Source organism: Alicyclobacillus mali NBRC 102425 (assembly GCF_001570745.1).
GTDB lineage: Bacteria > Bacillota > Bacilli > Alicyclobacillales > Alicyclobacillaceae > Alicyclobacillus > Alicyclobacillus mali.
The window spans coordinates 1-48,362 of record NZ_BCSG01000031.1 but is presented as its reverse complement, the minus strand read 5'-3'; the positions used below and the strand labels follow the sequence as shown (position 1 = coordinate 48,362).

Sequence of the window (48,362 nt, the reverse complement as noted above, 5' to 3'; positions counted from 1 at the left end):
AAAAGGCTCGAGATATGCTTGATCCGCGGGATACGTCATGTCGGGCACCTCCAACCGCGTCTGTGCTATAGCGTATGCGCGATCGCCCGTCTCCGACGTTCCCGGAGAGGAGTGAAAAGCTGTGAACGGTTGGTTCTTAGCAGCTGCCATTGCGTGCGAAGTGTTTGCGACTTCGATGCTCAAAGGGACCCAAGGCTTTTCCAGGTTCTGGCCCTCGATAGCCGTGGTCCTGGGCTACGCGCTCTCCTTCTACGCGCTGTCGCAGGCGCTTCGAACCATCCCCATCGGCGTGGCGTACGCCATCTGGTCCGGCATCGGCATTGCGGCCATCGCGGCCATCGGCGCGGTGGTGTACAGGCAACCCATCACGCCCATCATGGCCGTGGGCATCGGGCTCATTGTGGCGGGCGTGGTGATCTTGAACCTTCACCGCCCGCCCCATTGACGTCGGCGCGGCGAGTCCCCTGATGCGCCTGAGCGCAGAACACGCTCGGCTCGTGAGGATGGGCCTCGTCTTCCACCTGCACGGTGACGTGCCCGATGTTGAGATGGCGCAGCCGGTGCTCGATTTCCCGGATCACGCCCTGGGTCTCCGAAACCGTGGTGACGCCGTCCATCTCCACATGGCACGAGAGCGCATTGCGCCCGTTGGCGATGGACCAGATGTGAAGATCGTGCACGCCCCGCACGCCTTCCACCGCGAGGATGGCGTTCACGACGTCGCGGGCATTCACGTCGGCCGGCGCGCCCTCCATCAGGATGCGCGTGGCGCGGCGCGCCAGCCGAATGGCGCCGTACGCGATGGCGAGCGCGATGGCCACGCTCAAAATCGGATCGATGGGCTCCCAGTGCGTCCACGCGATCACGGCGCCCGCCGCGATCACGCCGAGAGACGCCGCCATGTCGCCCACCATGTGAAGCACGGCGCTCCGCACGTTCAAGTTGTCCTCGCCGCGCATGGCAAGCGCCATGCCGAGGTTGACCACGACGCCGACCAGAGCGCTAAGCGACATCCACAGCGGCTCAATCGGCCGAGGATGTTGCAGGCGGTTCCACGCCTCGACCATCACCCATCCGGTGACGCCGAGCAGCAGCAGCGCGTTCATCAGCGCGGCCAGAATGCCTGCGCGATGATAGCCAAACGTCATGCGCGCATCGGACGGCCTCTCGGCCTGCCGGAGGGCGTACCAGGAGAGCCCGAGCGCGGCCATGTCCGTGAGCACGTGGCCCGCATCGGACATGAGCGCCAAACTGCCGGACACCAACCCACCGAGAAGTTCCGCGAGAAACACCAACGCCGTCAACCAGAACGCGAGGCGCATCTTGTCGGCCGGCGCGTGCACATGCAGCCATTCGCCTTCGTGCGCGTGCCCGCCACCATGCGCGTGATGATGACCATGCGGATGGCCTTCATGCGAATGGGACATCGTTCGTTCTCCTCGTGCGTGGTCCCGCGGCCCGATGCCGCGATCACCTTCATGATATTCGTTCCTCGCCGTCCGCGCAATACCGCTGGGGAGAATCGCCGCACGCACACGATGGGGCGGCTCGAACGTTCGAGCCGCCCGCGCGATCAACATTTGCTATAGCCGCACGCCTCACATTCGTAGCACCCGCCCTGGCGAATCAGCGTGTGCTGATGGCACTCGGGACACCAATCCTTCGCGATGGAATACGCCCTCAGCTCCGACGGCTTCGCCCCGTCGCCCTCGTCCGGCGCAGACGTCGCCGCCTGGCGCGCCGCCATGTGGCGGAGCGGGAACGTCTCGGCGTGCTCGATCAGGGCCTTCGCGATGGCGTCCGGCACCGACGTGATGCGCTGCGCGCCGAAGCCCACGGCATTTTGGCCCCCGATGCCGGAGAAGTGTTTCACCAACTCCGCCTCGCGGTTCGGGTTGTTCGACTCGCGCAGGTACAGCGTGATGGCCCGGCCGAGCGCCTCGTTGGCCGCGTACACGTCCGATCCGGCCTTGCCCACGTTGACAAACACCTCGGTGGCCATGTGCGTGTCCGGGTCGTCGTTGATCGTGATAAACGCCTTGCCGAGCGGCGTCTCCTTGCGATACGTCGCACCGTACAGGACGTCGGGGCGCCGGCGCTTCACGTATCCGCCCGGGGCAGCTGGGGCCGGTTGCACCGCCTTCTCGTTTGCCTCGGAAACCGCCGCGCCTCCCGCGCCCTGGCCGTCGCCCGCTTCATCGTCCTTCTTCAAAGACAGCACCTGCTCGCTGCGCGACCCGTCCCGGTAGATGGTGATCCCCTTGCAGCCGAGTTCATAGGCGAGATCGTACAGTTTCACCGTGTCTTCCACCGTGTACGAGTTCGGCGCGTTGCACGTCTTGGAGATGGAGCTGTCGATCCACCGCTGCAGCGCCGCCTGCACGCGGACGTGCTCCTCCGGCGTCAGCTCCATCGCGGTGACGAAGTAGGGCGGCAGACCCTCTTCGTTGGGATGTGCGCGCCGGTATTCCTCGACGATCGACGCGTGTTCCTCGAACAAACCGAGGCGAGAGTTGCGGAAGTACGACCACGCGTAGTACGGCTCGCACCCGGTCGAACAGCCGACCATCGTGCCCGTGGTACCGGTGGGCGCGATGGTCATGGTCGTGACATTTCGCACCCCGTGCTTGCGGATGGCTTCGACCACGTGCGGGCGCTCCGCGGCCATGTGGCGCATGAAGCCGGATTGCAGGAACTTCTCCGCGTCAAACTTCGGAAACGGCCCGTACTCCTTCGCCAGCTCGACGGACTCGAGATACGCCCACTCCGCCATGAGCCCCATCAGCACGTCGATCAGCTTGACGCTTTCCTCCGAGCCGTACCGAATGCCGCAGTAGAGCATCAGATCGTGCAGCCCCATGATTCCAAGCCCCACGCGGCGCTCGGACATCTGGTTCTGCCGGTTTTCTTCGAACGGATAGTAGGTCGCGTCGATCACGGCGTCCTGGAACCGAATCCCTCGGCGCGTCGTGGACTCGAGATCCTCCCAGCGGATGTGACGCAGGAGAAACTCCGCCTCGTCCTCCGGAAACTTCTCGAGAAGGCAGGAGCGCACATAAGCCTCGCGCTCGGGATCTGCGAATTCGGTCCGAACGCCGCTATCGCGAAAGCCATTGGCAAACCGAGCCAACACGACCGCGCCGAGATTGCAGATCCCATAGGGCGGAAGCGGCTGCTCCCCACACGGATTGGTGGCGACGAGCGGGTTGAAGTACCACGAGTTGCTCATCGCATTGGATCGACCCAAAAAGACGACGCCCGGCTCGGCCGACTTCCACGCCGACTCACAGATGTCGCGCCACAGGTTTGCAGCGGAGACGGTCTCCGTGACCTCAAACGGTCTTTCTTCTTCGAGCCAGCGCCCGAAGTCCCCATCGAATGCCTCGCGGTGAGACGGCGGGACAAATCCGAGCTGCCACGACTCGCCACGGCGTTTGGCGTCCATGAACTCCTCGGACACGCCCACGCTGATGTTGGCACCGGTAATGACGCCGTCCACTTGCTTCGCGCGAATGAACTTGGGCAAATCGGCGTGACGGTCGTTCAGGATGAGCATCAGCGCGCCACGGCGGGAACCGCCCTGGAGGGTGAGCTGGCAGCCCACGCTCATGATTTCCCCGACGCCGACGGGACCGAAGCCCTCGCCGAACACCTGGTTCCCCTTGTCGTAGAGAAGCCCCCACGAGTACGCGCCGGACGATCGCCCGTTCACGCCGCGGACGTAGCTGTATCGCGGGCGAAGCGACGACAGGACGAGCGAGACGCGCTTGCCGTCCCGCATCGCCTCCCACATATCCCCCAGAGTTCTCGCGATGGTGCTGCGGCTGTCACCAGGGCTCAGGCAGAATCCCACAGCCTGCGGGACGAGGTGCGCGTCGGACGCCAGGATCTTTTCCATGAGCTCGCGCGCGCGGATGCGCCCATGCTCCTCGGTGCGCAGCCCCTGGCGCAACCACGCGTCGAGATCGCCCGTCCATGTCTCGTCATACCCTTCCACCGACGTGTCCGGAAACCGAAACACCCACTCGTCGTCTTCCTCCACGGCGCGCCAAAACGCCGCGTCCGCGCGGACGACCTTGGTCGAATGAGCGTACTCGGTCTCCAAGAAGTCGACGAGATCGGGGTGCCAGGCGTCCAGGACCAGCATGAGATCCGCCTTCCGCGACGCGGTGCTCACGGGAATCAATGTGCCCTGAGGCGGAATGCGGGACAGGTTCATGCCCACGCCGCCGCTCCGCGCCTGGATCTCCAGCGTCTGGCCGAACGATTCGGCGTAGTCGCGAAGATCGGGGCCCACGTTCGGAATGACAAAGCAGTTGTAGCTCGTCACCTGCATGCCCGTCCCGAGAGACGCGTTGATACGCCCGCCGGGAACATAGCGCCAGCCCTTCTGAAGCTCGTAAAACGCCTCTTCCCACACCTCCGGCTGGCGCGTGACCGCCGCAGCGCCCCGGGCGACGCGCCGCCACATCTGCCGAGGGGATGTTTCGAGCGGTATGTCCACCTGACTCACCGGCAGATCTGTGAGCGTTCCGTCCCGGAGCTCCACCGTCACCTCATCCGCGTCGCGGTCCACCGCCTTCACGCGCGCAAGTTCGTGGTATGCGCGCTTCTTGTCCAACACGGCGACGACAAGTGCCCCTGGCGCCAGCGCTTCCTTGCGGATGTCCTTCAGCAGGTACCTATCCGCGACGATCTTTTCGCCGGTTGGCCCCAGATAATCTTCGTCGTTCAGATCCAACATGGGCCTCTCCCGCTGTTCGATGGCCATTCTGATCCTCCTCTGTCACGCGGAAACGACGTTCAGGCGTCGGACGGCTTGTCCAATTGTGGCGGTCGTTCTCCCCGCGCCCGATCCCCAATGAGCGCGAGCACTTCCTTGAGAAGCGTCTCCACATCGCGGAATTCCCGGTACACGCTTGCGAAGCGGACATACGCCACGCCGTCGAGCTCCCGAAGCGCATCCATGACGCGCTCGCCGATCACCGCCGACGGCACCTCGCGCTCGTACTCGAGCCGCAGTTTTCGCTCGATCTCGTCGCACACGGCCTCCAGCGTCTCCGCGGGGATGGGGCGCTTTTCACACGCCTTCATGATGCCGCGATAGAGCTTATCGCGCGAAAACTCTTCCCGTTTCTGGTCCTTTTTCACAACCATGAGCGGCCGCTGCTCCACCCGCTCATACGTGGTAAAGCGCCGACCACAGGCCTCGTGAATGCATTCGCGCCGCCGACGAATGGTGCTCCCGTCCTCTCCGGGCCTCGACTCGATCACGCGCGTGTTGTCCGCTCCGCAATACGGGCACTTCATGCCTCTCACCCCCGTGCGCACCGGGCATCTCGCGAATCCGCTCCAGATGACAAGCCGCCGAATCCATATGTAGTGTCAGAAACTCAAGTCACCGCGATTATAAACACTATATCTGCGAGATACAAGGTCCCGCTCGTTGGACATTGGCGAGGATTCTTGGTCGTATCAATCGCCCGGAAGAAGCGAGGCCACGGAGTCGACGATCCACGCAGGCGAATGAGCCGGATCGACCTCTCCACCAATTCCGGATCTCACCCAGACGGTCGCCAGACCGGCAGCTCGCCCAGCCGCCACGTCCGTTTCGACGTTGTCGCCGACAATGACCACTTCCTCCCGGCGAAGCCCAAAGCGCCTGAGCGCATAGTCGACAAACGACGGATCCGGTTTGCCCGTCACAAACAACTCGGCCGACGAGGCCGTCTGCACAAACGCGCCGAGCGCCCCGTTCCCAGGCATGAAACCGTCCTCGACGGGCAGCCGCCGGTCAGGATTCGTGAGGACCATCCAGCCGACGCGATGCGCCACGCGCGCGAGCAGCGCCAGGTCGCCGTAGCAAACCTCTGGCGCGAGCCCCACGGCGACGGCAGCGGCCTCGTTCACCCATTCCGCCCGGAGTTCATCCGCCCGGGCCCTTCGCGGCTCCAGTCCCTCGTCGCGAAGCGCCTCTTCGAGGCCAGGGCCGCCGACGAATGCCACGAGGGCCTTCTCGGGCTCACCAGCGACAGCGACTCGCTGGCGAATCAAGGCTGCAGCCGCCTGCGCGGACGTGGCCACCTCGTCCACCACGGCGTCGATGCCGAGATCGCGCAGAAAGGCGGCGACCTGAGCGGGTGTCCTCGAGGAGTTATTGGTGAAAAAAACGGGTTGAACGCCCTGCGAGCGGAGGGCTTGAACAAACGCGGGGGCCCCATCGATCACGTCCCGCCCGCGAAACAACGTGCCGTCGAGGTCCAGAAGTGCACCTTTAAATCCCGACTGCCAAAACGCCTCTTTGGACATCCCTGCCTGCGACGACGCACGAAACATTCCGTTTCCCTCCTTGCCAGCGAAACAGCAGATTGAGTGTATCATACGGTGAACAGACAAATTGACCCGACCCGCACAAACTTTTAACATGAAACTGATTGTCGCGGAGACGGAGGGACTTGACGTGGCGAATGCGGGGCCTTGGGAAGCCGTGCTACCGGGCGTATGGCGGATGACCGTTCCGTATCCGAACGTGTTGCCGTATGGCACGGTCAATCTCTATGTGATCCAGGACGGCCGCGAGGCCGTGATCGTCGACGGCGGTGCCACGGGCACTCATCTCGACCTGCTTGTCGAGGGCCTTCGGGCAATGGGCGTGCGGCGCGTACAAGGCTTGATTGCGACACACTACCACGTCGACCACACGGCGGGCGTGCCCCATCTCCGCGCGCGGCTCGAATGCGTGGCGTTCATGCACCCGATGGATGTGAGGGCCTTTGACGACAAGTTCCCGGACGTTGCAGGGACTTTTCAAAAGTGCCCTGACCTGCTGCGCGCAGGGCAACGGGAGGTTCATGTCATCCATCAGCCGGGACATACCCACGGCCATCTCCACCTGTGGCTGCCCGACGCAAGGGCGCTCTTCGTCGGAGACCACTTGGTGGAAGCCGGGTCCGTCTGGATAGGCCCGCCGGACGGGCACATGAGGGATTACTACCGCGCGCTCGACGCCGTGATGACGTCAGACGCGGAAGTTGCCCTGCCGGGGCATGGACCTGCCATCTTGCGCCCGCAACTCGCGGCGGGGCGGTTGCGGGAACGGCGCCAGATGCGAGAGGGGCAAATCTTGGCAGCTCTGGCGGACGGTCCAAAGACGCTGGCCGAGCTCACGGCTGCCTTGTACGCGGATGCGGACCCGAAGGCTTTGCCGTTCGCGCGCCACACGGTGATGGCGCACCTTGAGCGCCTTGAAGAACAGGGGACGGTGCGCCGGGCGATGTCCGCCGCGGACTGGATGATGCGATATGCAAGCACTGAGGAGTGAACTCACCGGTGAAGCGCTTGTCGTTTGCGAAAGATCGAACTTGGCTGGGGCTACTGGCCGCCATCGCGCTCGTCTACCACGTGTATTTCATCGTCAAGGCTTGGCGCCAACCCGTGCTCCTGTACGGGGACGCCTATTATTATGATCATTCGGCGCACGTGTTGAACGCATTGCACCTATACGCGTACTGGAGCTGGGGCCCAGCGGCCCAGGTCACTCCCGGCTACCCGCTGTTCCTCGCACTCGTGTATCGTTTGTCCGCCGTGTTGACACCCAGTCACGAGACGCCGATGCACCTCGCACAGGCTGTCCAGCACCTGCTGGCCGTGGCCTCAAGTCTGCTGCTGTACGCCATCGCCCGCTTCCGTCTGCCGCGTTACGCCAGTTTCCTCGCGGCGCTTCTCTGGACCGTGTACCCGCCCGTGATCTACGCGAACGATCAGTTGCTCACGGAGAACCTCTACATCCCCTTTCTGCTCGCGTTCGTGTGGTCGTTCCTCGTCCTTGTGAGAGACCGGACATGGAAAAGTTTCGTCGTCTCGGGACTGTTGCTGGCCGTCACCACGCTGATTCGCCCCAGCGTCGCGCCGCTCCTGGCGGCGCCAGCCTGTCTCTTGTTGCAGCGCGAGACAAGGCTCGCTTGGAAAGCGACATTGCGGAACTATGGGTTGTACATCGCCACCTTCGTCATCGCCATGATACCATGGTGGGTGCGCAATCTCGTCGCGATGCATCAATGGATCACAACCGATCTCGACGCAGCGAATCCGCTGTTGTTCGGATCTGATCCGACCTTTTACAAGGACACGAACATCTCAAACGGACTCACGTATGCGCAGCAAAAAGCGCTCGCCATTCACCGTATTGAGGAGGGCTTCCACACCCACCCACTGGCCTATCTCAAATGGTACACCTTGGACAAACTCGGCTGGCTGTTTGGGACGCCGTGGTACAATACGGTCCTGCCGAGAAACGCGGGGCTGCTGACGCGCCTCACGTTTGCCTATGCCCACCTGCACCTGCTGTGGGTCATTGTCGGAGCCATCGGGCTCGCGGTGGGCTTCGGAATGCGGTATATTCGATGGCTGAGCTGGCTCACCGTCTTTCTCATCGTCGTCCAACTGCCATTTATCCCGATTAACCGGTACGCCTACCCGACCATGCCCTTTTTATTTGTGGGTGTCGGAGCAGTGATCTACCTCGTCACAGCTCGGGCGCGCATGCGCAAGGTGTCGCCGCGCCGAGCCACCGCGCCATAGGCGCGGACGACTTTCACGATGGAGGCATGTCCTGACCATGCGAATCGCAATCCTCATTCCGTGTTACAACGAAGCACTGACCATTGGGAAAGTGGTTCGGGACTTCAAGCGCGAACTGCCCGACGCGGAGATTTACGTATATGACAACAATTCGCGCGACGGCACGGCGGAAGTGGCGAGGGAAGCGGGCGCCATTGTGCGAAGGGAGACGCGCCAAGGCAAAGGAAACGTGGTGCGCTCCATGTTCCGCGACATCGACGCCGATGTGTACGTTATGACGGATGGCGACGACACGTATCCGGCGGAGTTCGTGCACGAACTGGTTCGGCCCATCGTGGCAGGGGAGGCCGACATGTGCATCGGAGACCGGCACTCGGACGGTTCGTACTCCAAGGAAAACAAGCGCCCTTTCCACAACTTCGGCAACCAGTTGGTTCGAAAGCTCATTAACACCCTGTTTCACGCGGATCTCCGGGACATCATGACAGGCTATCGAGCGTTCAGCCGCCGCTTCGCGAAGACGATGCCGATTCAGAGCGAAGGCTTTGAAATCGAGACGGAAATGACGCTTCACGCGCTGGACAAGCGGTTCCGCATTCTCGAGATCCCCATTCAGTACCGAGACCGGCCGCCTGGCAGCCATTCGAAGCTCAACACGCTGAGCGACGGCATACGAGTTCTGAAGACCGTGTTTTGGATTTTCAAAGACTACAAGCCGCTCGCCTTCTTCACCGCCGTCGCCCTGATTTTGTTTTTGGCCGGGCTCGGCGTCGGCATCCCAGTATTGTACGAGTACTTCTCATTCGGGCGCATCGCGAAGATCCCGTCCGCCATCCTGGCCGTCGGTTTCATGGTGCTGGCGACCAACAGCCTGACATGCGGCTTCATCCTGGACACCATCGTTCGCCACCACCGAGACTACTACGAACTCTTACAGAACGAGTTCAAAGGCTGAACAAGAAGGAGCGCCAAACCCTCCCATGCGACTCAGCTATGCCATCCTCATCCTCCTCAACGTCTGCCTGCTCGTCGGCGGGCAGACGCTTTGGAAGTACGGACTGCAACATCGGGATCTCAACAGTTTGCGATCCGTCATCGCGGCCATGTTTTCTCCCTGGGTGATCGCAGGCATCGTGCTGTACGTGATTGCCACAGTGATCTGGATCTTCCTGTTGAACAAGCTTTCCTTGAGCCTGCTCTATCCCTTGCAGAGCCTCGCGTACGTGCTCGCGATTCTCGTGTCCATCTTTGTATTCCACGAGCATGTGCCCTGGATCCGCTGGGCGGGCGTGCTCGTGATTCTGGCGGGCGTGGCGTTGGTCGCCGTGTGAGCGCCGCCCCGCCCGCTCAATCCTACGCGTAATACGTCCCCTCGCACACCCAGTGCGCTTCTCCGGTCATCCACACGTGACCGTCCTCGCGAATCTCGATGTCGAGATCGCCCCCCAAAAGGTGCACGGTTACTCGGTTCCCCACCAATCCCTTTCTGGCGAGGGCCGTCACACTCGCGCACGCCCCTGTGCCGCAGGCGAAGGTCACGCCCGACCCGCGTTCGTACACGCGGAAGTCGATCTCGTCCGGGGTGAGCACCGACACAAACTCCACATTCACGCGTTCAGGGAAGTCGGGATGAGACTCAATGGCGCCTCCGACGTGTTCGACGTCGACGTCGTCGACGTGATCGACCAGCGTGACAAAGTGCGGATTGCCCATACTGACAAGCGTGCCCGTATAATGCGCGCCTCCTGCCTCCACGCGTACATCTTCGCCGCGATCCGGCCCTCGGTACGGGACGGCTTCCGTGCCGAAACGAGCCACGCCCATGTCGATGGTCACCAGCTGCACGCGTCCCTCGACGTCCAAATGCACCTGCGCGGCGACAACACCCGCCTTGGTTTCAACGGAAAAGTGTGTGGCATCAACCAGCCCGCGCTCGTAAGCGTACCTGGCCACACAGCGTAGGCCGTTGCCACAGGATTCCGCCTCGGATCCGTCTGCGTTCCAGATGCGCATGCCGACATCCGCGCTGTCGGAGGGCGTGACGAGGATGAGACCGTCGGAGCCAATCCCTCGGCGCACGTCGCTGACCCGACGTGCGAGCGACGGGAAATCGTCCTCGGGGAGGGTTGTCCGGGCCGTGTCGACAAACACATAGTTGTTGCCGAGAGCGTGCATCTTAAAGAACTGCATACCAACGCCTCCTAGAGCTCGGTTGAAAAAATCGGGCCACCGATGAAATAATTCGTTGCAAACCTGCGTGATTCCTTGTATAATGTGATCGTTCGCTGCGATGCGGATGCGAAATCCAGCGGCGAACGAAGCAAGTTTAGACATGCGGTCGTGGCGGAATTGGCAGACGCGCTAGATTCAGGTTCTAGTGGGGGCAACTCCGTGGAGGTTCAAGTCCTCTCGACCGCACCAGTGTAGCAAAAACCCCAGCCCGTACGCAGAGGGCTGGGGTTTTTCTTTGGCTGGATGGGGCCTTCCAGCGATGCATCGCAAGTAGTGACACGGGCGAAGGCATGTTCGACTCGCCGGATGTCCTTTGAGCCCTGATTCGACAATCTTCGACGGTATGGGTGACGCCCTCCATTCTCATACTCTGAAATAAGCCTGCCGCACGGCCTCGCCCCGACGACGCCCACACCAAGGAGCTGAGGCGAATCATGTGGTAGTCGTATGTTTTTCAGCCGCGTTTCTTGCCGTGGTTCTCGCGACACGCACACATCTGTACCTTACCCAGTACTGTAGGACCGTGCTTTGGATCGCCGTGATCGCCCTCATGTACAACCTGGTCTGCCGGGGATACATGATGTGGTATCACCCAAGGTGGTGGTTCATCACCGACAAGCTGTCCCAGCTGATTCAGATTTTTGTGCTGTTTCCTTGCACCACACTTCTGTTCCTCCGATACATGCCCAGTTCCCTTGGCCGGCGGTTCCTTCACTTCGCGCTGTTTCTGGCCGTTTACGGCGCGTTCGAGTTTGTGCTTGTCAGTTCGCACGAAATCGAGTATTACCACGGTTGGGCGTTTGGGTGGTCCATCTTACTCGACTCGTTCATGCTCTTCGTGATGTGGTTGCACGAGCGCAATTGGCGGCTGTCGCTCGGATTTTGTGGACTCGTCACATCGCTCTTTCTGGCCTGGTTTCACGTGCCGTTCGATACCTGAACAGGCCAGCGCGAGCTGGCCTGGAATACGTAGAAAAAATCGTCAACGCGCCGTCTCCGCAGCTTCCGCGGCATCCGAGGGCACGAGACCACCCTCGCGGATCACGCGCTGATACCAGAAGTAGCTGTCCTTCGGGATGCGAGCAAGTGTATCGTAGTCCACATACACAAGGCCAAATCGCTTCGTGTACCCGAACGCCCACTCGAAGTTGTCCATCAGCGACCACACGTAGTAGCCGCGCAGATTTCCGCCCTCCTCGAGAAACCGATGCGCCGCGGCAAAGTGAGACGCGAGATAGGCCACACGATCCACGTCGTGGACGGCGCCATCTTGGACGCGATCGTCGTAGGCGGCGCCGTTCTCCGTGATGTAGATGGGGATGTCGCCGTAGTCCCGACGCAGACGGGAGAGCAGATCGTACAAGCCGTCGGGATACACCTCCCAGTCCATCTCGGTGCGCGGACCTTCGCCCGGCAGATGCCGAACGCCGAGCAGCGGATCGGACGGATCGTCTGCAACCACGGCGCGCGTGTAGTAGTTCACGCCCAGAAAGTCGATGGGGGTAGCCATCACCTCCAGGTCCCCAGGCTTGACGGCGTCAAACCCACCTACCGCTTGATCCACGCGGCGCAAGAGTGACTCTGGGTATTTGCCTCTCAGGACGGGATCGAGGAACCACCGATTTTGAAACATGTCCTGCCTGTCAGCCGCGGCCAGGTCTTCTGAATTCGGCGTAGCGGCATAGACCGGCGCGAGGTTTAGCGTGATGCCAATCTCACCGGGCAAGCCGAGCTCGCGGTACAGGCGGACCGCCTGGCCGTGCGACAGGAGCAGATGGTGCGCGGCGCGGTATGCGCGGCGCCAGTCCTTCAGGCCCGGCGCGTGAACACCGATGCCGTACCCTAAGATGGAAGCGCACCACGGCTCGTTGTGCGTGATCCACATGGGGACGAGATCGCCGAGTTCCCGAAACAGGATCTCGCTATATTCCAGGAAGCGGAACACGGTATCTCGGCTGTTCCAGCCACCCTCGTCCTCTATCCACTGCGGGAGATCCCAGTGATACATGGTGACGGCCGGACGAATCCCGTTCTCAAGCAGCTTGGTGGCGAGCCGCTTGTAAAAATCGAGTCCTTTCACCCAGACGCGCCCTTTCTCCGGCATCACGCGCGGCCAGGCGATGGAAAACCGATACGACGAGATCCCCAACTCTTTCATGAGCTGCACGTCGTCTTCGTAGCGATGATAGTGGTCGCAAGCGACGTCCCCGGTGTGACCCTCAGCGACCTTGCCGGGCGTGTGGGAAAAGATGTCCCAAATCGACCGCCCACGACCGCCCTCGCGCGCGGCCCCTTCCACCTGATACGATGCCGTCGCGGTCCCCCACACGAATTCATCTGGAAACTTACGCATCTTGTCATCTCCTTTGTCTGCATCGTTGCCTCAAGTACTTGTCCCTGCCCTCACCCCGGATGGTGACACGCGGCGTAATGGCCGGGCGCCACCTCAGCGAGCGACGGCGCCTGCGACCGGCACACGTCGGAGACGAGCGGACACCTGTCGGCGAACGGACATCCGACGCGATCTTCGAGTAGGTTCGGCGGGCGGTTCGACGTTTCCGGCAGGGGCCCTTGGTGGCGCGTGCCTGGGGTCGAAGTGCGCGATAGTCTGTCGTCCCCCTTCAATCCCTGTTTCATGCCGAAATCGCTTTCGAACATCCGTACGATATCAACCCCCTTGCAGCCGTGCGAGGTCTTCAACCTGACCACCGAAAGCGATTGCGGCTTCGAGCGACGTAAATGCTCTCATCTCTATTTTGCCATGCGTATGAAAGCGAATGCAAGCCCCTTTTTGCAAGCTGTTCCGCCAGATAAGCCCTCAAGGATTGCGCACCAAGATTCGAAATCGATTACGGAATGGTGGCCACGACCGCGTCGCAGGGCGATCACGAGCGCGGCAACATCGGGCGGTACTGATCTAATGCCTGTTTGAGCGTTTTGAGCGACGCCTGAAGTTCATTGTAGACTTTTGCTGGCGCTCCTTCCCCGGTATATGCATCGCACAGCGCCACCACCTGTTGTGCGTCGGCGAACAGCACCCCGTTCGGTGAGCTTGGCGCGGCACTACTCCCGATCGCTTGAACGGATTCGAGCTCCGTGTCAAAACTCTCATTGCGATTCTGCGCAAGCGCCTGTTGAACGCCGCGGTAGATAGCGTTACACGTCGCATAAAGTTTCGGATTCACCTGGTTCGTCTTTTCAACCTGGGTACCGGCTTGCTGCGTGCCTGTTCCTGAGGGTGTGTTCCCCACACGCTGCGGAGTCGCGCACCCGGTCGTGAACAGCAAGCCGATGATCACGGTCGTCACGGCCGCGAGACGCTTCACTGCGCTCCCTCCTTCCAATTGCAGCACCATGTCAAGGCAAAACCGCCGGCCCAAGCTGTTGGACCGACGGTTCTGGGGATTACATCGCGCCTCAACGATTGCGGAAGAAGTCCCGATTCTTGTCGATGAACTCCTTCTCGTCCTCTGGTACGAATTCCTCCTGATAGATGGCGTTGACCGGGCACACCGGTTCGCACGCAGCGCAATCGATGCAAAGGTCGGGATCGATATAGTACTGATCCGGACCTTCGTGGATAGCGTCCACGGGGCACGTCTCCACGCAGTCCGCGGCCTTTTCCCCAATGCAAGGCGACGTGATGACAAACGGCATTCGCGTGAGCCTCCCTCGAATCCTTATCGTAGATGATGTTCTCGTTACAGATATACACCAAATCTATAGGAAAACTCAAACGAAAGTTTTTCAAAATCACGTCTCATCGCGTTTCGATTCATGTTATCTAGGCTTGACGAACGAAGATTTTCCGCCGTCTGAGAGGACCTTCGTGTCGCCGCGTGCGAATGAGTAGATTTGCAAGCATCGATCCGGCACAGCCCTGCACATCGATGCGTAGAGAAAGACATCGGTCGCTCATACGTGGTCGCCAAAAAAAGCCGCCTCGCACAGAGGCGGCCAACGCGGATTGGGGTTCATGCACGAACCGCTTAAGCACAGGTCCAGCGCAATCCCAATGTATCATCGACACGTAAAGTCCGGGTGACGTACGTGTTAAGGCATTGTTGAAATCATTTGAATCCCAGTCGCACTCGCTGTGCATGCAGATGTCACAGGATTGACACAGATTTCCCCACCGGGGCGACCAAGAAGCACGGCGGCTGCGATAGACTGGTGGTTGTCATCATCCACATGCACACACAGGAGCCACGCCGCGGTCACGCCGTGGCTTTTGTGTTGTTCCCCATAAAAATCTACACAAACCTCACACGTCCTTAACATTTACCCGGTATTGTGTTCTGCGGAATCTTGCGTCCTGAGGATAGAGAGAGCGGAAACGGCATAGGATTGGGAGGAGACAAGTCGTGGGCAAGTCCATGACAGTACGCCGCTTACAAGCGTGGTACGGCCAGCACCAGGTGTTGCACAATATTGACATGGACATCGAGGAAAATCGCGTGACGGCCATCATCGGGCCGTCCGGGTGCGGAAAGTCAACCTTCATTCGTTGTCTGAATCGCATGCACGAAACGCATCCGCAGGCCCGTGTGGATGGCGACATCCGGTTGGGAGACGAGTCACTTTTTGATCTCGATCCCGTCGATGTCCGGCGTGTCGTGGGGATGGTATTTCAGAAGCCAAACCCATTCCCCACGATGTCCATCTTCGACAACATCGCCATTGGGTTGAAGTTGGCCGGCATCCGCCGCTCCGGTGAATTGCGGGATCGCGTGGAACGGGCACTCCGCATGGCGGCCCTTTGGGATGAGGTGAAGGACCGTCTGGCCAAGCCCGCCACGGCGTTGTCAGGCGGCCAACAGCAGCGCCTATGCATCGCCCGCGCGCTGGCCGTGGAACCGGAGGTGCTGCTCATGGACGAGCCGGCTTCCGCCTTGGATCCCATCTCGACCATGCGCATTGAAGAACTGATTGAGGAAATTAAACAGACCTACACCATTGTCATTGTGACGCACAATATGCAGCAGGCGGCTCGCATCGCGGACAAGACAGCATTTTTCTACCAGGGCCACCTGATCGAGATGGACGACACGTCGCAGATGTTTACAAAGCCGAAGGACAAACGCACCGAAGACTACATCACCGGCCGATTCGGATGATGATTCCGATTCTGCGCACACGAAGGGACGGGCTCTATGCATCAGCGCCAAGCATTTGACATCGCGCTCAAAGAATTAAAGCTAAAACTCCTCCACATGGGTGGGGACGTGCAGGAATCCATTCGGCATGCGGTGGCCTCCGTGCTGAGACACGACCAAGCGCTCGCGCAGCGCGTCATCGAGCGAGATCGAGAGATTAACCGACAAGATCATGAAATCGAGGACTTGTGCATCCGCCTGATCGCCACCCAGCAGCCTGTGGCTGGCGATCTGCGCAGGATCGTCGCTGGCATGCGGCTCGCGGTCGATCTCGAGCGAATGGGAGATCTCGCCGTGGATCTCGCGAAAACGAGCCTGCGCCTTTCGGCTTCCCCGGTTGAGGAACCGGCGCGTCGCCTGCAAGGCATGGCCGAAGCCGTCGACAGCATGGTGTCCGAAGGGCTGAATGCCTACGTGAATAGCGACGCGGAAGCGGCGCGCAGATTGGCCGAAATGGACGACGCGGTTGACCACGACTATCGACTGCTGGTGGAAGAACTCTTCGCCGATGGACCTGACGCCGCCGAGACGCCGCAACAGCGGATGCTGATCGCCTTCTGCGGCCGTTACCTCGAACGCATCGGCGATCACGTCACCAACATCGGCGAAAGCGTCCTGTACATCCTGACCGGCGAGCGGTCCGATCTGAACTGATTCGACACGTCTCGACGATTCGCGAGAAACTTGTGACACAACCGTCATAGACGGACGCCCACGTGCCGTCTGAAACGCATCGCGCCGTGGTAGACTGGAAACAGATGAACGTGGCTAGGAGGGTGTTGTGGTGGAAATGAAAAGAGCCGCGCAAGATCCCGTCCAGCGCCTGTTGACGTTTGTGCAATATCTCGAAAAAGCCGCGTTTGCCGCGTCCGTCGCCATTCTGGCCGGCACCGTGGGCTACGTGACCATACACGCCGTCTCTTGACAACCACAGGGCGCGGTCCAAGGCGGATCACAAGTAGAAAGAGGTGTCGCGGCGCTGCCGCGACACCTCTTTCTACTTGGCTCATCCGTTCTGTCCGATGACTCGACGCGCGCCGATGTAATGATTGGCCCAATAGGAATCCGACAGGCTGTCGATCTCGACGTTCGTGCTGGCCGCATTGATAAACTGGCCCCCGCCGAGATAGATGCCGTCGTGCGACGGCCCGTCCCCGTATGTATCGAAGAACACGATATCCCCGGGCTCCAAATCCCCCTCGGATACAGGGATTCCCGCGTCATATTGCTGGTAACTCGTCCGCGGCAGTTGAATGTAAAAGTGGGCGTAGACGTACTGAATCAGCCCGGAGCAGTCGAATGCGGACGGACCGCTCGCTCCCCATTCGTATGGCGCGCCGAGGAACGTCCGCGCGTAATCGGCCACCGCAAACCCGAGCGCGCTCTGCGCTAGCGAGGTATTGGTGGCGTCGGGTGAACTTCCGCGGCTGGACAGGGTCACTGGTTTGGCAGCACCGGAAATGGTAGGATGCTTGGGTGGAGAGACCTTCAGCGATTCGCCCGGGTGAATGGCGCTGGACGCATGGAGGCCGTTCCACGCTTCAAGCTGGGACAGCGTGATATGAAATTTTTGACCGATGGACCACAGCGAATCTCCGGGCTGAACCACGTAAGTTGAAGCATTCGTGCGCGAGGAAGAGGGTGAGGAGGACGTAACAGAGTGAGAGCCGCCTTGGGAGACCACCAGAACTTGCCCCGGGTGAATCACGTTCGACGAAAGATGGTTCCATAATTCGAGTTGATGCACGGTCACATGAAATTTGGCTGCAATTCCGTAGAGGCTGTCGCCAGGGCGCACGGTGTACGTCGCGGACGAAGCCAATGCCGTGGCCGGTACGAACGAAATCCCTATGCACGCGGCCAACCAACCTACGCTTGCTGCGATTCGAGAGCGCACTCGCCAAAGCCCCTTTGCTCATCATAGTTGCTTGCTTTCGGGCCTATTATACCGAGCACTCCCCCACTCGACAATCGTATTTTCGTAGATTTACGAACAACTTCGAACATCAGGACGATTTTTGTCCTATTGCGTCCAATGTCACAGAGCACACGCCGTGACAAGTTTCCGGCATCCCGCGAGTCCGATACAATGTAAGAGGGTTGAAAAATGAAAGGAGTCACATCATGGCGATTGACGAGAATGGTTTTCGCAGAGCCTTGGCCCGATTCGCCAGCGGGGTGACCGTCATCACCACAGCTGCCGAGGGCGAAATGGGCGGCATCACCGTCTCCGCCTTCTGCTCGCTATCCCTTCGGCCGCCGCTCGTGCTCGCGTGCATCGACGAGCGCGCCAGCGTGCTCCCGCTTCTCCGCAGATCCGGCGCGTTCGCGGTCAACATTCTCTCCGACGACCAATCCGGCCTGTCGAACCAGTTCGCGAGCAAGCTATCCGACAAGTTCCAAGGTGTTTCCTACGAAATAGGTCCGTGGGGCCAGCCGCTTCTCGCAGGTACCCAGGCTTACCTCGTTTGCACCCTCGCCGACGAGTGGGAAGGCGGAGACCACCGCGTCCTCGTGGGACAGGTCGAAGCGGCGTCCGTCGACGAGTCCCGAACGCCGCTCCTCTATTACGCGAGCCAGTACGGTTCCTTTCATCCTCTCTCCTGAACCACATGCGGAGCCGCGGTCCGCTCCCCGCGCCCCTGAGCCTCAAGGCGCTCCCAGCCGCCAGCGAGGCACGCGGACACAAACGACGCGGCTCCGGGCTTGCCCAGCTCCACGGCTCGCAACTGCATCGCGCGCTGCGTCTCCTCGGACCAATTCGCAAACAGTCGGTCGAGATCGCCCAAGTTGCTCGCAATGCGCCCCGCGCCCAGGCGCTCGATGCACCGCGCATTTTCCCGTTCCTGGCCTGGAAGGGGTTTGTAAAAGACCATGGGCGTCCCTGATGCCAGGCACTCGGCGATGGTCACGCCGCCCGCCTTGGCGATGACAAAGTCCGCTCGTTGCAGGTGGCTCGCCACATCCTCGGTAAAGCCGATGGGGTGAATTCTCGCTTGCCCAGCTCGTTCTGCAAATGACCGCACTCTTTCCATCATTCTCGCGTTTCGGCCGCACATCACTTCGATGACGTGCTGGGGAAAATGCTGGGTAAGCCGTTCCAGCACGCCCTCGTACTGCGGAAACACACCGCGTCCGCCGGTGAGGAGCACGATGCGGTGCTCACCGTCCGAACGCGGCAACACGCATTGGCGAAATTGACGCCGAATCGGAATGCCGCCCACCTCGACGCGCACATCGCCGCGAAGCCGGCGAACGTCTAGAGCAGCTTCATTCGTCGGCACCACCACCAGATCCGCGCTCGCATGCACCCAGCGGCTGTGCACGGCGAAGTCTGTGAGTACCACGGCGACAAACGGACGCAGCCCATCCGGGAGCTTTGCGAGCGCGTGATCTGGGAAGAGTTGCACGATCACGTCCGGTTGAAATTCGCGGATGGCCCGCCACGCGGCCGCGCGTGAAAAACGCGCCAGCAGCGCCCACAGGGGGTGACGAATGGACAACGCCTTGGTCCAATCGTAACTCCAACCGTAGAGCGCAGGCGCGTACCGAGTGCTCCATTCGAAAATCCGCTCGTTCCATTGGGCGAGCCGCGGATTGGTCTGCCGAAAGGTGTCCACCGCCCGGACCTCGGCAGAAAGGTCCTGGGTCAGCGCCTCCGAAAGCGCGCGCGCCACCTGCACATGCCCGTCGCCAAACGAAGCGTAGAGCAAGAGACATTTCATGAGTCCAGAGATACGACCTCGCCGCGGCCCTGAGGGTCGTTCATCCCGCCCTCGCTTGCCGTGAGGGCGCCTTCGCCAAACATCTCTATAATTTTTTGCTTGGAAGCGACGACGAGCTTCGGCTGCAACACGTCGCGATGCGTCTGGAGGATATGATCTGCATCCGGATTCACCATTTTCAAGATGTTCGTCAAGTGCCAACTGGTGACCCCGCGCACGAATGGGTTCCGAAGTGGGTACGTGTGAAACCCGAAGTGCTCGATGCCGCGATGGATCATGGTGATCCCATACAACACCTGCGCGTCGTGAAACTTCTCGTGCTGTACAGCCTTGGCGAGCGCCGGCATGGAGACTCGGGCCTGCCGCAACAGCCGCACGATGGCGCGCACGATGTTGGTGTCCTCGCGGAGTGCACGCTCAATGAGCACATTGTTCATGTGCATTTCGACGACGGGATCGCCAGGATGAACGACAATCCCGTCCACTTCGAAGGTCCGGCCGAGATACCGTCGGCGGGCAACGAAAAACAAGTGCTCTGAGCCGGGCTCGAGTTCCTCCAGATGCAGAGCGCGATGAAACAAGGCTTCCCATGCGTCAAAGACCGCCCGCGCTGCCCGATTTGGCATGGTCTTCCCTCCCTACTCGCACTCCGACGCAAGCACGAATGTGTAGCCGCGTCTGCGAATTTCCTCGATCACGGCCGGGATGGCCGCAATCACATTCTCCGGCGCTCCGCGCTCCGCGCCCGGGGACTCATCGCTGTCGTGAAGCACAATGACCGAGCGCCCGTCGAGCTTGGCGACAATTCGTCGAACCAATTCTTCCGGCGGGGTGCTGCGCCAATCTCCCACCATGACACTCCACAACAACATCGACATCTTTGCTCGCCTGAGAAAAACAAGCGTCGCGAGGTTGCACGCCCCCCACGTCGGCCGATACACCCGCGGATGAATCCCGAACCTCCGAGCGAGCACATCCCGCGCCGCCAAACATTGGCGCGCCGTAAGCCCCGGCGGCAGAAGCGGCACAAACCAATGGCGGTACCCGTGAACCTGCACTTCGTGGCCTTCCGCGACCATCCGCTCGACAATGTCCGGATGTTCCAGCGCGTGTTCGGCAATGACAAAAAACGTGGCTTTGGCGCCTGCCTCCCGCAGCGCATCCAGCAACCTCGGTGTGTATACGGGATGTGGGCCGTCGTCAAAGGTCAACGCCACACACCCCTGTTTCGACGTTCTGCGGATGCACGCGCGACCCAATCCTCGGGTCCACACGAACGGCAGCCCCGCGTACAGCACCAGAACGGTCAGCACGGCCGCAACCAACCAGTCGATCACGTCTCTCCCTCACGTCGGAAGAAGCTCAGGCGGCCACTCCGGCGACACGGAGCGACACGGAAGCTTCTTCGTGGCGTACAGCATGATTTTCTCCGCAATGCGCTCCGCCGCGCCGCAACTCGGCATGGAACTACACGCCTCGCGCATGCGGCTCAAGATGGACGGGTCCTCGCGAACCGACATCAGAAAACCCTGCGCTTCCACCGGCGTTTTCACGCACACGGCGACGCCCGCCTGCTCAGCGAAGCGCGCATTCGCCTCCTCCTGGCCCGGAATCGGCCGATAGATGAGGAGCGGCAAACGCATCGCGATGGACTCCGTCAGTGTGAGCCCGCCCGGCTTCGTGACGATGAGGTCCGCCATCGCCATGAACTTTTCGATCTCGTTCGTGTACCCAAAGACGCGAACGCGATCGCTCTGAAGGGCGGAGAATCGGCGCTCCAGTCGGCGATTGTGGCCGCAGATGATGAGGTACTGCATGCCCGACTCGGGAATGAACGACTCCCACACGCCGGGATCGGCCAGAATGCCGCTGCCTCCTCCCATAAGCAAAATGATAGGCATTTCTTCTTGAAAACCCATTGAACGAATCAATTCTGAGCGATGGGCCAACAGCCGCTGCACGTTTTCCTCGCGGAACTTCCGGCGCAGCGGAATCCCGACGACGTCCACCGCGTCCTCTGGGATCCCGTACGAGACGAGATCGCGCTTCACCTCGTCCGTCGCGACGAAATAGTGATCGCTGAAGTCGTGATACCATTGACGATGCGCTGTGTAGTCCGTCACGATGGACAAATTCGGAATATCGATCTTGCCCGCGCGGCGCAATTCGCCGACGACCCCCATTGGCGTCGGAAAGGTGCTCGCGATGCAGTCCGGACGGTAGCACGCGATGAACTCCTGGATGCGCTCGATTCCGATGTGGTTGACGTACCGCTGCAGGGCGGAATCCGGGTCAATTCTAGACATGGACTTATAAAAAAGGCCGTACAATCCCGGCGCCCGTTTCACACCCTGAATCAGGCTGAACTTCGCAAACGAGCGCAGCGCCGGATTCAGGAGCCCCACGTAGTCGACCACTTCGACCTCGGCATCTTTTTCCTTGAGCGCCTCCATCACGGCGTACGCCGCCTGGTTGTGCCCCGAGCCAAAGGACGCGGTCATCAGCAAAACGCGGCGCATTCGTCTCGCCCCCTCAAATCTTCCACAACTCTATTCTAAACTTGACGGATTCACCGGACAACTGAAGACAACCATTGCGGACAAAAGTACAAAGCGGAGAAGGTCGACCGCACCTTCTCCGCTTATGGTATTCGCTGTGCTGGACAAATAGCCGAGGGAAATGGGGCTCACGCCGCCGACCGACCTCCGCGCGCCGAGGAACGCCAGACCACAAAGCGCACGACGAGCTGAATGATGAGGATGAGCATGAGGAGGACAAAGCCTGCCGCATAAGCGAGTTGTCTCGCCTGCGCGTAGGGTTCATCCAGGTACGTGTACGCCACGTAGGTCAAATACCCCACCTGGGAATGCGTCAACGCGAGCGATGGATTGTTCGAGTTCCACCCCGCCGTGTAGAGCAGTGGGGCGGTCTCCCCCAGCCCAATGGCGATGGCGAGCAAAAGACCCGTGGCCATGCCGGAAGCTGCGGGTCGCCACACCGTTTTCAAAATGGCTTGAGTCCGCGTCATCCCAAGGGCCCACGCCGCTTCCCGCTGCAGCAACGGGACCTGCTGCAGGCTCGTGTCCGTGGTGCGCAGGATGTAAGGCAACATGATGAGCGTCAGGGCGACGCCGCCTGCGAGGGCGGAAAATCCCCAGTGGAAGTGCAACACCAAGAGCAAGTAGCCAAAATACCCTATCACGATGGACGGTACACCTGACAGCACCTCGGCCACAAAGCGAATCGCGGCGGCGAGCCGGGGTGAGGCAAACTCGGACGTGAAGATTCCGCCGAGCACGCCGAGTGGAGCGGCAAACACCACGCCGATGAGCACCAGTTCGAACGTTCCCAAGATCGCGTTCTCCAAGCCGCCGGCGATACCTTGCGTCGGCTGAAACAGCATGGAGAAGCGAAACGACCGAAGGCCCTGCCACAGAACCGAGCCGACGAGATCGATCAGCCCGAACAATACGAGCGCAAAACCCAGCCAGGCGAGCGCCCAACCGAGCGCACCTTTCCACTTGCGCCGACGTCTCCTCATGACGCCATCACCCCTTCGCGTCGCCGCGGGCGAACCAACCAGCGAGCCACCAGGTTCGTGGCCAGCGTGATGACGAGGAGGATCAGCGCAAGTTCGGACAGCGCATGAACCGCCATGCCCGAGGCATCGGTCTCGGCGCTATCCAGCTGATTTGCAATGAATGCCGCCATCGTCGAGATAGGGCTGTACAGGTTTTGCGGCAAGATGTTGGTCGCGTTGCCCGACACCATCAGGACCGCCATCGTCTCTCCCATCGCGCGTCCCCAGCCCAGTGCGACGGCACCGATAAATCCCTCACGGATGTATGGCAAAGCGATATAGCGAACCACTTCCCACGACGTCATGCCGATGCCAAGCCCGCCCTCGCGAGCCAGGACAGGCACCTGCTGGAGCAGATCCCTAGTTGTCGCGGTGATAATGGGCACGGTCATCATGGCGAGCACGATGCCACTCGCCAGAAGGCTGTAGCCTGTCCCCGTTTGCCCGCCGAAGAACGGGATGAAGCCCAGGATCGACTTAAGGAAAGGTGCAAAGGCGTTCGCAATCCACGGGACCAGCACAAGAATACCCCACAGTCCGATCACGACGCTTGGGATGCCGGCCAACAGCTCAACGAGAATGTTCAGCAGAAAACCAAGCGGGCCGCGCACTCGGTAGGCGAGAACGAGCGCTGTGGCGACGGAGACCGGCACTGCGATGAGGAGCGCGATGATGGACGACAACAGCGTGCCGACGATGAACACCAGTGCGCCGTAGGTAGCGCCTGCGGGCGCAGTGATGCCGTTGCGATGGGTCAGGGCTCCATACAAGTTCCCCATGTCCCAGCGCGTTTCGGTGAGAAAATGAAAGCCCATGAAGCGAATGGTCGGAATGGATTCCACCAGCACGATGGCGGCGATGGCTGCCAAGAACACGGCAGGGCTGGCGGCCCCGATGGCCGCCAGCACCCGAAATCCGCGATCCCAGGCCTTAGCCGCTTTAGAAACCTTGCGCACGGCGTGCCCTCCTGGTATCTATCGGTGTCAACCCTTGATCTTCTGAATCTGCGCCTCGCTCTTGGCATGCACGCTCGTCGGGAGCGGCAGGAAATGCACCGGCGTCAAGAACTTTGCACTGTTGCCCTGAGACGGGTTGATGGCCCACTCCAGGAACGTCTTGAGCGCGTCAGCCTTCGCGGCATTCGGCTGATCGTCCTTCACGATGACGTACTCAAAGTTGATGATGGGATACGAGTTGGCGCCGGGCTCGTCGATGAGCGAAATCCGCTCATCCGCAGGCACGTTCTTCACGCCCTGCTGTGCGGCGGCTTGGATGGAAGCGCTGGTCGGCAGGACGTAGCTGCCCGACTTGTTTTCAAGCGCCGCATAGCCGAGGCCCTGCTGCACGGCCTTGTCCAGCCAGCTGATGCCCACATATCCAACGGAGTACGCGGTCTTCGAGAGGGCGGCCACGACGCCCTGATTACCCTTCGCGCCGATCTCCGTCTGCAAGCCAGGCCACGAGATGGTCGTGCCAAAGCCGTAGTTCTGGTTCCACTCAGCGCTGGACTTGCTCAGGTACTGCGTGAAGAGGAACGTATCACCGGAGCCATCCGAACGAACCACGGGCTTGATGATCTGATGCGGCAGCTTCACGCCCGGGTTGATAGCCTTGATCTTCGCGTCATCCCAGTACTGGATCTTGCCCTCATAAATCTCGGCGAGCACCTGGCCGTTCAAATGCAGATGCCCCTTGACGCCAGGCAGGTTGTACATGATCTGCTGGGCCGAGATGGCCACCGGAATATTGAGCATGTCCGGGTGCTGCTGAATCTGGGCGTCCGCCATGTACGCGTCCGACGCACCGATATCCACCGTGCCAGCGATGGCATCGGAGATGCCGGTCCCGCTGCCAGTCGACGCGGCCGTCATCTCCACGTCGGGGTGCAGCTTGTGGTACGCAGGAATCCACTGCGCGTTAAAGAGCGGATACAAAAGCGACGATCCCGTCTCCGTCAGCGTCACCTTCGCCACGCTCGCCGCCTGCTGCGACGTGTTGCTCGTCGCCGCGTTCTGGGTCGACGAAGACGAATTCGACGTGCCACACCCTGCTACCACACCGACGGCGGCAACAGCCGCAAGACCCGCAAACCACTTCGAACGCACCTTCACGTAGAGGCCCCCTTGTTCGTGTTCTGTGCTCGATATTGTGCCACGCAAGCGGCGAAACAAACCGCTGCCTTCAGTCATGAGAGTATCAGGAGGATGTGAAGGCGCATTGGAGAGTTGCTGAATTTGGTGTGAAGATTTGTCCACCGGGGCTTTACAAACTTTACGAGGTGTTTACAAAGAGGGCGGAGCGCTGTTTAGCCGATGCACTCCGCACCTGAGAAGAAATCCGCGAGCTTCGCTGCAAATCGGTCAGGCTGTTCCAAATGCGGCGTGTGCCCCGCTCCGTCGATGGTGACGTGAACAGCGTTGGGAAGGCACGGCTCCATGCGTTCGGCAATCGCCGTGAACTTGGCATCCAACGCCCCAGTGATGAGGACGACGGGCATCGTCAGTGTGTGCAACACATTCCAATACGACGGCTGTCGCCCCGTGCCCAACCCGCGCAGGCTCTGTGCATAACCGCGCGCGCTGCCCGAGCGTCTGATGGCGCGCTGACGCGCCTTCTCCTCTTCCGGCAGGGCGTTATGCGTGGCAAAGATGGGGCGACGCTCCCACACGGGTATGAACCAATCCAATCCTCGCGCTTCAATCTCGTCCGCCAACCGATCGTCCTCGCGCCTGCGCGCCTCGCGCTCATCCGCATCTTCGATTCCGGGCGACGCGGACTCCAGGACGAGCGCGCGAACGCGATGAGGATACATCGCGGCGAACGCGAGCGCGACACGCCCGCCCATCGAGTAGCCCACCACTCGGCAGGAGGAAACCCCCATCTCATCCAGCAGCGCGTCGAGATCGCGCACAGTTTCGTCCATCGAAAGGCGCGCGGCATCGTCGGGCACGTCGCTCGCGCCGTGGCCAAGAAGGTCTGGCAAGATGGCGGACGGTCGGCATCCATAGCTCTCCATCCGTTCCAGGACGGGTACGAACACGTCCCCCGCGCCGGTGAAGCCGTGCAGGAACAGGCATGGCTCGCCGCCAGGGATGAGCTGGTACGCGTACCGGACGCCGCGGATCAACGCCATGCGCTTCATCGCGCGCCGACGCCCCTTTCGCTCGCAAGCCGTGCGAAGAGCTCTCGGTACATGCGTGGGCTCTCGTCGTTTGGAAAGCGGACCTCGACTACCGTGAGTCCGGGGCGCGCCATTGCTTCACGCAGCGCGCTTCGCAAGGCACCGGCATCGCCCGCGCACACGTGAACCCCGCCATATGCACGGACGATGGGCGCGAAGTCCAACTCGTGCGGCGTGGTGAACCAGTCGATCTCGTCTGGCCTCTCGGCCTGCGCCAGATGGCGGAAGATCCCACCGCCAGCGTTGTGCACGAGCACCGCGACGAACGGAGAAGACAGTTCGCGAGCGGCCGCAAGCCCGTTCAAATCGTGGTAAAACGACACGTCTCCAATGACGAGAAGCGTGGGCCGCCCCGAGGCCACGGCGATACCGAGGGCGGTGGACGTGACACCATCAATTCCGCTCGCGCCGCGATTTGCGTACACCTCCACACCTGGCTGTGGCAGCGCAAGTGCATCGGCATCGCGGATAGGGCGGCTGTTCCCGAGGACGAGCACGTGAGCTGGGTTCAAGGCTTCAACCGCTGTACGCACCGCCTCGCCCTCGAACCAGGGCAGGGACGCATCGAGCGCGCGTGCAGCGGCACCGGTTGCTTCCCGCCAGGCCGCTCGGTACTCGCGCCAGTCACCGAGCGCAGGCGACACGTCGTGCAGCCACGCGGTCGGATCCCCAACCACCACATGGGTGGCCAAGTGCCCGCTGTCCCGGTACAAAGGCGTCTCGTCGAATACCACGAACTCCGCCCGCGCGCCGCGCAGCCACGAGGAGAGGAGCTTCGATGTCACCTCGCCTCCAAAGCGCAGGACGAGGTCGGGAGGTTCGGGAGCAGCCCCTGCGCGCAGGACGAGATCGTAATACGGAACGCTCGCGTCGCTATCGCGGCACTGGCTCAGAATGTCGGCCAAAAGCGGAATGCCGGCGGCGGTGGCGAAGTGGGCCACGGCTTGCGCAAGGGATCCCGGCCGCATCGGTCCGGCGACCACCAGCGGGCGCCTGGCGCGGGCAAGCGCCTCCTCCACCTGGGCGAGCGACGACGGCGCGCAGGGCGCTGGTGGGCTCGGCTGCCCATGGATGGCGGGCACTTCCTCGAGCTCCCGGGTTTCGCTCCTGCGGGGAGGCAGAAGCGGTTCCCGAAACGGCACATTGAGGTGCACAGGCCCCTCAGGGACAGTTCTGGCGATGAGCCCTGCGCGCAGCGCAAGGCCCCGCAGATTGAGCGCCAGATCCGTCCTGTCCTGGGGCACGGGCGTCTCGCAGGCCCACTTCACGTGGGCGCCAAACAGGTTCGGTTGCCGGATGGTCTGGTTAGCCCCGACCTCGCGCAGCTCAGCCGGCCGATCCGCCGTCAGCACGACAAGAGGCACGCGCGAAAAGTAAGCCTCGACGACCGCAGGATAGAGGTTGGCGACCGCCGTGCCCGACGTGCAGACGACGGCCACCGGCTCGCCCGACTGGCGGGCCATGCCCAGCGCGAAAAAGCCGGCGGATCGCTCGTCCATGTGAGAGACGGGCTCGATGCCGCCGTGCTCGATGAGTGCAAAGACGAGCGGCGTGTTGCGCGATCCCGGCGAGATCACCGCGCGCCGCACCCCGCTCGCGTACAACCCGTCCACCAGCGCGTGCACAGGCCACAGATCCGGATTCAAGGCCCTACCTCCCCCTGAACGCCCAGCGCCTCCCGCATCGGCCTCATCTTCAACTCGCTCTCTTCCCACTCGGCGACCGGATCCGAGCCTTCGACAATTCCGCAGCCCGCGAAGATTGCGGCTTCCCCGGCGTCGACGAAGGCGGAGCGCAAACAGACGTCAAGTTCGCCTTCGCCGCCGACATACGTTCCGAAGGCACCCGCGTAATAGCCGCGCGGCCAGCCTTCGTGGGCCGTGACATAGCTGGTCGCCTCGCGCTGGGGCGTTCCCGCCACCGCAGGGGTCGGATGGATGGCCTTCGCCACGTCAAACAGCGTCACACCCTGCTTCAGGCGCCCTGTCACCCGCGTGTGCAGATGCTGCACATTCGCCAGTTTGAGGACCCGAGGGCCTGCCTCCGCCTCCACCTGTTCGCACACCGGCGCGATGGCGTCGAGGACGTGATCGACCACCGCGCGGTGCTCCCGCTGATTCTTGGCGCTCGCCATGAGTTCATCCGCAAGCTGGCGATCCTCGTCGTCGCTCCGGCCTCTGCGCGCCGTGCCGGCGAGGCAGTCGATCTCGACGGAGCGCCCTCGAACGGCGCAGAGCCGCTCCGGGCTCGCGGACAAAAGCCACCGGCCCTGCCAGGAGAGCGCGAACACGTGGCTGTCCGGATACCGGACCGTTAGTCCCTCAAGCACCTCCTCGAGCGACCGAGCGACGCGGCCAGTGGCAAAGCGCGCCACGACCACCTTGCGAAGCCGCCCTTGGCGAATCTCCCGGAGCGCGCGGTCGACCTTATGTGCGAACCGGCGAAAGTCCTCCGGCTCGTCGAACCGCGGGCGTTCTGGGTACGTGCCTTCGCCGTGCACGTCAAGGAGGTCCATGACGTCCGCCCGAACGTCCATCTCGTCCGCGCCGCGAGGCGGAATGTACAGCACCTCGGCGACGTCAGACCCTGCCGCCTTGGTGAGATACAGCCTGGGCGCAAACCAGATGGACTTCGGCCAGACCGACCAGATACCAAGCGGAAGAGCGCCGAAATCGAACGGGACGGCACCAAACCACGGGAGGCCCGGCGGGATCGACTCCGCTGCGAAGCGCGTCTTCAAATCGTCCCAGTCGTCGTCCGCGCTCGCCACCAAACGGCGATACACGCCCACGCCGAACTGCTCGTCTCCACTCCGCGGACGGCTGTATACGGAGGGCTCCAAGCGATTCCAGTGCGCGAGCGACGCAAGCGAGCGATCGAACGGAACGCGCAACCGAACGGCCTCCTCCGATTGGCCCTGCGCCGCATCGGCAAACGCCTCGACGATCCGCGCACAGAGGCTTTGTCGCAGCGCTTCTCTCGCCGTCACGCTCATTCCTGCATCACCCACTTTCTCAACTCGTAGCGCATCAGTTTACCCGACGCCGTGCGGGGCAACGCATCGACCTGCACGAATTCGGCAGGTACCTTGTAGTGCGCGAGCCGGCCGCGCAGTTCCTCGCGCAGCGCGCGTCCCATCTCGTCCGTCAACACGTGGCCCGGCTCCAGCACGACGAACGCGACCGGAACCTGGCCCCACTCGTCGTCCGGTTTTCCCACGACCCCGGCGTCCACCACGCTGGGGAACCCAAGCAAGAGGGACTCGATCTCGGCTGGATACACATTCTCGCCGCCCGAGACGATGAGATCCGCGCGCCTATCCAATACGTATAAAAAGCCCTCTTCATCGAAGCGTCCAATGTCCCCGGTGTGAAGCCATCCCCCGGCCAGCGCGCGTTCCGTTTCCTCTTTTCTGTTATAATAACCAGCGAATACGCTCGGCCCCTGGACGAGAATTTCGCCCTCGACGCCGGGCTCCGTCGTCGGCCCCATCGGTCCCTGCACGGCAATGCGCGTGTTGGCCAGCGGACGGCCGGAGGACCCCTTCTTGCGAAGCGCGTCGCGCACATCGATGGTCGCCACCTGCGTGTTGGTCTCCGTGAGGCCATAGCTTTGCGCGACCGGCAGGCCGAGTTCGAGCGCGCGCTCCAGCACAGGGCGGGGACAGCCCGCTCCCCCCAGCAGAACGGCGCGAAGCCGCGGTGGATAAGGACTTTGCCGAACCTTCAGAAGCCGGGCGAGCATCGTTGGCACAAGCGACACCAGCGTAATCTCGCCGGAGGCCAGGGCGCGATCGACCCGCTCCGCGTCGAATCTGTCATGCACGACGGCCGTCGTGCCGTAGATGAGGCTCCGCATCAGCACGCCCATGCCTCCGACGTGAAACAGCGGCATCGGCACGAGCCATCGCTCGTCGGGATCCAGGCCGAACTGGAGCGCGGACGCCATCGCGCTGTACCAGTGGTTTTGATAAGTGATCATGGCGCCTTTGGGCCTGCCGGTGGTTCCACTCGTGTACACGATGGCGTGCACCGACGCCAGAGACACGTCGGCCGACTCGGGGGACGAAGCCGGCGCCTGCGAAGCCGTTGCCGCATCCCATGCCTCCTCCGGCAGGACGAGGACGGTTACGGGGCGCGAGACCTCCTTCGCCACCTGAGATGCAAACTGGGCGGCCGATTCGTCACACACCAAGACGGACGCCTCGCAGTCCTCGACCTGGTACGCCAACTCGCCCGGCTGAAGCCGCCAGTTGAGCGGCACCAAGACGGCGCGAAGCAACACCAGCGCGTGCAGACAGAGCGCGTGCATGAGCCCACGGTGACACATCACGCCCACGCGATGGCCTGGGCGAACGCCGGCAGCAAAGAGGCGCGCCGCCGCGGACCTCGCCGCGGCGTCCAACTCAGCGTAGGTGATGGACCGTTCCTCCGATGCAAGCGCCACACGCGCAGGCCGACGGGCAGCATGAACCGACAACCAGTCCGGCAGGAAGGCGACGGGCGCCTGCGCTCTTTCCAGATTCATCATGGCCGTTCACCCCCCGCCTTCAAACGCAGTTGTGCACAGGCGTGGACCCCGATCCTCAGGGAAGCCGCGGAAACTTGCTGAACTCTGGTGGACGCTTCTCAAGGAAGGCGCGCGCGCCCTCCTTTGCCTCGTCCGTCATGTAGTACAACATCGTGGCATCGCCCGCGAACTGTTGCAAACCGGCCGCGCCGTCCGTGTCCGCGTTGAACGCCGCCTTCAGGAATCGAATGGCAATCGGGCTCTTCTCCAGGATTTCCTTCGCCCAGCGGATCGATTCTTCCTCAAGCCGCTCGAGCGGAACCACGGCGTTGACGAGCCCCATCTGAAGAGCCTCCTGGGCGTTGTACTGCCGGCAGAGAAACCAGATTTCCTTCGCCCTCTTCTGCCCCACGAGCCGCGAGAGAAGCGAGACGCCGTAGCCGCCATCGAAGCTGCCGACTTTGGGCCCGACTTGGCCGAACACGGCATTCTCCGCTGCAATGGTCAGGTCACAGCAGACGTGAAGGACGTGACCACCGCCGATGGCGTAACCCGCCACCACTGCGATGACCGCTTTCGGCAACGTGCGGATCAGTCGCTGCAGGTCCAACACGTTCAACCTCGGCACGCCGTCGCCGCCGACGTAGCCGCCGTGGCCGCGCACGCGCTGGTCACCGCCGGAACAGAACGCCTCGTCACCCTGGCCGCGCAGAAGCACCACGCCCGTGGAACTGTCGTCGCGGATGTGTTGAAACGCGTCGATCATCTCCATCACGGTCTCCGGCCGGAACGCGTTTCGGACCTCCGGCCGATTGATGGTCACTCTGGCGATGCCCTCCGCCCGCTCGTAAATGATGTCCGTATACTCCTTCACTCGCTCCCAGTTCAGCGACATGGGAAAGCCTCCTCGCGCACATGAATTCACCCAGTGGTCATGTCCGATCTCGTCGATTGACGCGAACTCATTATAGACCTTGTCCCATGGGCCTGCAAAAGCGGTCAACGGTTGCCGGAGACGGGGACGAGTGATAGGATCACGAGGGACTCATGTGCTTTGAACTGCGAATCGGACGCATGGGCGTCCGTGCCTGCGAGGTGAGTTGAATTGACAGGTGCGACCCGCCTGCGCGTGTGGTGGCGCGTCCTGCGCCCGTTTACGCTCACGGCGAGCATCGTTCCAGTGATTGTCGGCACCGCGGTCGCCGTGCCGTCGTATCCGTTTCACGTGTGGCGCTTTGTCGCCATGCTCCTGGCCTCTATCCTGATTCAGTCGGCGACCAACATGTTCAATGAATACTACGATTATCAGCGCGGCCTCGATGACGAGCGCATGGTCGGCATCGCGGGCACCATCGTGCGCGATGGCGTTTCGCCAAAGGTGGTGCTCCGGTTGGGATTCGCCTTTCTGGCAGCGGCGCTGCTTTTGGGCGTGTACCTTTGCGCGACGACGAGCTGGTGGCTGGCCTTGGTGGGCGTCTTGTGCATGGCTGTGGGGTACTTCTATTCGGGCGGGCCGGTGCCGCTTGCCTATACGCCCTTTGGCGAGGTCGCCGCAGCCACCGCGATGGGCCCGACCATCGTGCTGATTGCGTTCTATCTGCAGAGCGGGACCGTCACGCTGAGGGCGCTTTTGGTGTCTATCCCGATTGGCCTGTTGATTGGCGCCATTCTGTTCGCCAACAACATGCGCGACATGGCGCAGGACGCCGAAGGCGGACGGCGGACCATGGTCATCCTCATCGGCCGCGCGCGGGGGCGTGTGCTGTTCGCGAGCGTGTTTGTGGCCGCGTACCTCGTCGTGGTGGCGATGGTGGCCCTCGGCGTGCTGACGCCGTTCGCCCTGCTTGTGCTTTTGACGGTGCCGACGGCCGTCTACGTGGTTCGGCTGTACTATCAGTACACGGAGCCGGCCAAACTGCACAAGGCCGTGAAGGGAACGTCGAATCTCCTGTTCCGGTTTGGCGTCCTGATGGTGTGCGCGTTCCTCGTATCCAGCATCCGCTTCTGAACCCCGATAGCACGAACGGGTTGCCGAGCGATTCGGCAACCCGCTTTTTTCACGCCCGTTCGGTGGCTTCCTCCACCGCCACGTCCGACATGCGCCACGGATGGCTGTACACATTGAACGAGCGGCCGCGCACAAAACCGATGGCCGTGATGTTCAGTTCTTCCGCGAGATCGATGGCGAGCAGTGTCGGCGCACCGCGGGCGATCACGGCGCCCACTCCGATCTTGGCGACTTTCAGCAACACCTCAGACGAGATTCGCCCGCTGAAAGCAATGGCTGTGCCGGACAAGCTCTCGCCCGCACGCAGACAGTGGCCGTAGATCTTGTCGAGCGCATTGTGGCGACCGATGTCCGCCCTGGCCAAGACGAGCTGCCCATCTCGAACCAGCGCCGCCACGTGCACGCCGCCCGTTTCCTCGAACAATCCGGACGACGCGTCGAGCAGGTCCATGGCGCGAAACACGTCATCCGCGGAGAGCGACACCGCGTCTGCGACGGGCCTTGCGGTCAGCGCATCGCTTTGAAAGTAAAAGCTCTGCCGCCCCTTTCCGCAACACGAGCCGATGTAGCGCTTGTTATAAATCGCGGGATGGAGCGCAACACCGGACCTCGTCTGAACCCTGGCCGTACCCGTCCATAGGCTCACCTGCACCGACTCAATCTCGTCCACGCTGCGGATGACACCTTCCGAAGCCAGAAATCCGCACACCAAGTCCTCGACGTACGTCGGGGTGCAGACGAGCGTCGCGAACTCCTCTCCGTTGACGTGGAGCGTGAGCGCAAATTCTGTCGCAATCACGTCTTCCTCCTCGCGATACGCCCCTGCCCGATATCGGAGCACGCGGCGCCTGTGCGTTTCCGCATCCCCAAAGCGCGATACGCTGTTCACACCTCAGGCCCCCTGTCCTTGTGCGCCGATGCGCCCGGGTCGGCGAGCCCGCTGCCCATGCCCTTCAGGAACGCAAAAAGCATGGCAAGCGAGCGGCCGACATCCGGGTCGCGCAGCGCTTTAAGGACATCATACACCCCCATCCGCGCATTTGCCTCGCTTTGCTCGGTGGCGCGCTCGAGGCCCTTGGCCATCGCGTGAAACATCCGCTCCATGTCCTCCGGCGGAACGACGCTCAAGAACTGCACGACGCCAATCAGGTTCTTGAGGCCGTCCGTCACCCCTTTGCGCGAGATGGCGTGAACCACCACGCGCAGCACGTCGTCGCCTTGCTCGACCAGCGCTCGAACGATGGGGATGAGCCCCTTCTCCTCGCACGCTTGGAGCAATCTGAGTCCGTCCACGATGCCATCCGCGCTCTCAAGCACCGCCTCTTCCACGCGGGTCTGCGCCTCGCGCCGCTCGTCGCGCGGCTCGCGAACCAGTTGTTGAATCGGTTGCGCCATCATCTCACCCCCTCGCCTGTTCCTTTGCCTTTTCCTGAGCCGCCTCGGTCACCGGCACATAACCGTGCCGCGACCACTTCCGCTCGACGCGCACGCCGGGTTGCGGATTTGGCCTGTGCATCCGGAAGTTGAACCTCGTCATGGGACTCTCGCCGTGCGGCCGAAGGACTTCCATCCGCACCTGAAGTTCCTTGTACGCCGGCGTGTGCGTGGTCTCATCCGACTCGCTCGAGGTGAGGATGTTGATGGCCTCTTCGTCGTTCGACGTGTTCATCGGCAAATACATTTGCTTGCCCTTCACGCGATCCGTCACAACCACCGGCAGCTTCAGTTCCCCGTAGGGCGAGATGATCCGCACCAGCGCACCTGTCTCGATGCCGCGCTCTTTCGCGAGTTCGAGCGACACTTCGAGATACGTCGTCGGCACCTTTTCCTTGAGGCCGTGCACGCGATACGTCAGATTCCCCTCGTGGAAGTGCTCAAGCATGCGGCCGTTGTTCAGGTGGAGATCGTACTCCGGTTCAAACGCGGTCGGCTCAATCCACTTGGCGGGCACAAGTCGCGCCTTCCCATTCGGAAACGGAAAACCGTTCGTGTAGAGCAGCGGCGTATCGGTCCCATCGGGATGGACCGGCCACTGAAGGCTCCGATAACCCTCGAGCCGGTCCCAGCGCACCCCTTGCATCAGCGCCGCCGAGCTCGCCATTTCCTCCAGGATCTCGGACGGATGCCCGTACGTCCAGTTGGCCCCGAGGCGGTTGGCGAGATCGCGCAGAATGATCCAGTCTGGCCGGGAATCCCCGAGCGGTTCGAACACCTGATAGAGGCGCTGGATGCGCCGCTCCGTGTTCGTGAAGGTGCCCTCCTTCTCGAGGCTTGGGCTCGCGGCGAGCACCACGTCCGCATACTCGGCCGTCTTGCTGAAGAACACGTCGATCACGACGAGCAAATCCAGCTTCGCGAACGCCTCGCGGACGTAATGCGAGTTGGAGTCCACGAGCGCCATCTCTTCGCCCTGAATGATGAGCGCCCGCAGTTTGCCCTCGTGGATGGCGTCGACCATCTCGTGGTTGTCGAGACCCTTGCTCGTCGGGAGCTCCACGCCCCAGGCGGTCTCGTACTTTGCGCGCACGGCCGGATCGTCGACGCGCTCGTAGCCCGGCATGTACACGGGGCTGCAACCCATGTCGCCCGCGCCCTGGACGTTGTTGTGGCCTCGGAGCGGATAGGCCCCGGTGCCTGGCCGCCCGACGTTGCCCGTCACGAGCAGGAGATTGCAAATGGCGGTGCTGGTCTCGCTGCCCCCCTTGTGCTGTGTCACGCCCATCGCCCAACAGATGCAGGTGGACTTCGCCTCGTGGATCATCTGGGCGATCTGAATCACGGTGTCGCGTGGCACACCCGTCACGCGCTCGGCGTACTCGAGCGTATACGGCTCGAGTGAGCGGACGAAATCTTCAAAACCGTCGACGTGATCGCGCACGAAGTCGGCGTCGTGCCATCCCTGATCGATGATGTACCTTGTGACCGCCGAGAGGAGCACCAGGTCGGTTCCCGGATGGGGCCGAACAAACAGATCCGCACGGTGCGCGAGGTCGTGTTCGCGCAGGTCGATCACGATGTGCTTCTGGCCGTACTTTTTCTTGGCCCGCCGCATGCGGGTCGAGAACACGGGGTGGGATTCGGCCGGGTTTGCGCCGACGATGATGAGCAGATCGGCGATGGCGAGATCGTGCAGCGAACCGGTATCGCCGCCGTAGCCCATGGTCCGGCGCAGGCCCTCGGTGGCGGGAGACTGGCAATAGCGCGAGCAGTTGTCGACGTTGTTCGTGTGGAGCACGGCGCGGGCCAGTTTTTGAACGAGGTAGTTTTCTTCATTCGTGCACTTGGAGGACGAGATCAAGGCCACGGCGTCGTCTCCGTACTGCTGGCGAATGTCGGTCAAACGCTTTGCAACAAAATCCAGCGCCTCGTCCCACGAGACCTCGTAAAACTTGTCACCCTTGCGCAGGAGGGGTTTTGTCAAGCGGTCCGGGCTGTTGACAAACTCCCAGCCAAACTTGCCTTTCACGCAGGTGGAGATCTGGTTGGTCGGCGCCTCCATCTGCGGCTCGACCTTGAGAATATCCCGATCCTTCGTCCAGATGTCGAACGAACAGCCCACGCCGCAGTACGTGCACACGGTCTTCGTCCGCTTGATGCGGGAGTTGCGCATGTGACTCTCCACTTCCGAGAGGGCGAAGATGGCGCGGTACCCTGGCTCGACGGCTTTCGTCACGTCGATCATCCGCTGCAAAGGCTCCGGCTCGATGCCCGTGAGGAAGCCGGCCTTGCCGAGCATCGACTTTTCCATGAGCGCGTTGCAGGGGCACACGGTCACGCAGTGTCCGCACGAGACGCACGACGACTCGTTGATGGGCACGTCGTTGTCCCAGATGACGCGTGGGACCTCGCGATCCCAGTCGATGGAAAGCACCTCACTGACCTGCAGGTTCTGACACGCCTCGACGCAGCGCCCGCAGAGGATGCACTGGCTCGGATCGTACCGATAGAACGGGTGGGACATGTCGACTTCGTACGGTTTCTCGCGGAACGGATACGACTGGTGGTCGATGTCCATCGCCATGGTGGTGTTGTGCACCACGCAGTTGCCGTTGTTGTTGTCGCACACCGTGCAGTAGAGGTCGTGGTTTTTCAGGATGCGGTCCATCGCCTCCTTGCGCGCGTAGCGCGCAGCCACGGATTTCGTGCGCACCGACATACCTTCCCTGACCGGCGTCGCGCACGCCCGGACGAGATCGCCGTCCACCTCCACCATGCACGTGTCACACGTCTGGATGGGGCCAAGCGCAGGATGATAACAGATGTGAGGAAAGTCTAGGCCGGCCGCCAACATCGCCTGCAGGACGGTCTCCCCTTCGGTCGCCGTGAGGGGCGATCCGTCCAGCGTGAAAGTTCTCTGTAAATCAACGCTCATCTCGATCCCTCCTGCACTCGGTTGTGTCTCCCATTTAGGATGTCCAATTGGCTCACAACTGTTCGCTCCAGGCGGGCGGCTGCCGCAAACCCTCCACCACCACCTTCCAGTCCGTTTCCGGGCGATCGCAGCGAAAGCCTCGGCACACGAAGTACTGCGGCGCGCCATGTTCTGCCATGGGGTACATGGACGCGTCGCCGCGCGCGTCACTCGTCAGCCAGACCGCCTCCGGCAGGTCCATGGCCCCGAGTTCCCTGGCCCTCCGCGCAGCTTCCTCCTGTGGCGCCGCGATGACGATTTCCGTGGAGCCCACTTCGCTCATCATGGCCGCGGTCACGAGCCACAGGCAGTCCATGGGCGCCGATGCGATGTCTCCGCCAAACGCGCGCAACAGTCCATCCAGCCCATCCGCGTATTCGGCGTCCCCGGTCAGCGCGTGCAACATCCAGAGGTTGTGCGCCGACTGGCTGTTGGCGGACGGCATGGCGCCGTCATACACCGGCTTCGGCACCGCGATGAGCGACTCCGCGTCTCGGCCGTAAAACGTGTACCCGCCCTGAGCCTTGTCCCAAAAGAGGGCATCCTGCACCGCCTGCCAATGCCGGGCGCGATGAAGATACGCGCGGTCGAGCGTCGCGCGATAGAGCTCCAGATACGCGGCGACGAGATAGGCGTGATCGTCCGCATAGGCGAAGATCCCGGCCTCGCCGTCCCGATACCGCGCGAGGAGCCTGCCATCGTCGGGGCGCACCAGGATGCGCTCGATGGCTGCCACCACCTCCCTGGCCCGGTCCACCCACGCCGTCTCTCCGCACGCGAGGCCCGCGCGCGCAAGTCCATAGGCCATGAGCGCATTCCAGGCGGTCAGACACTTGTCGTCAATGGCCGGGCGTTCGCGCCCGTCCCGAACCGAGCGCAGCTTCTCGTTGAGGTCGTCGAGCTTCTGCCAGAGCGATTCTTCCGTCATGCCGCGAGAAGCCGCGAACGCCGCCGGATCCTGGCCGATGTAGTTCGGCACGTTCGCGCCCTCGAAGTTGCCGGCTTCCGTGATGTCGTAGAAGGCGTTGTACAGTTCGCCGTCTTCAGGGCCGAGTGCCGCGATCACGTCCTCCGGCCGCCAGAGGTAAAAGCGGCCCTCTCCGCCCGCCGAATCCGCGTCCACCGCGCTGTAGTAAAGGCCCTCGGGCGATCGCATCTCGCGATCAAAAAACGCGACGGTCTGCCGGAGGATGCGCAGAAACGCCGGATCTTTGGCGTGGACGTAGCCGTCCGCATACGCGGCGAGCGCCAGCGCGTTATCGTAGAGCATCTTTTCAAAGTGCGGCACGCGCCAGAACGGGTCCGTGCTGTAGCGCGCCATGCCGCCACCGACGTGATCGACAATGCCGCCCCGCTGAATGGCGCGAAGCGTGGACAACGCCATGGCGGCCGCGCGCTCGTTCGGGCGCAGGCGCGCGTAGCGCAGCAAAAATTGCACCCGGTGGAACGTGGGAAACTTCGGCGCCGGGCCGAATCCGCCGTACTCCTGGTCAAACGCCGCTTCGAGCGCCTGGTACGCTCGATCCGCGGCGTCCCGGCCGCGCGCCTCACCCGCTTGTCCCTCGAACAGGGGCTGCATGCGCTCCGCCATCGATCGGCTCGCCCGCTCCAGACGCGCGCGATCTGTCTGCCACAGCCTGGCAATCTCCTGCAGGATCTGAATCAGCCCGGGCCGCCCGTACCGCGGCGTCTTGGGGAAGTAGGTGCCGGCGAAAAACGGGTGCCCGTCGGGCGTCATGATGATGGTGAGCGGCCATCCGCCCTCGCCCTGCAACGCCTGGCAATAGGTCATGTAGATGTGATCGATGTCCGGGCGCTCCTCGCGGTCGACTTTGACGGTGACGTAGTGCTCGTTGAGGATGGCGGCCACGGTCTCGTCGTCAAAGGACTCATGGGCCATCACGTGACACCAATGGCAGGTCGAAGGGAATCTCTTGGGCCCCCGAGGGGGCTACGAATAGCCGATGGACAAAAACACAGGCTTCGACTCGCGCTTGGCTCGTTGAAAGGCTTCTGGACACCAAGGGTACCAGTCGACGGGCTGATGGGCATGCTGGAGCAGATACGGAGACTTTTCGTGGATCAACCGATTCGTGTGCCTCGCGGGTCCTTCGTGAGCCACGCAGCGCACATCCTTTCTGGATTCGTTTTCCTCCATTCTACCGCAATTCAACCGAGGAAGATACGGGAGGCTAGGAACACGGGTTCATTCGGCTTCCTGATTGGAGTCCTGCGGCTTACTCGAAGGAGCAGCGAAAGCACTGGAGTCTGGATCCCGGTTGATGATGGATGTCGAAGCAAACGGCTCACGCCGCTCCGGAGGGTCAATTTCCATCCATCCGCCATAGCAGAAGAGCCATGTATGTCGAGATTACACGTCAGACTTCCCTCCGTAGAAATGGTTTGTCGGATACAATTTTCTTTATCTAAAATTGGGGTGAAGCCCTTCTTTATAATGGAACACTTACATCACAACGGCTCGCGATCTGCAACACGCTCATGCAATAGTCCTGCAATTGAAGCCGAAACGTAGATGGAATATGCGAGAAGTTCTTCATTCTATGTGTTGAACGAGACGAATCATATCACGACACTGAATTCCATTCTCAAATATTGGTTCTTTGTAATGTCGTGTAAAGAAATCTAAGTCAACGCCGACGATACGAAAACCACATTTTTGATATAAAGCAAGCTGTCCAATGCTGGAGTTACCGGTTCCTATTTCAATTGACTTGTAGCCCATGAAACGAGCTTGTTGAACGGCATGTTGAATGAGCTGTTTGCCATATCCCTGGCCTTGGTAGTTCTCAGCAACAGCAACATTGACCAGTTCGACAATCATAGGCCGGGTTTTGAGGAGCACGTAGCATCCGATCACATTTCCATCAATCTCACCAACGTATGTAATCCCTCGGGAAATATATTGATTTACGACATCAACGTCCGGGTCTGCTTGAACGAGCAAATCCATAGGTGGCCGTTCCGAATAGGCTAATCGTCTAATAAGAAATTTGTTCACAAAAACTCCTCCTGTAATTCTTTATGATTTCGCACCGAAAGACCAGAAATCGGTTTATTTCTCGCAATTGTCTCTTTAACGCCGCTCATACCCAGGGCGGCGTCCTCTTGTACACGGTCCTCGTTTTCGCCACAACCCTCATTCGGAGACGAGCCCGGGACGCGCGGGGGCACTCATCACCTAGGACTTCGCCCGCGCCAAAAGCGTCACCGTCAAAAGGACACAACCCATGCCAAGTAGCGCTGCCCAGGTCAGGGGCTGATGCAGCACGGTCACAGCGAGCGCAGTCGCCGCCAGCGGCTCGCCGCTCGCAACGAGGCTCGCGTCCGCCGGGGTGATGTCGCGAAGGCTCGCCAAATACAAATAGAACGGGACGAGCGTGCCGAACAACACGACAAAGCCGACGAGAAACCACCCGCCAAACGGCAGCGCAGGTATTCCGTTGTGAGGCAGGCCGCTGACCACCATGGCGGAACCGCCAATCAGCATCCCCCAGGCCGTGACCACCAGCGGGCCGAAAGTGGCAAGCAGCGGTACGGGATACAGCGTGTAGACGGCTACAGCGACGGCCGACAAAAGTCCCCAGATCACGCAGGCATCGGAGACCGCGAGCCGCCCGAGATGGCCGTCCGTGACCAAGAGAAAGCAACCTGACATGGCAAGCGCCGCGCAGATGGCTTCCAGACGCGAAGGCAGTCGACGAGATCGCGCGGCCCCATACGCGACAATCACGAGAGGGGCCATGTATTGGAGAACGGTGGCGGTTGCCGCATTTCCCGTCCGAATGGCGGCAAAGTAGGTGTACTGGACGCCGAGGAGTCCGGCGAGGCCAAAGATCGTCAACCGGAACGCGGACGCCCGGGATCGCCATGGCGCGCAAACCGCGGCCGGACCCGCGGTCCAACCGGCGGCGGCGAGGAGCAGCACGCCGGAGACTGCCATTCGAACGGCGACGAGCCACGCCGGATCGACGTGATAGGCGTGGAACAAAACCTGTGCCGCTGTTCCGGAGACGCCCCACAATACGGAGCCGAGCAGCGCGAGCGAAATGCCTCGCCAACGGCGGAATCGATCCGTCTGTGCGACGGACCGCACGAGTTGTGCGATAGACAGGGTGTCGAACACGAACCTTCATCCTCTCTCCACTGTTCGGGATGGGCCGATGGAGACTCGGGCGCCTCAACCGTGGTGAAACATGCGGGTCGATGACCGAGCATACATCAGCCATCCCCGCGCTCAAACCACGTGTACGCCTGGGGCTGATCCAGCCACAAGACTGGGACGGTACAGTGGAGCCTCAAAGCCTCCGCAATACGGCGCATGCCCGGCGACTCGCTCGCCTGGTGACCGAGCCATAACACCGCGCGGGAAAGTCCCAGCTCGGCGGCATCGCGCGCGTACTCCATGGCCTCCCACTCCGGCCCCTCGCCGACCAACACCACATCGGCGCCCGTCTCGCGAAACACGTGGGCGACGAGATCGCCCGTGCCCCGGTAGCCGGGCAAAAGCGCGGCGCGGCGCACCACGTCAGCGCGGCCGGAGATGCGCACGCGCGGCAGGCCGAGCCGAGCGCACACCTCCCGCACCACGTCGTCCATAGGCCGGCCTTCCGGCCAGACGGCGACCGGCACGTCGCACGGCACAGCAAGCCGCAGTCGCACGTCCGCCGCCCATCCGAGCGCCTCCGCGAGCCCCTCGGCGATCCAGTCGGGCGCTGTGCGATGCGGCCGATCGTGCAGGCGATACACGGCGACGCCGAGATCGAGCAATTGCCGCTTCTTCTGCGAAGCGACGGCATCGGTGGCGGGCGCGTCGCCTTGGTGGCGGAAGAAGGCGCCCTCGTGGCTGAGCAGAAGATCAATCCCATTCGCCCGCGCCACCTCCACGGCGGACACGGATGCGACAAACGTCACGCCGATGGCGCGCACCGGCGCCTCCGCATCCCCGCAGACGAGGCCATCGACGGAGATGGCCTGATCGTCACAAGGCATCATCGATTCAAGGGCCGCGATCACGTCTCGCACGCGCATGGAAACGCCCCCAGCGCAGGCCGCCATGGCCAGCGGTTCTCTCAGATGCTATGATAGAATGCGAACGAGCTTGGATGCCACTAGGGGAGCGAAAGCTGAGACGGGGGGACACCCCGAACCCTTTGAACCTGACCTGGGTAATGCCAGCGTAGGAAAGTGGCGCATGGGACCTCTCCCGTGTTCCCCTTATGGCCTCCGGCAGAGGAGGCGTTTTCGATGTCCTTTTCCGCATCGCTCATTGCCATGTCCAACCCGATTCTCGGCGCCATTGTGCGCCATCCGTTCGTGCGAGGAATCGCCGAAGGGAACCTCCCGAAAGAAGCGGCCATTCGCTACGTCAGCCAGGACCATCCGTATCTGGAGACCTATCTGCGCGTCTTCGCGCATGCCGCGGCGCTCGCGCCAAGGCACGAAGACGTGGCCGACTTCCACGGGCGCATGGCGCTTCTTCTCGGCGGTGAAACCGAAGCACACGACAACCTGCTCAGTTACGCGGGGGCGACGGCGCAGGACGTGAAGGGCTGGCCGAAGCTGCCCACCCTGCACCACTACGAGAGCCATCTCCTGGCCTCGGCGGCGCGCGGAGACTTCGCGGAACTGGTGGCGGCCATCCTGCCGTGCCATCACGTGTATGTCGAGATCGGCCAGCGGCTCGAACCCATTCTCGAGGACCGGCCAGATCACCCATTCGCGGCCTGGATCCGCTTCTACGCCGATCCCGGCATGCAAGACGCCACACATCGCCTGTTCGCGATGATCGACCGCGAGGCCGCCCACTTCTCGCCCGAGCGGGCTCGCCGGGTCGAGGCGGCGTTTGTCGCGAGCTGCCACCTCGAGTACCGCTTCTTCGACATGGCGTACCGCGGCGAGTCGTGGCTTCCAAAGGAGGCGGTGCAGGATGTTTCGACGCCCTGACGGCCACGTGGCGCGCATGCTCACCATCGCCGGATCCGACTCGGGCGGCGGCGCAGGCATCCAGGCGGACCTGAAGACGGCCCACCAGTTCGGCGTGTACGGCATGAGCGTGCTCACCGCCGTCACCGCGCAGAACACCGTCGGCGTGCAGGCCGTGTATCCGCTGCCCGTGGACATCGTGCGCGCGCAGCTCGAGTCCGTGCGCGACGATTTGAGCTTTGACGCCATCAAAACCGGCATGCTCGGCGATCGCGCCGCCATCCACGCCGTCGCAGACGCTCTCGCGGGCGTCGACTGCCCCATCGTCGTGGACCCGGTGATGATCGCGAAAGGCGGCGAGGCGCTGCTCCATCCGGACGATGTCGCGGCCGTGATCGAGCGTATGCTGCCGCTCGCGTTCGTCGCGACGCCCAATGCGCCCGAGGCGGAGCGGCTGACCGGCATCTCCATCCGCTCGCTCGCGGACGCGGCGCGGGCGGCCGAGGCGCTGGCAGGGCTCGGCGCGCGGTATGCCGTGGTCAAAGGCGGGCATCTCGAGGGCGCGGGACATCTCGCCATCGACGTGGTGTTCCACGACGGCACCTGGACGTTTTTCGCTGCCCCCCGCGTCCCAAGCCACAAGACTCACGGCACCGGCTGTACATTTTCATCCGCCGTCGCCGCCAGCTTGGCGCGCGGCGCTCGGCCGCTCGAGGCCATCGCCGCGGCGAAATCGTACATCTCGCGCGCCATCGCGGCGGCCGCGGACTGGGACGTCGGCCGCGGGCATGGGCCGACGGATCACAGCCAGTCCCCCGTCTGGCCGGAGCGGATGGAGGCCGGGCGGATGTACGTGTTCGATGGTCATCAGTTTGCCGAGACCGCTCCTCCACTCTGAGATTTGGCCCGGCCGAAGGGAGATTTGCACATGCAGATGGGACAATGGCTCCAGCGCGTGCGCGAGGAGCGCCCGCTCGTCCACAACATCACGAATTTGGTCGTGACGAACGTCGCGGCGAACACTCTGCTCTCCCTCGGCGCGTCGCCCGTCATGGCGCACGCGCACGAGGAGGTCGCGGACATGGTCGCCATCGCCCGCGCGCTCGCGCTCAACCTGGGCACGCTTGACCCTTACACCGTGACGAGCATGGATCTCGCGAGCGAAGCCGCCAACCGCCGCGGCGTGCCGATTGTGCTCGATCCCGTCGGGGCCGGCGCGACGCCGTACCGGACCCACGCGGCGATGCGACTCCTGGAGGCGCGGAGCATCCAGGTTCTGCGCGGCAATCAGGGCGAGATCGGCGTCATCACAGGCGCGGGCGGCGAAGTGGCGGGCGTCGACGCCAAGGCTGCCGGGACCGGACTGGTCGACGCCATGATGCGGTTCGCGCGCGATCACGGCCTCATCGTCGCGGCGACGGGAGAGCGGGATCTCGTCACGGACGGCGAGGTGGTGTACGAGCTCGAAAACGGGCATCCGTGGGAAGCGGCCATCACCGGATCCGGGTGCTCGCTGACGGCCGTGATCGGCGCGTTTGCGGCTGTCTCGGATGGGACGAAGGGCGGGCTCCTCGAAGCGACCGTCGCCGCCATCACGTGTTTTAACGTGGCGGCCGAGATGGCAGCCGAGGGCGCGAGCGGACCGGGGAGCTTTCAGGTTCGGCTGCTTGACGCGCTAAACGCCGTGACCCCAGGCGACGTCGACGCCCGGGCGCGGATTCGGAGAGGATGAGTGAGATGGCAAGGCGGGACTGGACGGAGAAACTCCGCGTGTATCTCGTGACGGACGACCGCCCGGACCACGGGGAGGTCGCGGCCATCGTAGAACAGGCGCTCGCGGGCGGCGTGACTTGCGTGCAGTTGCGGCGCAAACAAGAGGACGGCGGGCCCATGCTCAAGCTCGCCCTTCGCCTGCGGGAGCTCGCGTCCGCCCACGGCGCGCTCTTCATCGTGAACGACCGGCTCGACATCGCCCTTTTGTCGGGCGCGGACGGGGTGCACGTGGGACAGACGGACCTCCCGGCGCGCCTGGTCAAGTCTCGCTTTCCCGAGCTCGTCGTAGGCGTTTCTGCGCGATCCGTCGGGGAAGCGGTGCAGGCCGAACAGGACGGCGCCGATTACCTCGGCGTCGGATCCGTGTATCCCACGGCGACCAAAGGCGACGCCGTCCTGACGGGCCTGGATGTGCTCGCCGCCTGCAAGCGCGCCGTCCGCATTCCCATCGTCGGCATCGGCGGCATCACCGTCGAGCGGGCGCCGGAGGTCATGGCTGCAGGCGCAGACGGCGTCGCGGTCGTATCGGCCGTCATGTCGGCGCCCGACCCGAAAGCTGCGGCCGCGGCGTTCGTCGGACGGACATTCATGAATACCTGACGGATCTCGTGAACCAGGAAGGGCAGAGCCTGGGTGTGTAAATGGTTGCGTCGTCAGCCTCCCTTCCTGGCTCTACGTTTCAGATGGAACCGGACGCGCTGCAATGTCAATCCCAACAACGGCACACCCACCACCGTGAACAAGAGGTAAGATGGTCCGACGTGTTCGATGAAATACGCCATCTGGGCGACATTGCGATAAAAATACAATCCGCCCACAAACATCGCCGTTCCGGTAGGTAACACCGCCCAGCGGTAGTCGCGCGTCTTACAAAGGTCTTGAATTCCCGTGCACATCGCCAAATGGATGACGGTCAACTTCGAGATGATAGTCATCAAAACGGCAATTCCATAGATCGTATCTAATCGTTCGATGAAACGCCCGATGCGTACAACGCGAATCAGCTCCAACACGGGGTATTGCAGATAACGCACCGTGTATCCGAACACGCCAACGGTCAGGATGACCACGATGAGAATCAGCACGGTGGATATGGAAGCCGCGATCACGATGTCGATAGGAAGTTTCTCGGGTGATCTCAAATTAGGAACAAATTGAATTGCAAGTGAAAATTCCAACCCATAGACGAAGATCGAGACGATCGAGGCCTTCCATACAGGCAGCCAACCACTCGAAAAAACAGGGTAAAACTGATGGACGTCGCACAGAGTTAAGGGTAAGAGAATCAGGAGCGGGAGTACCACAACGGCGAGAGGAACAACAAATTCGTTTGCGCGTGCGAAGGACTCAATGCCTACATAGGCAATGTAAACGACGCTGGCGCAGCCGATAACCGCCACTGCAGTTTCCGATGTATAGGGCAACGAAGCGACGGTCACAAAGAGTGTAAACTCCCTCGCCACCACTGTCCCGACCAGAAAAACCACCGAAATATACCATATAATGAATACGCCCCCTATTACGGGCCCCGCCATCGCGAGGAACCCACCGGTTGCCCGCGAGTTTGGAAATTTTTTAACATGCACACGAGCAATGCCCGCCGAGAGCAGTCCTCCAACAAACAATGAAGGAACGGCCATCCACGCATCCGTTACGGTGAACTCCGTGATCACGGAGGGAATGACGAGAACCCCGGTCCCCATGGTCAACCATATGAGAAGCAAGATCAGTTGATATCGAGATATCAGTTCTTTTCTCATGGCTCACAACCCAAATAACCATTTGGTGGCCGTCCCAAACACGAGTTCTAACGGATAAAGGGGGTGAAAGTCTGGCCACCACTGGAACAACAGGGCCAAGTATGCGATCACGACAAAGCATACGCACACCAACCAAACGAGGGTTGGCCCCCAAGCGGGTCTCTTGACCACGTAATCCTCCCCTTCACCCCGGCGATCGAGTCGACAGTCCAGAATGGACAATGTGAGGATGAATGACATAAGACACGTCGCATGTCTTCCACCAGGATGGATCTTTGCGCTCCAATATGCGAAACAACTGAGGTGCCGTTCGATACAGCGACATTCGCCACAGATTGACGTCAGCGGAGCGCATACGCGTGATGCACTGATGGATGTCGCGCTGAATGTCGCGTCCCGCCTGATCTTCAAGGACCTTAAAGGTCGTTCGATCAGCGACATGCCCCGGACTCATCGCCTCGATATAACCGTTGCCCCACCAATTGACAGTGACGCACAGCTTGTTTTTATGATACCTAAACCCCAACGATGTATGCGTATGCACCCACCTGATACAAACCTGACCTTCTTTACCTCTAAACGGATCCTGAAATACGATTTTTTGGACCAAATTGCGCGTATCTCCTAGCAGCCAAAGTGCTCCATTGTCTCGAGGAGGGCAGATGGACCACCACGCTATGCCTCCCCGAGGATCCACAAATGCGAGACCTGCAACCCAATTGGCCGCCTGTGGATCAAGCCACGGTAAATGGGCAACTCCGTATGGAGCATTCCAGTCGCGCAACATGCGGAATTGTTCCGCCCGAAAAGCGTCCGTGCATGCTTCCCAATTTTGAATCGCCTGCCGGATCGTGATGGCAAGCGGCGTTTCGTTTCGATTGGAAATGGTCCAAATTTGGTCGGCATCTCCTCGAACTACGACCAACATCTGATTCAAGCGTAATTCGCGGTTTCGTTCTAGTTCGTCCAGCATGGATGCAAACCTATCCGAGATCACCCTGTCGCTCAACACAACCAACGTGTTGTGCGACAGATAGATGCGCTTGTCAAGCTTTTTTTGGATGTTTTCCAGAGCGGAGGCCATGCTCAATCCTTCTCCAGTGACCAACATGTCCTGATTTTGATTCGCAGACGTGCTGTCTGAACCGGATTCGCTGGACCTCATGATGTCGCATGTCACACGCAAGTGGTGATTAGAGGTCTCGTCCATCGACATTCCAACGACCACAGCAAGGTCTTCCACTTCGCTGTAGTCGCCGCAGCTCGTTACCATGCATGTAACCGCCATCACCAACACCACCAGCCAATAGCGTTTCAACGGCCGAACCTACCTCCGTCCGCGTGCTCGCTTTGGGTCCACAGGTTCAAATTCTTCAGGTCGACGGCCCATATCCCACCAAGGAGCACGCACCAGGGCATCTTTCCAATCCGTCAAAATGGTTGGCCCAACGGGTGCAAGATAGGGAACGCCAAAGGAACGAATGGATGCGAGGTGAACAATCGA

General features: G+C 61.8%; 46 protein-coding genes, 1 tRNA gene, 1 pseudogene and 1 riboswitch. Of the genes and pseudogenes, 16 read left to right on the top strand and 32 right to left on the bottom strand.

What is annotated here, in order from left to right; translation table 11 throughout:
• The first annotated feature begins 121 nt into the window (after nt 1–121).
• Nucleotides 122–445: a DMT family transporter gene (locus tag AMA01_RS11025; protein WP_067850918.1), complete on the top strand. Its 324-nt coding sequence runs from the start codon at nt 122–124 to the stop codon at nt 443–445.
• Here AMA01_RS11025 and AMA01_RS11020 read toward each other — a convergent pair.
• From AMA01_RS11020 to AMA01_RS11005, 4 genes are all read right to left on the bottom strand, one after another.
• A complete protein-coding gene (locus AMA01_RS11020) occupies nt 396–1,427 on the bottom strand; it encodes a cation diffusion facilitator family transporter (RefSeq protein ID WP_067850930.1) in 1,032 nt (343 codons plus the stop codon). The two genes, AMA01_RS11025 and AMA01_RS11020, sit on opposite strands and share 50 nt — an antisense overlap.
• 146 nt (nt 1,428–1,573) lie before the next feature.
• Nucleotides 1,574–4,771, bottom strand: coding sequence for an adenosylcobalamin-dependent ribonucleoside-diphosphate reductase (locus AMA01_RS11015; RefSeq protein ID WP_067850916.1), 3,198 nt, complete (start codon nt 4,769–4,771; stop codon nt 1,574–1,576).
• Between the two features lie 32 nt (nt 4,772–4,803).
• On the bottom strand, nt 4,804–5,310 hold the full coding sequence (nrdR, locus tag AMA01_RS11010; RefSeq protein ID WP_067850914.1) for a transcriptional regulator NrdR: 507 nt from the start codon (nt 5,308–5,310) through the stop codon (nt 4,804–4,806).
• A 165-nt stretch (nt 5,311–5,475) separates the two neighbouring features.
• Nucleotides 5,476–6,336 carry an HAD-IIA family hydrolase gene (locus tag AMA01_RS11005; RefSeq protein ID WP_067850912.1) on the bottom strand — a complete coding sequence of 287 codons (861 nt, stop codon included), beginning with the start codon at nt 6,334–6,336 and terminating at the stop codon, nt 5,476–5,478.
• A 124-nt stretch (nt 6,337–6,460) separates the two neighbouring features.
• Between AMA01_RS11005 and AMA01_RS11000 the strand changes: the two genes are divergently transcribed.
• The 4 genes from AMA01_RS11000 to AMA01_RS10985 are packed head-to-tail and all read left to right on the top strand — an operon-like array spanning nt 6,461 to nt 9,911.
• A complete protein-coding gene (locus tag AMA01_RS11000; RefSeq protein WP_067850910.1) occupies nt 6,461–7,321 on the top strand; it encodes an MBL fold metallo-hydrolase in 861 nt (286 codons plus the stop codon).
• Nucleotides 7,322–7,329: 8 nt separating this feature from the next.
• On the top strand, nt 7,330–8,580 hold the full coding sequence (locus AMA01_RS10995) for a glycosyltransferase family 39 protein (RefSeq protein ID WP_067850908.1): 1,251 nt from the start codon (nt 7,330–7,332) through the stop codon (nt 8,578–8,580).
• Between the two features lie 37 nt (nt 8,581–8,617).
• Nucleotides 8,618–9,535, top strand: a complete 918-nt coding sequence (locus AMA01_RS10990) for a glycosyltransferase family 2 protein (RefSeq protein ID WP_067850906.1) — start codon at nt 8,618–8,620, stop codon at nt 9,533–9,535.
• Nucleotides 9,536–9,560: 25 nt separating this feature from the next.
• On the top strand, nt 9,561–9,911 hold the full coding sequence (locus tag AMA01_RS10985; RefSeq protein ID WP_067850904.1) for an EamA family transporter: 351 nt from the start codon (nt 9,561–9,563) through the stop codon (nt 9,909–9,911).
• A gap of 22 nt (nt 9,912–9,933) precedes the next feature.
• Here AMA01_RS10985 and dapF read toward each other — a convergent pair whose 3' ends face one another.
• The gene (dapF, locus tag AMA01_RS10980; RefSeq protein ID WP_067850902.1) at nt 9,934–10,770 is read right to left on the bottom strand and encodes a diaminopimelate epimerase; all 837 of its coding nucleotides are present in this window, start codon (nt 10,768–10,770) and stop codon (nt 9,934–9,936) included.
• Nucleotides 10,771–10,914: 144 nt separating this feature from the next.
• Here dapF and AMA01_RS10975 point away from each other — a divergent pair.
• Both AMA01_RS10975 and AMA01_RS10970 read left to right on the top strand, forming a co-directional pair.
• Nucleotides 10,915–11,001: transfer RNA gene (locus AMA01_RS10975), tRNA-Leu, on the top strand.
• Nucleotides 11,002–11,248: 247 nt separating this feature from the next.
• The gene (locus tag AMA01_RS10970; RefSeq protein WP_067850900.1) at nt 11,249–11,752 is read left to right on the top strand and encodes a CBO0543 family protein; all 504 of its coding nucleotides are present in this window, start codon (nt 11,249–11,251) and stop codon (nt 11,750–11,752) included.
• A gap of 42 nt (nt 11,753–11,794) precedes the next feature.
• On the opposite strand, the gene AMA01_RS10965 is transcribed toward AMA01_RS10970, so the two are convergent.
• From AMA01_RS10965 to AMA01_RS10950, 4 genes are all read right to left on the bottom strand, one after another.
• Complete coding sequence (locus AMA01_RS10965; RefSeq protein WP_067850898.1) at nt 11,795–13,165, bottom strand: GH1 family beta-glucosidase; 1,371 nt, start codon at nt 13,163–13,165, stop codon at nt 11,795–11,797.
• A gap of 50 nt (nt 13,166–13,215) precedes the next feature.
• Nucleotides 13,216–13,470 (bottom strand): oligopeptide/dipeptide ABC transporter ATP-binding protein, encoded by a 255-nt coding sequence (locus AMA01_RS10960; RefSeq protein WP_067850896.1) that lies wholly within the window; start codon nt 13,468–13,470, stop codon nt 13,216–13,218.
• Nucleotides 13,471–13,697: 227 nt separating this feature from the next.
• A complete protein-coding gene (locus tag AMA01_RS10955; RefSeq protein WP_067850894.1) occupies nt 13,698–14,138 on the bottom strand; it encodes a hypothetical protein in 441 nt (146 codons plus the stop codon).
• Between the two features lie 91 nt (nt 14,139–14,229).
• Nucleotides 14,230–14,469, bottom strand: coding sequence for an indolepyruvate ferredoxin oxidoreductase subunit alpha (locus tag AMA01_RS10950; protein WP_067850892.1), 240 nt, complete (start codon nt 14,467–14,469; stop codon nt 14,230–14,232).
• A gap of 719 nt (nt 14,470–15,188) precedes the next feature.
• Between AMA01_RS10950 and pstB the strand changes: the two genes are divergently transcribed.
• The 3 genes from pstB to AMA01_RS13945 all read left to right on the top strand — a co-directional run bounded on the left by pstB (nt 15,189) and on the right by AMA01_RS13945 (nt 16,893).
• Complete coding sequence (pstB, locus tag AMA01_RS10945; protein ID WP_197459989.1) at nt 15,189–15,929, top strand: phosphate ABC transporter ATP-binding protein PstB; 741 nt, start codon at nt 15,189–15,191, stop codon at nt 15,927–15,929.
• Between the two features lie 36 nt (nt 15,930–15,965).
• Nucleotides 15,966–16,622 carry a phosphate signaling complex protein PhoU gene (phoU, locus tag AMA01_RS10940; protein WP_067850888.1) on the top strand — a complete coding sequence of 219 codons (657 nt, stop codon included), beginning with the start codon at nt 15,966–15,968 and terminating at the stop codon, nt 16,620–16,622.
• Between the two features lie 130 nt (nt 16,623–16,752).
• Entirely contained in the window at nt 16,753–16,893 is a 141-nt protein-coding gene (locus AMA01_RS13945) for a hypothetical protein (RefSeq protein WP_195868158.1), read from the top strand.
• Between the two features lie 81 nt (nt 16,894–16,974).
• On the opposite strand, the gene AMA01_RS10935 is transcribed toward AMA01_RS13945, so the two are convergent.
• Nucleotides 16,975–17,865, bottom strand: a complete 891-nt coding sequence (locus AMA01_RS10935; RefSeq protein ID WP_067850886.1) for a C40 family peptidase — start codon at nt 17,863–17,865, stop codon at nt 16,975–16,977.
• 227 nt (nt 17,866–18,092) lie between these two features.
• Here AMA01_RS10935 and AMA01_RS10930 point away from each other — a divergent pair, with 227 nt between their 5' ends.
• Nucleotides 18,093–18,575, top strand: coding sequence for a flavin reductase family protein (locus tag AMA01_RS10930; protein ID WP_067850884.1), 483 nt, complete (start codon nt 18,093–18,095; stop codon nt 18,573–18,575).
• Here the strand turns inward: AMA01_RS10930 and AMA01_RS10925 are convergent.
• From AMA01_RS10925 to menB, 12 genes are all read right to left on the bottom strand, one after another.
• Nucleotides 18,560–19,681 carry an MGDG synthase family glycosyltransferase gene (locus AMA01_RS10925; RefSeq protein ID WP_230088133.1) on the bottom strand — a complete coding sequence of 374 codons (1,122 nt, stop codon included), beginning with the start codon at nt 19,679–19,681 and terminating at the stop codon, nt 18,560–18,562. The two genes, AMA01_RS10930 and AMA01_RS10925, sit on opposite strands and share 16 nt — an antisense overlap.
• Before the next feature lie 8 nt (nt 19,682–19,689).
• The gene (locus AMA01_RS10920) at nt 19,690–20,319 is read right to left on the bottom strand and encodes a YkoP family protein (protein WP_067850880.1); all 630 of its coding nucleotides are present in this window, start codon (nt 20,317–20,319) and stop codon (nt 19,690–19,692) included.
• Between the two features lie 12 nt (nt 20,320–20,331).
• A complete protein-coding gene (locus AMA01_RS10915) occupies nt 20,332–21,030 on the bottom strand; it encodes a polysaccharide deacetylase family protein (RefSeq protein ID WP_067850878.1) in 699 nt (232 codons plus the stop codon).
• Nucleotides 21,031–21,039: 9 nt separating this feature from the next.
• A complete protein-coding gene (locus AMA01_RS10910; protein WP_067850876.1) occupies nt 21,040–22,212 on the bottom strand; it encodes an MGDG synthase family glycosyltransferase in 1,173 nt (390 codons plus the stop codon).
• Nucleotides 22,213–22,379: 167 nt separating this feature from the next.
• Entirely contained in the window at nt 22,380–23,234 is an 855-nt protein-coding gene (pstA, locus tag AMA01_RS10905) for a phosphate ABC transporter permease PstA (RefSeq protein ID WP_067850875.1), read from the bottom strand.
• The gene (gene pstC, locus AMA01_RS10900; RefSeq protein WP_067850873.1) at nt 23,231–24,229 is read right to left on the bottom strand and encodes a phosphate ABC transporter permease subunit PstC; all 999 of its coding nucleotides are present in this window, start codon (nt 24,227–24,229) and stop codon (nt 23,231–23,233) included. Before pstC ends, pstA begins: the two co-directional genes overlap by 4 nt.
• Nucleotides 24,230–24,256: 27 nt before the next feature.
• Entirely contained in the window at nt 24,257–25,384 is a 1,128-nt protein-coding gene (gene pstS, locus AMA01_RS10895) for a phosphate ABC transporter substrate-binding protein PstS (protein WP_067850929.1), read from the bottom strand.
• A 194-nt stretch (nt 25,385–25,578) separates the two neighbouring features.
• A complete protein-coding gene (gene menH, locus AMA01_RS10890; RefSeq protein ID WP_067850871.1) occupies nt 25,579–26,415 on the bottom strand; it encodes a 2-succinyl-6-hydroxy-2,4-cyclohexadiene-1-carboxylate synthase in 837 nt (278 codons plus the stop codon).
• A complete protein-coding gene (menD, locus tag AMA01_RS10885) occupies nt 26,412–28,100 on the bottom strand; it encodes a 2-succinyl-5-enolpyruvyl-6-hydroxy-3-cyclohexene-1-carboxylic-acid synthase (RefSeq protein WP_067850869.1) in 1,689 nt (562 codons plus the stop codon). Before menD ends, menH begins: the two co-directional genes overlap by 4 nt.
• Nucleotides 28,097–29,449 (bottom strand): isochorismate synthase, encoded by a 1,353-nt coding sequence (locus AMA01_RS10880; protein ID WP_067850867.1) that lies wholly within the window; start codon nt 29,447–29,449, stop codon nt 28,097–28,099. The genes menD and AMA01_RS10880 overlap by 4 nt, the downstream gene beginning before the upstream one ends.
• Nucleotides 29,446–30,984 carry an o-succinylbenzoate--CoA ligase gene (gene menE / locus AMA01_RS10875; RefSeq protein ID WP_230088132.1) on the bottom strand — a complete coding sequence of 513 codons (1,539 nt, stop codon included), beginning with the start codon at nt 30,982–30,984 and terminating at the stop codon, nt 29,446–29,448. The genes AMA01_RS10880 and menE overlap by 4 nt, the downstream gene beginning before the upstream one ends.
• A gap of 55 nt (nt 30,985–31,039) precedes the next feature.
• A complete protein-coding gene (gene menB / locus AMA01_RS10870) occupies nt 31,040–31,858 on the bottom strand; it encodes a 1,4-dihydroxy-2-naphthoyl-CoA synthase (protein WP_067850865.1) in 819 nt (272 codons plus the stop codon).
• A gap of 210 nt (nt 31,859–32,068) precedes the next feature.
• Between menB and AMA01_RS10865 the strand changes: the two genes are divergently transcribed.
• Entirely contained in the window at nt 32,069–32,971 is a 903-nt protein-coding gene (locus tag AMA01_RS10865; protein WP_067850863.1) for a 1,4-dihydroxy-2-naphthoate polyprenyltransferase, read from the top strand.
• A gap of 49 nt (nt 32,972–33,020) precedes the next feature.
• Here AMA01_RS10865 and fdhD read toward each other — a convergent pair whose 3' ends face one another.
• The 7 genes and pseudogenes from fdhD to AMA01_RS10825 form a co-directional block, all read right to left on the bottom strand.
• Nucleotides 33,021–33,860, bottom strand: a complete 840-nt coding sequence (fdhD, locus tag AMA01_RS10860) for a formate dehydrogenase accessory sulfurtransferase FdhD (protein ID WP_067850861.1) — start codon at nt 33,858–33,860, stop codon at nt 33,021–33,023.
• Nucleotides 33,857–34,366 (bottom strand): DUF1641 domain-containing protein, encoded by a 510-nt coding sequence (locus AMA01_RS10855; protein WP_067850925.1) that lies wholly within the window; start codon nt 34,364–34,366, stop codon nt 33,857–33,859. Before AMA01_RS10855 ends, fdhD begins: the two co-directional genes overlap by 4 nt.
• A gap of 4 nt (nt 34,367–34,370) precedes the next feature.
• Complete coding sequence (gene fdhF / locus AMA01_RS10850; RefSeq protein WP_067850859.1) at nt 34,371–37,343, bottom strand: formate dehydrogenase subunit alpha; 2,973 nt, start codon at nt 37,341–37,343, stop codon at nt 34,371–34,373.
• Nucleotides 37,344–37,395: 52 nt separating this feature from the next.
• A pseudogene (locus tag AMA01_RS10845) lies at nt 37,396–39,540 on the bottom strand (thioredoxin domain-containing protein).
• A gap of 396 nt (nt 39,541–39,936) precedes the next feature.
• Nucleotides 39,937–40,353, bottom strand: a complete 417-nt coding sequence (locus tag AMA01_RS13645) for a GNAT family N-acetyltransferase (protein WP_082744152.1) — start codon at nt 40,351–40,353, stop codon at nt 39,937–39,939.
• A gap of 228 nt (nt 40,354–40,581) precedes the next feature.
• Nucleotides 40,582–41,526 carry an EamA family transporter gene (locus tag AMA01_RS10830; protein ID WP_082744146.1) on the bottom strand — a complete coding sequence of 315 codons (945 nt, stop codon included), beginning with the start codon at nt 41,524–41,526 and terminating at the stop codon, nt 40,582–40,584.
• A gap of 95 nt (nt 41,527–41,621) precedes the next feature.
• Nucleotides 41,622–42,431, bottom strand: a complete 810-nt coding sequence (locus AMA01_RS10825; RefSeq protein ID WP_230088131.1) for a Nif3-like dinuclear metal center hexameric protein — start codon at nt 42,429–42,431, stop codon at nt 41,622–41,624.
• A 72-nt stretch (nt 42,432–42,503) separates the two neighbouring features.
• Nucleotides 42,504–42,603: riboswitch (TPP riboswitch) on the top strand.
• 44 nt (nt 42,604–42,647) lie between these two features.
• On the opposite strand from AMA01_RS10825, the gene tenA reads away from it, so the two are divergent.
• The 4 genes from tenA to thiE are packed head-to-tail and all read left to right on the top strand — an operon-like array spanning nt 42,648 to nt 45,698.
• Nucleotides 42,648–43,346 (top strand): thiaminase II, encoded by a 699-nt coding sequence (gene tenA / locus AMA01_RS10820; protein ID WP_067850849.1) that lies wholly within the window; start codon nt 42,648–42,650, stop codon nt 43,344–43,346.
• Nucleotides 43,330–44,223 (top strand): bifunctional hydroxymethylpyrimidine kinase/phosphomethylpyrimidine kinase, encoded by an 894-nt coding sequence (gene thiD / locus AMA01_RS10815; protein ID WP_067850847.1) that lies wholly within the window; start codon nt 43,330–43,332, stop codon nt 44,221–44,223. The genes tenA and thiD overlap by 17 nt, the downstream gene beginning before the upstream one ends.
• Before the next feature lie 30 nt (nt 44,224–44,253).
• Nucleotides 44,254–45,057, top strand: a complete 804-nt coding sequence (thiM, locus tag AMA01_RS10810) for a hydroxyethylthiazole kinase (protein WP_067850845.1) — start codon at nt 44,254–44,256, stop codon at nt 45,055–45,057.
• Between the two features lie 5 nt (nt 45,058–45,062).
• Nucleotides 45,063–45,698: a thiamine phosphate synthase gene (gene thiE / locus AMA01_RS10805; protein ID WP_067850843.1), complete on the top strand. Its 636-nt coding sequence runs from the start codon at nt 45,063–45,065 to the stop codon at nt 45,696–45,698.
• A 53-nt stretch (nt 45,699–45,751) separates the two neighbouring features.
• On the opposite strand, the gene AMA01_RS10800 is transcribed toward thiE, so the two are convergent.
• The 3 genes from AMA01_RS10800 to AMA01_RS13640 all read right to left on the bottom strand — a co-directional run bounded on the left by AMA01_RS10800 (nt 45,752) and on the right by AMA01_RS13640 (nt 48,359).
• Nucleotides 45,752–46,858 (bottom strand): GerAB/ArcD/ProY family transporter, encoded by a 1,107-nt coding sequence (locus tag AMA01_RS10800; protein WP_082744144.1) that lies wholly within the window; start codon nt 46,856–46,858, stop codon nt 45,752–45,754.
• A 184-nt stretch (nt 46,859–47,042) separates the two neighbouring features.
• Entirely contained in the window at nt 47,043–48,176 is a 1,134-nt protein-coding gene (locus tag AMA01_RS10795) for a Ger(x)C family spore germination protein (RefSeq protein ID WP_067850841.1), read from the bottom strand.
• A 9-nt stretch (nt 48,177–48,185) separates the two neighbouring features.
• Entirely contained in the window at nt 48,186–48,359 is a 174-nt protein-coding gene (locus AMA01_RS13640; protein ID WP_082744150.1) for a spore germination protein, read from the bottom strand.
• Nucleotides 48,360–48,362 lie beyond the last annotated feature (3 nt).

Coding starts and splice junctions, on each gene's coding strand:
- AMA01_RS10950 (WP_067850892.1), bottom strand. CDS start 14,469: ATGCCGTTTGTCATCACGTCGCCTTGCATTGGGGAAAAGGCCGCGGAC.
- fdhF (WP_067850859.1), bottom strand. CDS start 37,343: ATGAGCGTTGATTTACAGAGAACTTTCACGCTGGACGGATCGCCCCTC.
- AMA01_RS10800 (WP_082744144.1), bottom strand. CDS start 46,858: ATGAGAAAAGAACTGATATCTCGATATCAACTGATCTTGCTTCTCATA.
- menE (WP_230088132.1), bottom strand. CDS start 30,984: ATGATGAATCTGGAAAGAGCGCAGGCGCCCGTCGCCTTCCTGCCGGAC.
- AMA01_RS11015 (WP_067850916.1), bottom strand. CDS start 4,771: ATGGCCATCGAACAGCGGGAGAGGCCCATGTTGGATCTGAACGACGAA.
- thiD (WP_067850847.1), top strand. CDS start 43,330: ATGTTTCGACGCCCTGACGGCCACGTGGCGCGCATGCTCACCATCGCC.
- pstA (WP_067850875.1), bottom strand. CDS start 23,234: ATGAGGAGACGTCGGCGCAAGTGGAAAGGTGCGCTCGGTTGGGCGCTC.
- AMA01_RS10960 (WP_067850896.1), bottom strand. CDS start 13,470: ATGTTCGAAAGCGATTTCGGCATGAAACAGGGATTGAAGGGGGACGAC.
- thiM (WP_067850845.1), top strand. CDS start 44,254: ATGCAGATGGGACAATGGCTCCAGCGCGTGCGCGAGGAGCGCCCGCTC.
- menH (WP_067850871.1), bottom strand. CDS start 26,415: ATGAAGCGCATGGCGTTGATCCGCGGCGTCCGGTACGCGTACCAGCTC.
- phoU (WP_067850888.1), top strand. CDS start 15,966: ATGCATCAGCGCCAAGCATTTGACATCGCGCTCAAAGAATTAAAGCTA.
- AMA01_RS10855 (WP_067850925.1), bottom strand. CDS start 34,366: ATGGCGCAACCGATTCAACAACTGGTTCGCGAGCCGCGCGACGAGCGG.
- AMA01_RS10990 (WP_067850906.1), top strand. CDS start 8,618: ATGCGAATCGCAATCCTCATTCCGTGTTACAACGAAGCACTGACCATT.
- AMA01_RS13645 (WP_082744152.1), bottom strand. CDS start 40,353: ATGGATTTGCTCGTTCAAGCAGACCCGGACGTTGATGTCGTAAATCAA.
- AMA01_RS11005 (WP_067850912.1), bottom strand. CDS start 6,336: ATGTTTCGTGCGTCGTCGCAGGCAGGGATGTCCAAAGAGGCGTTTTGG.
- tenA (WP_067850849.1), top strand. CDS start 42,648: ATGTCCTTTTCCGCATCGCTCATTGCCATGTCCAACCCGATTCTCGGC.
- pstB (WP_197459989.1), top strand. CDS start 15,189: ATGACAGTACGCCGCTTACAAGCGTGGTACGGCCAGCACCAGGTGTTG.
- nrdR (WP_067850914.1), bottom strand. CDS start 5,310: ATGAAGTGCCCGTATTGCGGAGCGGACAACACGCGCGTGATCGAGTCG.
- AMA01_RS10985 (WP_067850904.1), top strand. CDS start 9,561: ATGCGACTCAGCTATGCCATCCTCATCCTCCTCAACGTCTGCCTGCTC.
- AMA01_RS10910 (WP_067850876.1), bottom strand. CDS start 22,212: ATGCGCCGCGTTTTGCTGATGACCGCGTCCTTTGGCTCGGGGCACAAC.
- dapF (WP_067850902.1), bottom strand. CDS start 10,770: ATGCAGTTCTTTAAGATGCACGCTCTCGGCAACAACTATGTGTTTGTC.
- AMA01_RS10880 (WP_067850867.1), bottom strand. CDS start 29,449: ATGAGCGTGACGGCGAGAGAAGCGCTGCGACAAAGCCTCTGTGCGCGG.
- AMA01_RS10920 (WP_067850880.1), bottom strand. CDS start 20,319: ATGCCAAATCGGGCAGCGCGGGCGGTCTTTGACGCATGGGAAGCCTTG.
- AMA01_RS10930 (WP_067850884.1), top strand. CDS start 18,093: ATGGCGATTGACGAGAATGGTTTTCGCAGAGCCTTGGCCCGATTCGCC.
- AMA01_RS10965 (WP_067850898.1), bottom strand. CDS start 13,165: ATGCGTAAGTTTCCAGATGAATTCGTGTGGGGGACCGCGACGGCATCG.
- AMA01_RS10825 (WP_230088131.1), bottom strand. CDS start 42,431: ATGCGCGTGCGAGACGTGATCGCGGCCCTTGAATCGATGATGCCTTGT.
- menB (WP_067850865.1), bottom strand. CDS start 31,858: ATGTCGCTGAACTGGGAGCGAGTGAAGGAGTATACGGACATCATTTAC.
- thiE (WP_067850843.1), top strand. CDS start 45,063: ATGGCAAGGCGGGACTGGACGGAGAAACTCCGCGTGTATCTCGTGACG.
- AMA01_RS11020 (WP_067850930.1), bottom strand. CDS start 1,427: ATGTCCCATTCGCATGAAGGCCATCCGCATGGTCATCATCACGCGCAT.